This window comes from uncultured Azohydromonas sp. (genome assembly GCF_937926365.1).
In the GTDB taxonomy this organism is placed as follows: domain Bacteria; phylum Pseudomonadota; class Gammaproteobacteria; order Burkholderiales; family Burkholderiaceae_C; genus Azohydromonas.
The window spans coordinates 1-56479 of the sequence record NZ_CALAOH010000008.1; the positions used below are offsets into that span (position 1 = coordinate 1).

The window sequence follows — 56479 nt, forward strand, 5'->3', positions numbered from 1 at the left end:
GCGGCGGGCGCTACGCGCTGTGCACCATGTGCATCGGCGTGGGGCAGGGCATTGCCGTGGTGCTCGAAAGGGTCTGATCCCGCGCGCGCTGCAAGCCAGCGCCAGGGCCGTGCACGGCTGCAGCAGCGCGTGCAGCCGTTGACATGGCCCTGCATCAGCCCTCACGCCGCGCCGCAGGCGCGGTGACGAAGCGCCTGGCCGGGCCGGCGTCGCTGCCGCCTCGCCGCAAGCCCTGACTCTTCAAGCGGCATCTGCCACCGCCGCAGATGAGCCCGCACCTGGACACGCGCCCGTGCCGCGCGTGCTCCAGCAACCGCACGCCACGGGTGCGGTGTCCCTTCAAGCATTCCACTCCAAGGAGACCCCTGATGAAGAAAATCGCCATCGCGATGGCCGTGCTGCCCGCGGCCGCCGCCGTGCAAGCCCAGTCCAGCGTCACGCTCTACGGCCTGGTCGACGCCGGTGTCGAGGTCGTCAACCACGCCAGTGCCATGGGCGGCTCGGTCACGCGGCTGACCTCCGGCGGCCAGAACTCCTCGCGCTGGGGCCTGCGCGGCAGCGAGGACCTCGGTGGCGGGCTCAAGGCGATCTTCCAGCTGGAAAGCGGCATCTCCATCGATACCGGCGCCAACGACAACCCGCTCTTCCGCCGCCAGGCCAACGTGGGCCTGGAAGGCGGCTTCGGCCGGCTGGTCGCCGGGCGCTCCTACACCACGGCCTACGACTTCATCCTGCCCTTCGACCCGATGGGCTATGCGCCGGCCTATTCCTGGGCCACGGCGGCCAGCGGCACCAGCGCGGCAGGGCGCAGCGCCTACGGCATGACGACCGCGTTCGACAACCTCCTGAAGTACCAGGGCACCTTCGGCGGCTTCAAGCTGGGAGCTTCCTACGGCTTCGGCGAGGTGGCGGGCGACAGCAGCGCGGGCCGGCGCTATGCCCTGGGCGTGGGCTACGCCGCGGGGCCGTTGAGCGCCGCCTTGACCGGCGAGCGCGTCAACGCCCCGACGAGCGCGGCGCCGCAGAGCAAGACGACGACCTATCACCTGGGCCTGGGCTGGAAGATCAACAACGCCTTCGCCCTCAAGGGCGGCGCGCGCCACTTCACGCAGGAGCCCGCCGGCGGCGGCACGGAGCTGCGCGCCAACACCTACTGGGCCGGCGTGAACTGGCAGGCCACGCCGGCGCTGGGGGTGACCGCGGCGCTGTACTTCCAGGACCAGCGCAACGTCGCCCCCGAGGCCGACCCGAAGATGCTGGTGCTGCGCGCCAAGTACGCGCTGTCCAAGCGCACGGACCTGTACGCCGTCACGGCCCACGCCCGCGCCAGGAACGGCCAGCCGGTGGGCCTGACGCGCGACGTGAGTCCTCAAGGCGTCACGGGCTTCAGCGACACGCAGACCGGCGTCATGATGGGCGTGCAGCACCGCTTCTGACGACTGCAAGGCCTGGCATGCCCGGACGGAATGCGGCCCGCGGCCAGGGTCGGGCCGCAGTCCAGGCTTTTCGCGGTCGCGATGGCGGATCAGCCGTTGCGATCGCATTTTTTCGTGAGAATCGTTATGGACCTGCCCAGCCACCAGCTCAGCATGACGGTGCTGATGACCCCCGACACCGCCAACTTCTCCGGCAACGTGCACGGGGGCACCATCCTGAAACTGCTGGACCAGGTGGCCTACGCCTGCGCCAGCCGCTACGCCGGGCGCTACGTGGTCACGCTGTCGGTGGACCAGGTGATGTTCCGCCAGCCCATCCACGTCGGCGAGCTCGTCACCTTCCTGGCCAGCGTCAACCACACCGGCACCTCGTCGATGGAGGTGGGCATCAAGGTCATCGCCGAGGACATCCGCAGCCAGGTGGTGCGCCACGTCAACAGCTGCTTCTTCACGATGGTGGCGGTGGACGACGATCGCCGGCCCGTGGCCGTGCCGCCGCTGCGGCCTGCCACACCCGACGAAAAGCGCCGCTTCGAGCAGGCCAGGGTACGGCGCCAGTTGCGGCAGGAACTGGAGCGGCGCTATCAGGACGTGCGCTCGTCCTGACGAAAGGCGCCAGGTCACCGGCCCATTGCATGGTTCATGCATCGGAGGCCACCCGCAATGCCGGCGCCCACGCGCCAAGGGTAATTATGTAAATCTTGTTGCGCTCGCACCGTGTCCCTTGGAGTGAGCCAGGGCCAGCCGGCGGCATCGTGCGCGCGGCCGGCCCGCCGGGGGCATCAATGGGCGTGCGCGCCTTCCTTCGCGTGCTCCCAGCCGTTGTAGATCAGGTTCAGCACCACCGCCGTGACGGCCGCCAGCAGGATGCCGCTGTGCAGCAGCGGCTCCAGCACGTGCGGCATCTTGCTGAAGAACTTGGGCGAGATCTCGGGGATCAGGCCCATGCCGATGCTGATGGCCACGATGTACAGGTTGTGCCGCTTGCCACCGCGGAAGTCCACCGAGTGCAGGATCCGGATGCCCGTGGCCGCCACCATGCCGAACATCACGATGCCGGCGCCGCCGAGCACGAACTGCGGCACCGAGGCCACGACCAGCGCCAGCTTGGGCAGCATGCCCAGCGCCAGCATGATGAAGCCCCCGGCCACGCAGACGTAGCGGCTGCGCACGCCCGTCACGCTCACCAGGCCCACGTTCTGCGAGAACGAGGTGTGCGGGAAGGTGTTGAGAATGCCGCCGATGAGCGTGCCCAGGCCGTCCACGCGCAGGCCGCGGGCGAGGTCTTCCATGCCGACCTTCTTCTGCGTCACGTCGCCCAGCGCGAGGAACATGCCCATCGACTCGATCATCACCACGATCATCACCACGCACATGGTGGCGATCGCAACCAGGTCGAACGTGGGTGCCCCGAACGCGAACGGGACCACCGCGGAAACCCACGGCGCCTCGGCGATGCCGGCGAAGCTCACCTGGCCCAGGGCCAGCGCGATCACGAAGCCGATCACCAGGCCCAGCAGCACCGAGATGTTGGCGAAGAAGCCGCGCACGAAGCGCGTGATCAGCACGATGGACAGCAGCACGACCAGCGCCACGCCGAGGTACAGCGGATCGCCGAAGTTCGGGTTGGCCACGCCGCCGCCGGCCCAGTTGGCGGCCACGCGCACCAGCGACAGGCCGATCGTCGAGATGATCACGCCCGTGACCACCGGCGGAAACAACGGCAGCAGGCGGCTGATGAAGGGGGCGGCAAGCGTGGCGAAGATGCCTGCCGCGATGACCGAGCCGAAGATGCCGGTCAGCCCCAGTGCCGGATTGGCCGCCATGGCCAGCATCGGGCCCACGGCGGCGAAGGTCACGCCCATCATCACCGGCAGCCGGATGCCGAAGCGCCAGAAGCCGATGGCCTGGATCAGCGTCACGATGCCCGAGCACAGCAGGTCGGCGTTGATCAGCAGCGCGATCTGGTCCTTGGGCAGCTTCAGGGCGCCGCCGATGATCAGCGGCACGGCGACCGCGCCTGCGTACATGACGAGCACGTGCTGCAGTCCCAGCACGGCGAGCTTGCCGGCGGGCAGGACCTCGTCGACCGGGTGAACGGGCTGCTTGCCGTCAGCGACGGCGGTTTCAGCCAAGGCGTCGGACGCCTCCAGCGTATTGACAGTGGACATGGGTTTCTCCTGCTCACGGGCGGCCGGCCGAGGTCCGGGCACGGCCGCTTCTGCTACCTGGGGGGTGGTGGGTCAGCGGCTCACTGCGCGTGCGCGCCGGCCTCGAACCAACGGGCGATCAGGGTGCGCTCCGCGTCGGTGATCTGCGTGGTGTTGTTCAGCGGCATGGACTTCTGCACCACGGCCTGCTGGTACACCGCCTGGGCGTTGACGCGGATGAGCTCCGGCGTGTGCAGCGCCACGTTCTTGCTCTGCACCTGGGCGTTGTGGCAGAGGGCGCAGCGCTGCTCGACCACGGCCTGCACCTGCTTGAACTCCACCGGCTGCTGCGGCGCGGCGGCCATGCCGGCATCGCTGCGCGGCGGCGGGGCCAGCCAGAAGGCCATGCCGGCCAGGGCCAGCGTGCCCACCACCGCATGCTCCCAGGGCGTGCGCTTGCCCAGCACGTGGGCCTTGTGGCGCGAGACGAAGCTGTGGCGGATGAGCGCGCCGGCGAGCATCAGCAGCACCAGCACCAGCCAGTTGTTCTTGCCCTGGTACAGCCAGCCGTAGTGGTTGGAGAGCATGGCGATGAGCACCGGCAGCGTGAAGTACGTGTTGTGCACGCTGCGCTGCTTGCCGCGCTGGCCGTGGATCGGGTCCACCGGCTGGCCGGCGCGCAGCTGCGCCACCACCTTGCGCTGGCCCGGGATGATCCAGAAGAACACGTTGGCGCTCATCGTCGTGGCGAGCATGGCGCCCACCAGCAGGAAGGCCGCGCGCCCGGCAAAGAGCTGGCAGGCCAGCCATGAGGCGAAGACCACGAAGGCGACGACGCAGGCGCCGACGACGACATCCCCGTTCTTCCGCTGGCCCAGCGTGCGGCAGATGGCGTCGTAGATCAGCCAGAAGGCGGCGAGGAATCCCAGCGCCGCGCCGATGGCCGCGCCCGGCGACCAGTCGAACACCGACTTGTCCACCAGGAAGGTGCCGGCGTTGAAGAGGTAGAGCACCGTGAACAGCCCGAAGCCCGTGAGCCAGGTCGAGTAGCTCTCCCAGTACGACCAGTGCAGGTTCTCGGGCAGCGGCAGCCACTTGGGCGCCACCATGTACTTGTTGGAGTGGTAGAAGCCGCCGCCGTGCACGGCCCACATCTCGCCGTCCACGCCCTTTTTCTTCAGGTCCCCGTGCGTGGGCGCACTGAGGCTGTTGTCGAGCATGACGAAGTAGAAGGAGGCACCGATCCAGGCAATGGCGGTGATGACGTGGGCCCAGCGCAGCAGCAGGTTGGCCCAGTCAATGAGGTAGGAAACGTCCATTGGTGATACCGCAGGAAGTGCCGGCAGCGTGGCGCTACCGGCTTCTTCCCCTCACCACAGCGGGCTCTGTGAGGAGCGAAGGTCGCAACCTGGGCAAGGCATGAAGTGCTTGCGCGGGCTCCGCGGCGACAATGCCGAAAGTGTATACACCTCAGTATTCATCGCCCTTCGCGTAAACCCCAAGTGACGGGTTCGCAGCGGAATAGCGCCTATTCCACGGGGCATATTCAGGGGCCACCAGTTTTACCAGTGGAAACTGAATGCTGACCGGTTTCACTTCTTGAGCGAAGCTGAAACATTTCAAGTCGTCATCACGACGTGGACTCAAGCGTGCGAACGCGCCAGCGCCCGATGCCACAGCACGGCCCAGGTACAGAGCATGAACGGCGCCGTCAGGGCGGGTATGCCGGCGCGCTGCGCCGCCAGCGACAACAGCGTGGCGCCGGAGGCCGCCACGGCCGTCTGCATCAGCGTGGCGTGCCGGCCCAGGGCCAGCACGCACAGCACGGCGTTGAAGCCCGCCAGGCCCGCCGCCAGTGCGGCGTCCGGCATCTCCATCAGCAACCCGATGAGAAGCGCCAAGCCCGAAGCCGCCAGGGCCTGCAGCGCCAGCCGCGGCGACTCCAGGGCGATCGCGCACAGCACGCACATCGCGGCCGGAACGCTTTGCAGGAACACGACCTGGGCCAGCGCGTGCAGCAAGCCGTCGATCACCACCAGTTCTCCAGGCCCGGGCGCGGGACCCGCGCCGGCCTGGAGCTTCATCGGCGCGAGCACGGCCCAGGCACACCAGAGGGCCAGCACGAAGGGCGCGGTATAGACAGGCAGGGACCAGCGGCGCAACGCCTGCAACGCCAGGCCAATGGCGACGACCGCGCCGAAGACCAGGCTCAGCACCAGCACCGAGGGTTGGAAGAACACGCTGGCCGCCATCGCTGCCAGCGCGGCGTTGTAGCCATGCAGGCCCTGGTGCACGTCCTCCTGCGCCTGGCCGAGCAGCAGCGCAAGGCCGGAGCCCAGGGCGCTGCCCAGCACCGCGGCCGCGGCCAGCGTCGCGGAGGCCTGGAGCAGCCCGCACAGCACCAGCGCGCCAGCGGTGGACGTGCGCAGCAGGAAGATCTGCGCCAGGCCCCGCAGCACGACCTGCAGGGCATTGACGATGGGCATCGAAGGCCTCCACTCGAATCGGTCACTCTTGAAAAATGCCTGCGCTGCAGGGCATTTCGCCCCATTCGCCACGGCTTACCGCGCCTTGGGTACCCGGGCCGACCGCGCGGCGATACCCCTGATCGCGAGTTTTCAATCTTATCTGGCATACGTTTGTGTATACACTTTCAGGCAACTTCTCAGCCGCTTCGGCGTTTCGCATCAACGTCCTTCATCCGGGAAACACATGCTGACTCTCTCCGACCTCAACGCCTCCAGCCAGGCGCAGTTCACCGCCATGCTGGATGGCGTCTACGAGCACTCGCCCTGGATTGCCGAGGCCGCCTGGAACCGGCGCCCCTTCACCACGCTGGCGCAGCTCAAGCGCGCGCTGGTGGAGGAATTGCGCGCGGCCGGGCGCGAGGCGCAGCTTGGCCTCATCCGTGCCCACCCGGAGCTCGCCGGCAAGGCCATGGTCGCCAAGACCCTCACGGCCGAGTCCACACACGAGCAGGGCAAGGCGGGGCTGACGGCCTGCACGCCGGAGGAGTTCGAGAAGCTGCAGCGCCTGAACGCCGACTACAACGCCCGCTTCGGCTGGCCCTTCATCCTGGCCGTGCGCGGCCCGCGCGGCGCGGGGCTGGACAAGCGGCAGATCATCGAGACCTTCGAGCGTCGGCTGGCGAACCACCCGGACTTCGAATTCGCCGAGGCGTTGCGCAACATCCACCGCATCGCGGAGATCCGGCTCAACGACAAGTTCGGTTTCGAGCCGGTCCAGGGCAACCTGGTATGGGACTGGGCCGAGACGCTGGCGCAAGACAGCGACCAGGACGACGCCCTGACGGTGACTTACCTGACCGAGGCGCACCAGGCCTGCGCTCGCCGCCTGGCGACGTGGATGGAACAGGATTGCGGCTTCGACGAGGTGCGCATCGACGCCGTGGGCAACGTGGTGGGCGTCTACCACGGCAGCGACCCGGGCGCGAAGCGGCTGCTCACCGGCAGCCACTACGACACGGTGCGCAACGGCGGCAAGTACGACGGGCGGCTGGGCATCCTGGTGCCCATGGCCTGCGTGCGGCAACTGAAGCTCGCGGGCAAGCGGCTGCCCTTCGGCATCGAGGTCGTGGGCTTCGCGGAAGAGGAAGGCCAGCGCTACAAGGCCACCTTCCTGGGCTCGGGCGCGCTCATCGGGCAGTTCGACAGGGGCTGGCTGGACCAGGTCGATGCCCAGGGCATCTCCATGCGCCAGGCCATGCGGGACGCCGGGCTGTCCATCGAGGACATCGCGTCGCTGCGGCGCAACCCCGCCGACTACCTCGGCTTCGTCGAGGTCCACATCGAGCAGGGCCCGGTGCTGGACGCGCTGGACCTGCCGCTGGGCGTGGTCACTTCCATCAACGGCAGCGTGCGCCTCATGGGCGAGGTCATCGGCCAGGCTAGCCATGCCGGCACCACGCCCATGGGCCAGCGGCGCGACGCGGCCGCGGCGGTGGCGGAGCTGGTGCTGTACCTGGAGCAGCGCGCGGCGCAGGTGCCGGACCTGGTGGGCACGGTGGGCATGCTGGAGGTGCCCAACGGCTCCATCAACGTGGTGCCGGGGCGCTGCCGCTTCAGCCTGGACATCCGCGCCACCACCAACGAGGTGCGCGACGCCTGCCTGGCGGACGTGCGCGCCGAGGCGCAGCGCATCTGCGAGCGCCGCGGCGTGAGCCTGAAGCTGGAAGAGACCATGCGCGCGGCGGCCGCGCCCAGCGCGCCCGAATGGCAGCGGCGCTGGGAGCAGGCCGTGCAGGCGCTGGGCCTGCCGGTGTTCCGCATGCCCAGCGGCGCGGGGCACGACGCGATGAAGCTGCACGAGGCCATGCCGCAGGCGATGCTGTTCCTGCGCGGCGGCAATGCCGGCATCAGCCACAACCCGCTGGAAACCATCACCAGCGACGACGCCGAGCTGTGCGTGCAGGCGTTCAACCAGTTGCTGTCGCAACTGCAGTGAGCCCGGCCGCAAGCCACAACACCGTCATGCCCGCGAAGACGGGCATCCACGCCACACGCGGTGCGGCCCGGCATTCGTGGATTCCCGCCTGCGCGGGAATGACGAATCCGAGCGCCACCGTGACTGCCCTCTAGAGATGACCATGACCACCCCCTACAACCAACTCGACGCCTGGATCGACGCCCACTTCGACGAGGAAGTGCGCTTCCTGCAGGAGATGGTGCGCGTGCCCACCGACACGCCGCCGGGCAACAACGCGCCGCATGCCGAGCGCACCGCGCAGCTGCTCACGGCCTTCGGCTTCGAGGCCGAGAAGCACGCCGTGCCCGCCGATGAAGTGAAGGCCGGCGGCCTGCAGAGCATCACCAACCTCATCGTGCGCCGCCGCTACGGCCAGGGCCGGACCGTGGCGCTCAACGCCCATGGCGACGTGGTGCCGCCCGGCGATGGCTGGACGCACGACCCCTACGGCGGCGAGATCGAGGACGGCAAGCTCTTCGGCCGTGCCGCCGCCGTCAGCAAGAGCGACTTCGCCACCTTCACCTTCGCCGTGCGCGCGCTGGAGGCGCTGGGCGCCCAGCTCAAGGGCGGCGTGGAGCTGCACTTCACCTACGACGAGGAGTTCGGCGGCGAGCTGGGCCCGGGCTGGCTGCTGAAGAACGGCCTGACCAGGCCCGATCTGGCGCTGGCCGCGGGCTTCAGCTACCAGGTGGTTACGGCACACAACGGTTGCCTGCAGATGGAAGTGACGGTGCACGGCAAGATGGCGCACGCCGCCATTCCCGACACCGGCGTCGATGCGCTGCAGGGCGCCGTGCGCATCCTCAACGACCTCTACACGCAGAACCTGCTCTACAAGCAGGTGAGCTCCAAGGTGCCGGGCATCAAGCATCCGTACCTCAACGTGGGCCGCATCGAGGGCGGCACCAACACCAACGTCGTGCCGGGCAAGGTGTCGTTCAAGCTGGACCGCCGCATGATCCCCGAGGAAGATCCGGTGCAGGTCGAGAACGACATCCGTCGCGTGGTCAACGAAGCGGCCGCCGCCTGCCCGGGCATCAGTGTCGAGGTCAAGCGCCTGCTGCTGGCTCGCTCGATGCAGCCCCTGCCCGGCAACGAGCCGCTGGTGCGTGCGCTGCAGCAGCACGGCCGCGCCGTGTTCGGCGAGGAGATTCCCACCTCCGGCACCCCGCTCTACACCGACGTGCGCCTGTACTGCGAGCGCGGCATCCCGGCCGTGATCTACGGCGCCGGCCCGCGCACCGTGCTGGAGAGCCACGCCAAGCGCAACGACGAGCGCGTGGAGCTGGAGGATCTGCGCCGCGCCACCAAGGTGGTGGCGCGGGCGCTGTTCGACCTGCTGCACTGAAGGACCAGCAGCCGAGGTCGGCCTGCCTTCGGCCTTGGCTGTCCAGAGGCGTCCATCATGTCCACCCAGCATCCCTTCGCCGCCCCGGAGCTGGGCAAGGTGCCCTGCTCCGGTTGCCGCCTGCGGGCACTGTGCCTGCCGGCCAACCTGTCGAACTGGGAGCTCGCGCAACTCGACGCCCTGGTGAATGCACAGCGCCCGGTGGCCCGTGGGCAGAGCCTCTTCCGGGCCGGCGACCGCTTCGATTCGCTCTACGCGGTACGCACCGGCTTCTTCAAGACCTGCGCCACGGCCGAGGACGGGCGCGAGCAGGTCACGGGCTTCCAGATGCCGGGCGATCTCCTGGGCCTCGCCGCCCTCGATGCCGGGCGGCATGCGGTGGACGCCGTGGCCCTGGAGGACGCCCAGGTCTGCGTGATTCCCTTCGATTCCCTGGAAGCCCCCTCGCCCGGCGCGCACGTGTTGCAGCGCCAGCTGCTGAAAGCCATGAGCCGCCTGATCGTGCGCGACCACGGCGTGATGCTCCTGCTGGGCAGCATGCGCGCCGGGCAGCGCCTCGCGGCCTTCCTGCTCAACCTGGCGCAGCGGCTGCAGGCGCTGGGCTACTCGGGCTCCGCCCTCGTGCTGCGCATGACGCGCGAGGAGATCGGGAGCTACCTGGGCATGAAGGAAGAGACGGTCAGCCGCACCTTCACCGGCTTGCAGGAGCAAGGGCTGCTGGAGGTCAGGCAGCGGGAGCTGCGCATCCTGGACGTTGCCGGGCTGCAAAGGCGGGCCAGCGGCGACGTGGGCTGAAGATCCGCTTCGCCATCCCCGCGCAGGCGCACTACTGTCCTGTCCGGGGAAAGTCGAAGCGTTTCTGCGGGACGAAGCACGGGAGGCTGCCCTTCTACTTCGTCATTCCCGCGAAGGCGGGAATCCAGGCGGCCCCACATCAGCGCGAAGCCTGGGCGCTGCGAACCAGGACCCAAGCCCCGGCGCTCAACCCAATCGGCTTGCGGCGGCTTGGGTGCCGCCTGGGCTCCCGGTGACGAAGTTTGCTGTTGCTGTCGGGCGCTGAAATCAGCTCAACAGCGCCTTCACCAGGTCCAGCTGCCGGTCCGGCGCGCTGCCGTCGAGCCGCAGGTTGGCTTCCACGCGCAACAGGTGCTCGTTCATGCAGGCCACGGCCACGTTGGCATCGCCGCTGCGGCAGGCCTTGAGCAGGTCCTGGTGCTCGTCCGAGGAACAGTGGGGATCGTTGGTGGACTGGTAGAGCATCGCGATGAGCGAGCTGCGGGCCACCATCTCGCGCACCAGCTCGGCCAGCGTGGCGTTGCCCGCGCACTCGGCCAGCACCACGTGGAAGTCGCCCAGCAGCTTCTCGCGCGCGCTGCCGCTGGTGGGCGGCTCCAGGGTGCTGCGCTCGATCTTGATGTGCTGCTCCAGCAGCGCGAAGTCGCGCGGCTTGGCCTGGGCCACGAACAGCCGCACCACCTCGGCTTCCAGCACGCGCCGCACCGCGAACACTTCGCGCGCTTCCTGCACGCTGGGCTTGCTCACGAAGGCGCCCTTGTCCGGGACGATCTGGATCAGCTTGTCGCGCGAGAGCGTGAGCAGCGCGGCGCGGATCTTGGTGCGGCTCACGCCGTAGACCCGCCCCAGCGCTTCTTCGCGCAAGCGGGTGCCGGGCGGCAACCGCTTGTCAACGATCGCCGCGGCGAGGTCGCGGGCGATCTCATCGGCGCTGGCGCCGCGGCTTTCGGGCAGGTCTTCTTCGGTGGCGGAGGCGGCCACCTCGTCGGGAACGGGGCGCTTGCTACGAGGCATGGCCCGATTCTAGGCAAGCGCCCTTCCCGCTTCGCTTCAGGCCGCGCGCAACTCGGCCGGCTGCAGGCTGAACTCCTTGAGCAGCCCCAGCATGGGCTTGGCCGGCGGCCGGGCCAGCTCGCCGCGCTTGCCGGTGCGCAGGCCCAACACCGCCAGCGATTCCACCAGCTGCGTGGCGGCGGCCACGCCATCGACCACCGGCACGCCCAGGCTGTCGGAGATGTCGCGGCACAGGTCCGTCATGCCGGCGCAGCCCAGCACGATCACGTCCGAGCCGTCCTCGTCCAGCGCCCGCCGGCACTCGTCGAGGATGCGCCTGCGCGCATCGGAGCCGGGATGCTCCAGCTCCAGCACCGGCAGCTCACAGGCGCGCACGTTGGCGCAGAAGCGCTTCATGCCGTAGCGCTCGGCCAGGTGCCAGGCGATGCCGCTGGTGCGCGCCAGCGTCGTCACCACGCTGAAGGAGCTGCCCACGAGGCTGGCCATGTGCATCGCCGCCTCGGCGATGCCGACCACCGGCGCGCGGGCCAGCTCGCGGGCGGCCTGCAGGCCCGGGTCGCCGAAGCAGGCGATGACGTAACCATCCATGCCGGCGCGCTCGCCCGCCGCGATCTCCTGCAGCAGGCCCGGCACGGCCAGCGCCTCGTCGTAATGGCTCTCGATGGATACCGGCCCCATGGCGGGGCTCACCGCCACGATCTCGGTGCCAGGCCGGGCCACCGCGCGCGCGCACTGGCCGATCTTGGCCGTCATGCTGGCGGTGGTGTTGGGGTTGATGATCTTGATCTTCATGGCTTCACGAGGGGTCAGCGCTGCTTGGTGTTGAGGAGGGCGTAGAACACGAAGCCCAGCGCGGTGCTGATGAACCAGGCGTAGTTGGCCGCGCCGCGCCAGGAGGGAATGAGCACGCACAGCATCGGGATCAGCGCCGCGGGCACCAGGGCGGCAATGGCCTTGCGGTTGTAGCCGCCGCTGAACCAGTAGCGGCCCGACGGGCTGAGCGTGTAGAGGTCATCGACCTTCACGTCCTGCTTCTTCACCAGGTAGTAGTCGGCGATCAGGATCCCGAACAGCGGGCCGATGAAGGCACCCAGGACGTCCAGCGTGTAGTGGATGACCTCGGGGTTGTTGTAGAGGTTCCAGGGCGTGATGAACACCGAGCCCACCGCGGCGATCATCCCGCCGGTGCGCCAGCTGATCTTCTGCGGGTTGACGTTGGAGAAGTCGAAGGCCGGCGAGACGAAGTTGGCGACGATGTTGATGCCGATGGTGGCGACCATGAAGGTCAGCGCGCCCAGCACGACGGCGGTGGTGCTGTCGATCTTGCTGACGGTGTGCACCGGGTCGGTGATCAGCTCGCCGAACACCGGCAGCGTGGCGGCGGTGGTGACCACGGTCAGCAGCGAGAAGAACAGGAAGTTGACCGGCAGGCCCCAGAAGTTGCCCTTCTTCACCGCGTCGAAGCTCTTGCCGTAGCGGGAGAAGTCGCCGAAGTTGAGCATCGGGCCGCTGAAGTAGTTCACCACCAGCGCGATGGCCGAGAGCATCACCGGCAGCGCATCCCAGCCTTCGAACTTCACGCCGCCGAGGTTCATGTTGATGTTGTCCCAACCGGCCTTCCACACCAGCCAGCCGCACAGGACGCCCATCACGACGTAGACGGCGGGGCCGGCCCAGTCGATGAACTTGCGGATCGACTCCATGCCGTGCCAGAACACGAAAGCCTGCAGGACCCACATCACCATGAAGGCCACCCAGCCCAGCGCGGACAGGCCGACAAAGCCGTGCTGCTGCACGTCGGCATAAGGCGCGAGGTTGGGATAGAAGTGCAGCGCCAGCACCATGAAGGCGGCCGAGGCCAGGTAGGTCTGGATGCCGTACCAGGCCACCGCGATGAGGCCTCGGATGATGGCCGGGATGTTGGCGCCCAGCACGCCGAAGGAGGCACGGCAGATCACCGGGTAGGGCGTGCCGGTGACCTGGCTGGGCTTGGCCACCAAGTTGCAGAAGAACTGCACGATGCAGATGCCCACCAGCAGCGCCACCAGCACCTGCCAGCTGGACAGGCCCAGCGCGAACAGGCTGCCGGCGGTGATGTAGCCGCCCACGCTGTGCACGTCCGACATCCAGAACGCAAAGATGTTGTATTGCCCCCAGGTCTGCTTCTTCAGCGGGGCCAGGTCCTCGTTGGTCAACCGGGGGTCGTAGCCCGGCTTGATCAGGGCGTTGGACTCCTCGTGGCCATGCGCCGGTGCGGCACCGGTGCCCACGGCCAGCTCAGTAACGACAGTGCTCATGCTTTCTCCATTGGTGGGTCGTGCACGTCTCGCGACGTTCCAGGGTCCACGGGCTCGGGCCGTGTCCGGCCTTCCCGTTTTTTCGTGTCCTTGTTTTGTATACAAAGATAGTGCACGTTCTGCGTTACGTCACGTCCCTGTGCGGAGGTGTTTTCCCTGATGGCAGCGGTTGGGCAGGTCGGCGGCAGGCGTGGCAGCGCCCGTCAGGGGCCGATTCGCCCCCCGCGCTCAGGGGGCGCCGGGCCGGAAGCCTCGGCGATGCGGCGCGCGCGCCCAAAAGCAAAACGGCGCGGCAATGGACCGCGGCTCGGGGCCGCAGGCCATTGCCGCGCCGTGGAGGCGTGGCGGTTCGCGCGGTGCGCGGCTACAGGATCAGCAGCGCACGGAAGTCGTTGACGTTGGTGAAGGTGGGGCCTGGGCTCACCAAGTCGCCCAGGCCGGCGAAGAAGCTGTAGGCGTCGTTGCGGTCGAGGAAGGCGCGGGCATCCAGGCCCGCCGCGCGGGCGCGCGCCAGCGTGTCGGGCGTGACGATGGCGCCGGCGTTGTCCTCCACGCCGTCGATGCCGTCGGTATCCGCCGCCAGCACCCACAGCCGCTCCTGCGCCTGCAGCGCGAGGGCGCAGCCCAGCAGGAACTCGGTGGCCCGCCCTCCCCGTCCGCCCTTGGACTTGACGGTCACGGTGGTCTCGCCGCCGGACAGGATCACGCAGGGCCTGGAGAAGGGCTCGCCGCGCCGCGCCACCGCGCGCGCCAGGGCCGCGTGCACCTTGCCCACCTCGCGGCTCTCGCCCTCGATCTCGTCGGACAGGATGTGCGCTTCCACGCCCTGCGCGCGCGCCAGTTGCGCGGCGGCCTCCAGGCTCTGCTGCGGCGTGGCGATGAGGTGCAGCGCGTGGCCGTCGAAGCAGGGATCGCCCGGCGCCGGCGTCTCGAAGGCGCCGCTCTCCAGCCCGGCGCGCGCGGCCGGCGGCAGCTCGATGCCGTAGCGCTCCAGGATCGCCAGCGCGTCGGCGCAGCGGGTGGCGTCTGGCACCGTGGGACCGCTGGCGATGACGGCCGGGTCGTCGCCGGGCACGTCGGAGATCGCCAGCGTCAGCACCCGCGCCGGCGCGCACATCGCGGCCAGCCGCCCGCCCTTCACGGCGGAAAGATGCTTTCGCACACAGTTCATCTCGTCGATCGAGGCGCCGCTGCGCAGCAGCGCGCGGTTGATCGCCTGCTTGTCCTGCAGCGACAGGCCCTCGGCCGGCAGGCTCAGCAGCGCGGAGCCGCCGCCGGAGATCAGGCACAGCACCAGGTCGTCGGCCGTCAGCCCGCGCGTGAGCTCGACGATGCGCCGCGTCGCCTGCAGCCCGGCATCGTCCGGCACCGGATGCGCCGCCTCCACCACCTCGATGCGGCCGGGCCGCGCCGCATAGGCGGGCGGCACATGGCCGTAGCGGGTGATCACCAGGCCGGAGAGCGGCGCGTCGGCCGGCCACAGCGCATCCACCGCCGCCGCCATCGCGCCGCCCGCCTTGCCCGCGCCCAGTACCAGCGTGCGGCCCCGGGGCGGCCCGGGCAGGTGCGCGGCAATGTTCTCCGCGGGCAGCGCGCGGGCCACGGCGGCGTCGAAGAGGGAACGGAGGAAGGCGCGGGGGTCTTGCATGGGGGTCTCTCAAAGTTTCTTTGGGGTAACCGCGAGCTCGTGCGCACCGCACCCCGCTTCGTCATTCCCGCGAAGGCGGGAATCCAGGCGGCCCCACGTCAGCACGAAGCCTGGGTGCTGCGAACGACGACACAAGCCCCGGCGTTCGACCCGATCTGCTGGCGGCGGCTCGGGGGCCGCCTGGACTCCCGCCTTCGCGGGAGTGACGAATCAGGGTGTGAAGCGGCTCGGCTCACGAGATGCCAATGCCTGGAAATTTCCCCGGACAGCACTGCGCCTGCGCGGGGATGACGAAGCAGTAGGCGAGCCGCCTCGGCTGACGACCTGCAATCAGCGTCTCAGGCCGTCAACGTGGCGCGCTCACTCCGCCTTCGCCACCTCGTGGTTCGCCATCAGCTCCAGCGCCCGCACCAGCGCCGAGTGGTCGAGGTTGCCCATGCCGTTGGCGGCGCAGGCCTGCATCAGCTGGGCGGCGTTGGCGGTCTGCGGCAACGACACGCCCAGGGTGCGCGCGCCCTGCAGCGCCAGGTTCAGGTCCTTCTGGTGCAGACCGATGCGGAAGCCGGGCTCGAAGGTGCGCTTGATCATGCGCTCGCCGTGCACCTCCAGGATGCGGCTGGAGGCGAAGCCGCCCATCAGCGCCTGGCGCACCTTGGCCGGATCGGCGCCGGCCTTGCTGGCGAAGATCAGCGCCTCGCCCACCGCGGCGATGTTCAGCGCCACGATGATCTGGTTGGCCACCTTGGTGGTCTGGCCGTCGCCGTTGTCGCCCACCAGCGTGATGTTCTTGCCCATCAGCTCGAACAGCGGCTTGACCCGGTCGAAGGCCTGCTGCGGGCCGCCGACCATGATGGTCAGGCTGGCCGCCTTGGCGCCCACCTCGCCGCCGGAGACCGGCGCGTCCAGGTAGTCCACGCCGATGTGGTTGATGCGCTTGGCGAACTCCTTGGTGCGGATGGGGCAGATGCTGCTCATGTCCACCACCACCTTGCCCGTGCTCAGGCCGGAGAGCACGCCGCGCTCGTCGAACAGCACGGCTTCCACGTCCGGCGTGTCGGGCACCATGATGAAGATGATGTCCGCGCGCTCCGCGACGCCGCGCGCGCTGGTGCACACGGTGGCCGAGCTGTCGGCGATGTCCTGCGGCACCTTGCCGACCGTGTGCACGAACAACTGGTGGCCGGCCTTGATCAGGTGGCCGCACATGGGCGCACCCATGATGCCCAGGCCGATGAAGCCGAGTTTCAGCGGGGAAGTGGTCATGTCGTTTCTCCTTGGTGGTTGTGGTTGAGGCTCAGCGGGCGAAGCGCTGCATCCAGCCCAGGCCGGCTTCGGTGGTGGTCAGCGGCTTGTACTCGCAGCCGATGTGGCCGGCGTAGCCCAGCCGGTCGATGTGCGCGAACAGGAATCCCCAGTTCAGCTCGCCGGTGCCGGGTTCGTTGCGGCCCGGGTTGTCGGCCAGCTGCAGGTGGCCGATGCGCGGCAGCAGCGCCTGGATCGTGGCGGCGACCTCGCCCTCCTCGCGCTGCGCGTGGTAGATGTCGTACTGCACGAAGGCGTTGGGCGCACCCACCTCGTCCAGGATCTCCACCGCCTGCGCGCTGCGCGTGAGGTAGAAGCCGGGAATGTCGAAGTGGTTGATCGGTTCGATCAGCAGCCGCAGCCCGGCCTTGTCCAGCGCCTGCGCGGCAAAGCGCAGGTTCTCGACGAAGGTACGGCGCAGCGTGGCGGCGTCCACGCCGGCGGGCGCCTTGCCTGCCAGGCAGTTGAGCTGCTTCACGCCCAGGGCCTGCGCGTACTCGATGGCACGGCCCACGCCGTCGCGGAACTCCTGCACCCGGTCCGGATGGCAGGCGATGCCGCGCTCGCCCGCGGCCCAGTCGCCCGCGGGCAGGTTGTGCAGCACCAGCTTCAGGCCGTTGGCGTCCAGGCGGGAGCGGATCTCCTGCGGCTTGAAGTCGTAGGGAAAGAGGAACTCCACGGCCGTGAAACCGGCGCGCGCGGCGCGCTCGAAGCGGTCCAGGAACGGGACCTCGGTGAACAGCATCGTGAGGTTGGCGGCGAATTGGGGCATGGCTTTTCCCGTGTCGTGGTCAGGAAACGGTGTTCGAAAGAGATCTCGTCATGCCCGCCTTCGCGGGAATGACGAAGTGGTGGGCCACCTTGGTCGCAAGTGGCAACCAAGTGGCGCCATGGGTCAGCTACACGCGGCTCAGTCCAGCAGCCCCGCCAGCTCCAGCCCCTGGGTGCCCTCGGGGTGGCGGCAGTCGATGGACTCGAACTCGTTGACGGCGTTGATCTCGACGCCCATGGCGATGTTGGTCACCCGCTCCAGGATGCACTCCACCACCACCGGCACGCGATGCTCCTGCGCCATGGCGTGCGCCTGCTTCAGCGTCTCGCCGATCTTCTCGGGGTCCGTCACGCGCAGCGCCTTGCAGCCCAGGCCCTCGACCACCGTCACGTGGTCCACGCCGTAGCCGCGCAGCTCGCCGGCCTCCTCGGGCATGTTCTGGTTCTCGAACGAGAGCTGCACGCAGTAGTCCATGTCGAAGCCGCGCTGCGACTGGCGGATCAGGCCCAGGTACGAGTTGTTGACCAGCACCTGCACGTAGGGCAGCCGGAACTGCGCGCCCACCGCCAGCTCCTCGATCAGGAACTGGAAGTCGTAGTCGCCCGACAGGCCCACGACGGTGCGCGTCGGGTCCGCGGCCACCACGCCCAGCGCGGCGGGGATGGTCCAGCCCAGCGGGCCGGCCTGGCCGCAGTTGATCCACTGGCGCGGCCCGTACACGTGCAGGAACTGCGCGCCCGCGATCTGCGACAGGCCGATGGTGGAGACGTAGATCGTGTCGCGCGGGAAGGCGGCGTTCATCTCCTCGTACACGCGCATCGGCTTGATCGGCGTCTGCTCGTAGTGGCTCTTGCGGTGCATCAGGCGCTTGCGCTCGGCGCAGCGGTAAGCCCAGTCATCGTAGGACTTGAGCGTGCCCGCGGCCTTGCGCTCCTTGGCGGCCTGCACGAACAGCTCCAGCGCGGCCTTGGCGTCCGAGACGATGCCGTAGTCGGGCATGAACACGCGGCCGATCTGCGTGGGCTCGATGTCCACGTGCACGAAGGTGCGGCCCTTGGTGTAGACGTCAACGGAGCCCGTGTGCCGGTTGGCCCAGCGGTTGCCGATGCCCAGCACGAAGTCGCTGGCAAGCATGGTGGCGTTGCCGTAGCGGTGGCTGGTCTGCAGGCCCACCATGCCGGCCATCAGCGGATGGTCGTCGGGGATCGAGCCCCAGCCCATGAGCGTCGGGATCACCGGCACGCCCAGCGTTTCGGCCAGCTCGACCAGCAGGTTGGAGGCATCGGCGTTGATGATGCCGCCGCCGGCGACGATGAGCGGCTTCTCGCTGGCCAGCAGCATGTCCAGCGCCTTGTCGATCTGCTTGCGCGACGCGGCGGGCTTGTACACGGGCAGCGGCTCGTAGGTGTCGATGTCGAACTCGATCTCGGCCATCTGCACGTCGAAGGGCAGGTCGATCAGCACCGGACCGGGCCGGCCCGAGCGCATGAGGTGGAAGGCCTGCTGGAACGCGCGCGGGACCTGCGCGGGCTCGCGCACCGTGACGGCCCACTTCGTCACCGGCTTGGCGATGGACTCGATGTCCACGGCCTGGAAGTCTTCCTTGTACAGCCGGGCGCGCGGCGCCTGGCCGGTGATGCACAGGATGGGGATGGAATCGGCGCCGGCCGAGTACAGCCCGGTGATCATGTCCGTGCCCGCAGGGCCGGAGGTGCCGATGCACACGCCGATGTTGCCGGCGCGGGCCCGGGTGTAGCCCTCGGCCATGTGCGAGGCGGCCTCGACGTGGCGCGCCAGCACGTGGCTGATGCCGCCGCGCTCGCGCAGCGCCGCGTACAGCGGGTTGATCGCCGCGCCCGGCACGCCGAAGGCCTGGCTCACGCCTTCTTTTTCCATCACCAGCACCGCGGCCATCGCCGCCTTCATCTTGGCCATGTCTTGCTCCTCTTGGTGGTCGTCAAAGCAACTGGGTGCGATGCTGAGCCCGATGCGCCCGGCGCGGAATCCAAGCCAGGGGATATGAGCTATTCCACCGGTGAATGAGCCGAGGAGCCGCGCCGCCTCGCCCGCCTCGGGAGGGCAAGTCAATGCAGTTGTGCGAATCGCGCATGGATGAATAGCCATTCGCGCGCGGAAAATTGCGCCCATGGATCGCATACAGAGCATTCAGCTGCTGATCCGCGTCGTGGAGACCGGCAGCTTCAGCAAGGCCAGCGCCGACATGGGGCTGACGCAACCCACCGCCACCAAGCACATCGCGGCGCTGGAGGCACGGCTGGGCGCGCGGCTGCTGCACCGCAGCACGCGCGGCGTCACGCCGACCGAAGTGGGGCTGCTCTACTACGACAAGTGCAAGCGCATCGCGCGCGAACTGGAGGAGGCGGACAACCTCGCGCTGCTGCTGCAAAGCCGCGTGGGCGGCCATTTGCGCATCAGCACCTCGGTGGCTTTCGGGCGCCGCGTGATGACGCCGCTGGTGCTGCGCTTCATGCGCGAGCACCCGGACATGTCGGTGGACCTGAGCTTCGACGACCGTTACGTCAACCTGGTCGAACAGGGCGTGGACGTGGCGCTGCGCATGGGCAGGCTCTCCGACTCGTCGCTGGGCGCGCGCTTCCTGGGCCTGAACCCCTGGCTGCTGGTGGCCTCGCCCGAATACCTGGAGGTGCATGGCGCGCCGCAGGAGGCGTCGCAGGTGGCGGCGCACCCTTGCCTGCTCTACAGCAGCGTGCAGGGCGATGAACGCTGGACCTTCACGCTGCCCGACGGGCGCGTGCAGACCATCCCGGTGAAGGGCCCCTTGCGGTCCAACAACCTGTCGGCCGTGCTGGCGGCCTGCCGCGAGGGCATGGGCCTGGCGGTGCTGCCGCACTACGTGGCCCGCGCGTCGCTGGCCGACGGCGCACTCGTGCCGATACTGCCGGAGCTGCAGCTGCCTTCCCAGGAGCTGCATGCGGTCTATCCCTCGCCGAAGCTGCTGCCGGGCAAGGTGCAGGTGTTCGTGAGCTGGTTGCAGTCGCAGCTTTCGGATCGGTGGTGGGAGCGGAGGTTTTAGCGGCTTGCCAATGGCTCGTGCGTGACACGGCCGGCCGAAGAAGATTCGTCGTCATGCCGACGAAATCCCGCTGTTGTCCGGGGAAATTTCCAGGCCGTGGCATCTCATGAGCCACGCCGCTTCGCACTCCGCTGCGTCACTCCCGCGCAGGCGGGAGTCCAGGCGGTCCCCAAGCCCGCCGCAAGCAGATCGGGCAGCACGACTGGGGTCGGGCCTTGATTCGCGGCGTCCAGGCTTCGCGCTGACGTGGGGCCGCCTGGATTCCCGCCTTCGCGGGAATGACGAAGCAGAGGGGCTGCCGCTCTTGCTTCGTCCGACAGGAATGCCGTGAATTTCCCGACCAGCAGAAAGCTGAATCAACCCACTTCCGCAATCCGCAGCAGGTTCGTGCTCCCCGGCGTGCCGAAGGGCACGCCCGCCGTGATGACGATGGTCTGGCCCGCGCTGGCAAAACCTTCTCGGCGCGCGATGTCACAGGCCTTGTCGCTCAGGCTCAGCACGTCGAAAGCCTGCTCGCACTGGACGGCGTGCACGCCCCAGGCCAGCGGCAGCCGCCGCGCGGTGGACTGCAGCGGCGTGATGCCGATGATCGGCGAGTGCGGACGCTCGCGCGCCATGCGCAGCGCCGACGAGCCCGTGCTGGTGTAGGCCACGATGGCCGCCACATCCAGCAGCGTCGCCACGCGGCGCGTGGCACAGCCGATGGCGTCCCCGGTCTCGGCCCGCGCCGGCGTGTGCGAGGCGTCCAGCGCCTCGCGGTGGTAGGGATCGGCTTCCGTGTTGCGGATGATGCGGTCCATCATCCGCACCGCCTCCACCGGGTAGCGCCCCGAGGCGGACTCGGCCGACAGCATCACGGCGTCGGCGCCGTCGTACACCGCCGTGGCGACGTCCGAGGCCTCGGCGCGCGTGGGCACGGGCGCGGCCACCATGGAGTCCAGCATCTGCGTCGCCACGATGACCGGAATGCCGGCTCGGCGGCAGGAGCGCACGATGCGCTTCTGGATCGCCGGCACCGCTTCCGCCGGCAGCTCCACGCCCAGGTCGCCGCGCGCCACCATGATGGCGTCGCAGCGCGCCACGATCTCGTCCAGGCAGGTGATGGCGGCGGGCTTCTCCAGCTTGGCCATGATGCCGGCACGATCGCCCACGATGGCGCGCGCCATGTCGATGTCCTCGGGCCTTTGCACGAAGGACAAGGCCACCCAGTCAACGCCGAGGCTCAAGCCGTAATCCAGGTCGGCCAGGTCCTTGGGCGTGAGGGCCGACAGCGGCAGCACCACGTCGGGCACGTTGACGCCCTTGCGGTCCGACACCGTGCCGCCCACGACGACCTCGGTATCGGCGTGGCTTTCGCTGCAGTCGAGCACGCGCAGGCGCACGCGCCCGTCGTCGATCAGCAGTTCCGCGCCAGGCTTGAGGGCGGCGAAGATCTCGGGGTGCGGCAGCGCCACGCGGGTGCGGTCGCCGGGCAGATCGCGCTGCAGGTCCAGGCAGAAGCGGTCGCCCACGGCCAGTTGAACCGGACCGTCAGGGAAGGTGCCCACGCGCAGCTTCGGACCCTGCAGGTCCAGCAGCACGCCGATGGGGCGGCCCACGTCGCGCTCGATGGCGCGGATGGCGTCGAGCCGGGCGCGGTGGTCGGCATGCGTGCCGTGGCTGAAGTTGAGCCGGAACACATCCACGCCGGCCTCGAACAGTGAGCGCAGGACTTCAGGGCTGCTGCTGGCGGGGCCGACGGTGGCAACGATCTTGGCTTGGCGGTGGCGTCGCATTCAAAGAGCTCCTCGATACACGCCGCCATGTTCCCGTCCCTGGCCGTCGCAAGGAAGACTCCGCGGCGGATATGAGCTATTCCGCCAGCGAATGCTCAGGCAGCCTTGCCCGCCATGGCGCGCGCCGCCGCCGAAAGGAGCCCGCGAAACCATCGGTGCGCCGCATCGTGCTGCGAGCGCTCATGCCACAGCTGGTAGAAGCGCATGGCCGGAAAGTCGAAGGGCGCCGGCACGATGGCCAGGGGCAGCAGCGCGGCGTAGTGCTCGGCGAAGTGCCGCGCGGTGGTGAACACCAGGTCCGTGCCCACCAGCAGGTGCGGCGCCAGCTCGAAGTACGGCACCACCACGCGCGCGTCGCGCTCCACGCGCAGGTGGGCCAGATGCGTCTCCACCAGCCCGCGCTGCGCCGCCGAGTACGGCAGCGGCACCACGTGCCGGGCCGCAAGGTACTGCTCGCGCGTGAGGCCGCTGGCCGCATGCGGATGCTGCCGGCCCAGCAGGCACACCACCTCGTCCTGCAGCAGCAGCGACAGGTGCAGCGAGGCCGGCGGCTGTGGCCAGTTGCCGATCACCACGTCCACGTCGCCCTGCGCCAGCGCGCGCTCACTGTCGAAGTCGCCGGTGAGCGGCAACACCACCAGGTGCGCGCGCGGCGCCTCGCGCGTGAAGCGCGCCACCGCCGCGGCCAGGAAGCCCGCGGCCATGAAGTTCGGCGAGGCTACGCGGAAGGTCTGCGTGGTGGCCGCGGGCTCGAAGTGCTCGGGCCCGGTCAGCATGGCGTCGATCTCGCCCAGCGCCCGGCGCGCGCGCTCCTGCAGCGCCAGCGCGCGCGCCGTGGGCGCCATGCCGCCCTTCTCGCGCACGAGCAACGGGTCGCCGAAGAGCTCGCGCAGCCGCTTGAGCGCGATGCTCACCGCAGGCTGCGACATGCCCAGCCGGATCGCTGCGCGCGAGACGTTGCGCTCGCTCACCAGCGTCACGAGCACGCGCAGCAGGTGGCTGTCCACGAGATCGCGTGTCATGGGCGAGGCAAGCCTTTATTCGAATCCGCAAATAACGCCTATAGCGGCGCCGGTGCGCCGAAAGCCTACTGCATTCCTAGACTGCGGCCGCAGCTTCCCATGGCCTGAAGCCAGACCCCAGAAGGCGTCCTGCGAGGCGCCTCACCCGCTGACCGCCACAGCACAGGAGACTCGATGAACACCACCACCGCGGGCGTGCCGATCGCGCCCACCGCACCCACCGCGCCGGCCGCAAGCGCCTCCGAGCTGGACGGCGCGTACCGCAAGATCATCTGGCGCCTGATCCCGTTCCTGATGGTGCTGTGGATCCTGGCCTGGATCGACCGCGTCAACATCGGCTTCGTCAAGCTCACCATGCTCGACGACCTGAAGTGGAGCGAGGCCGTGTACGGCCTGGGCGCGGGCATCTTCTTCCTGGGCTACTTCTTCTTCGAGGTGCCGAGCAACCTGCTGCTGCAGAAGATCGGCGCGAAGAAGACGCTCATGCGCATCACCATCGGCTGGGGCCTCACGAGCATCGCCATGATGTTCGTGACCACGCCGGGGATGTTCTATTTCCTGCGCTTCCTGCTGGGCGTGTTCGAGGCCGGCTTCTACCCCGGCGTCATCCTTTATCTGACCTACTGGTTCCCCAACGACCGCCGCGCCAAGGCCTTCGGCATGTTCATGTCGGCCTCGGCCCTGGCGGGCGTGATCGGCGGCCCGCTGGCCGGCACCATCATGTCCGACCTGGACGGCGTCAACGGCTGGCAGGGCTGGCAGTGGGTGTTCCTGCTGGAGGGCATCCCCTCGGTGCTGGCCGGGCTCGTGACCTGGTTCTACCTCACCGACAAGCCGGCCGATGCCAAGTGGCTCACCGAGCGTGAGCGCCGCATGGTGCAGGAAGACCTGGAGCGCGACCACCACGCCATGGGCCACCGCGAGCACAGCCTGCTGGCCTCGCTGCGCAGCGGCCGCATCTGGCTGCTGATCCTGGTGTACTTCTGCATCATCGCCGCCAACTCCTCGCTGACCTTCTTCGGCCCGACGCTGGTCAAGGAGGTGGGCTTCACCAGCCCGGCGGCCGTGGGCTGGATCATGGCGGTCTGCTACCTCTTCGGCGCCGTCGGCATGATCTTCAACGGCTTCCATTCCGACCGCCACCAGGAGTCGCGCTGGCACTGCGCGCTGGCCGCCGGCCTGGGTGCGGCCTCGCTGCTGGCCGTCGCCCTGCTGCACTCCAGCGCGATGCTGACGCTGGTGGCCCTGGGCCTGGCCATCGTGGGCACCATGAGCGCGATTCCCGTGTTCTGGCAGATGCCCAACCGCTTCCTGACGGGTGCGGCGGCGGCCGGCGGCGTGGCGCTGATCAACTCCATCGCCAACCTCGCGGGCTTCGGCGCGCCCTACATGCTGGGCCTGATCAAGACCTCCACCGGCTCGCTGACCTCCGGCCTGCTCGTGGTCGCTGCCGTCGAGGTCTGCGCCACGCTGCTGATCCTGCGCTGCATCCCGCGCTTCGCCAAGCCCGCCGGCGCCTCTTCCCGCACGCTTTCCCACTGACCCGACCCGCACCCACACCATGACCACGACCCTGACCCTGGACCACGTCAACCGCCTGGACCGTGCCGGCTTCGTCGCCGCGCTGGGCCGCAGTTTCGAGCACTCGCCGTGGGTGGCCGAAGCCGCCTGGGCCGCGCGCCCCTTCCCCAGCGTGGACGCGCTGCACGAGGCGCTGATGGCCGTGGTGCGCCGCGCCTCGCGCGCCGTGCAGATCGAGTTCCTGCGCGCCCACCCCGAGCTGGCCGGCAAGGAGGCGCAGGCCGGCACCATGACGAGCGAATCGGTGGCCGAGCAGGCCAGCGCCGGGCTCAATGCGCTCACCGGCGCGGAGCTGCGCGAGCTGCAGGCGCTCAATGCCGAGTACCGCCAGCGCCACGGCTTCCCCTTCATCATCGCGGCGCGCCGCCACGGCAAGGCGCAGATCCTGCAGACGCTGCGCCGCCGCACCGCCAATGCCGACACCGAGGCGGAACTGCAGGAGGCGCTGGCGCAGATCGCCGCCATCACGCGGCTGCGCGTTGAGGAAGTGATCACGCCGGACGCGATGGAGGTGCAACCGTGAACATCGATCTCTTCTCCGCCGAGGCCGCGCCCGCGCGGCGTCAGTTCCTGCTGCGCTCGGGCCTGGGCCTGGCCGGTACCGCACTGGCGGCCTCAGCCGCTGCCGAGGGACAGGCGCCCGCAACGCCCCCTGCCCCTGCGGGCCTGGCGACCGCGCCGCGCTCTCAGGCCGGCGTCTCGCCACGGCTGACCGTGCATGCCATCGACACCTACCACGGTGCCACGGCCGCGGGGCTGCGCATGGAGCTTTCGCGCTGGGACGAGGCACGCGGCGCCTGGCAACGCCTGCGCAGCGTCGAAGGCGTCAGCGGCGGGCGCACCGCCGAGCCGCTGCTGCTGGGCGAGGACTACCGCGCCGGCCGCTATGAGCTGCTGCTGCACCTGGGCGAGTACTTCCAGCGCCTGGAGGCGCCGCTGCCGCAGCCCTCCTTCCTGTCCGTGGTACCGGTGCGCATGAGCATCCGCGACGCCACGCAGCGCGTGCACCTGGCGATGCTGTTCTCGCCCTGGGGCTACTCGTTCTATCGCGGCAGCTGAAGCCGCGCCCACATGAACCCAACAGGAGACGGACATGGCTGGCATCTCGACCCATGTGCTTGACAACCATTTCGGCCGCCCGGGCGCGGGCATGCGCATCGATTTTTCAGCGTGGCGCGACGGCAAGTGGGAGCGGATCAAGAGCTTCGTCACCAACGCGGACGGCCGCACCGATGCGCCGGTGCTGCCGGCCGAGGCCGCCGCGGTGGGCCAGTACGAGCTGGCTTTCCACGTCGGCGCCTATTACGAAGGCAAGCCGCTGCCCGAGGCGCCGTTCGTGGACGCGGTGATACCGGTGCGCTTTGCCATCTTCGACCCCAAGCAGCACTACCACGTGCCGCTGCTGTGCACGCCTTGGGGTTGCTCCACCTACCGCGGCAGCTGAGGAGCCACGCCCATGGCGACGTTCGACGACGAAACCGGGATGCGGCGCGCGATCGCCGCCTCGCGCGAAGCCCTGGCGCGTGGCGACCGGCCCTACGGCGCGGTGCTGGTGTCCGCTCAGGGCAGGCTGCTGCACGAGGCCGGCAACCGGGAGATCAGCGGCAACGACTGCACCGCCCATGCGGAAACGGTGCTGGTGCGCGAGGCGCAGGCGAAACTGGGACTGGACGCGCTGCGCGGCAGCACCGTCTACGCCAGCGGCGAGCCCTGCGCCATGTGCGCCGGTGCCATGTTCTGGGCGGGAGTGCGGCGCGTCGTCTGGGCGGCTTCGCAACCGTTGATGGCGCAACTGATGGGCGGCGAGCTGCTGCCCGCGCGCTGCGAGCAGGTGCTGGCGGGCTCCACGCCACCGGTGCGGGTGGAGGGGCCGTTGCTGGAAGACGAGGCCGCCGCAGTGCTGCGCCTGGCGGTTGGCACGCAGGGCGACGCGGCACGCTGACGGGCGCCCCGAAGGCGGTGCGCGCCGGCACCGTATGCTTCGGGGCATGGTCGTCAACTTCAAAGCACCTACGGTCCGCAAGGCACGGGCCGCCTGTACGAACCGATCCCAGGCTCAACGATGGGCGCTGCGGGGCACGCTGCTCGCGCTGGCGCTGGTGGCGGGCTGTGCCAGCCGCCCCGCGCCGCTGATGCGTATCGAGACGCTGGAGGACGTGGGCTGGCGCATCGCCGAGCGCCCGTGCGAGACGCCGGACCGTGTCGAGCGCAAGCCGCAACCCAATGTCCACGACCCCAAGGTCACCGACGAAGTGATCGAGACGCACTGCACGGGATGGGTCGCCACGGTCTACGTCGCCAACGCCACGCAGCCGCCGAAGCTGCTGCCGGTGGGCGTGCAGCTGACGTCGAAGCACCCGCTGCTGCCCGAAGGGCTGCAGGTGGGCACGCCGGCGACGAAGGTGCTGGCGCAACTGGGTACGCCCACGGCGCGCGACCCGGCGGCGCTGGCCTACCGGATGGGCGTGGATCGCCCGGACGGCGACATGCTGCGCTTCATCGTGAGCCGCGACAAGGTCACGGCGATCGAGTGGGCCTGGTACATCGACTGAATTGGATGACGCGAGCGGGTGACGGCGGCCTCGGGCGAACCGGGACCGGCGCTGGAGCGGGCTGAAGCGGAGCGCTGATCTCTCAGCGCAGCGGCAGCAGCAGGCCCGGATCGATGGCCGAGGCCATTGCCAGGTAGCCGGCCCGGTTCGGATGCAACCCGTCGCCGGGCCCGCCCACCGTGCCGTCGGGCACGAACTCGGCCTTCATGCCGCCGGTGGCCGCATCGAGCGTGGCGGCCTCGAAGTCGAGCACGGCATCGAACAGGCCCGCCGTGCGGATGAAGCCGTTCAGCGCCCGGCGCTTGCGGTCCTGCTCCTCATGCCCATGCGCCGCGGCCGTGCTGCCCAGCGCCGGCACGAGGGTCGCGCCGATCACGCGCACGCCCGGAATGCCCGCGCGCAGGCGTTGCACGCCCTCGGCGAAACCGGCCGCCACGGCTTCCATGCTCGCATTGCCGTTGCCGCTGAAGTCGTTGATGCCCTCCAGCCAGATCACCGTGGCGACGCCGGACAGGCTCAGCACGTCGCGCTCGATGCGCGCCACGGCCTTCGGCCCGCCCCGGAAGGGGCTGTGCGGCGAATAGTCGGCCGGGCCCGCCACCTGGTTGCTGCCGATACCGGCGTTGACGATGCCCACGCGCTGCCCGAAGGCGGCGTGCAGGCGGCGAGACAGGATGTCGGGCCAGCGGTCGTCGCCGTTGAGCGTGGAACCACTGCCGTCGGTGATGGAGTCACCCAGCGCGACGATCAACCGGGTGTCCCGCGGCATCAGCATGTCCACCGCGTCCAGGAAATACCAGGACGTGCTGGTGAACGGGAAAGCCAGCTCGTCCTCGCGCCCGCCCTGGGAGCCGGCGTTGGGCGGCGTGAGGTACGAGGTCTGCAATGCCTTCGCATGCCACGTCATGGGGCCGCTCTCGCCCACGACGTGGAGGCTCACCGCCAGCTTGCGCCCGGCCAGTGCCGCGGCGTCCGGCTCGCACGCGAAGGGAAGCGCCACGGGATCGCTCCACACCGAGCCGCCTGGCGGGACGGTGACGCTCTCCCGGCCCCCGAAAGTGACGCGCTGGTTGCTGCCCGCCACCAGCGCCGCGCCGCCGAGCTGCAGCCCCACGTGCACGCCGTCGAAGGCCACGGGCTGCAAGCCGAAGGCGTTGCACAGGCGCAGCCGCGCCTGGGGGCCCCACAGGTCCGGCCGCAGGATGAGCCTGAAGCTCTGGTCCCGCGCGCCGGTGTCCGGCGCGGGAAAGGCGAAGGACAGATCCGGCTGCGCCAGCGGGCTGCCGGCGGGGTACGGTCCCTGGGCGGAGGCGGTCCAGCTGGTGACCCACTTGCACGCGGCCGACGCCTCGTCCCGTTGCTTCATCTTTCCTTCCTTCGCAGTGCTGGCGGATGAGCCCGCATCCGATGCCCATCCCGGGCCCGGATTATCCCAGGCGCTTCGCCCGCTCTGGAGCGCTGGCGCCAGACGGAATGGCGCGAGGGCACGGTGGCCGGGCTCGAGTGCCGGGTCTTCCGCATCGGCTTCTCGGGCGAGCCCAGTTACGAGCTCAACGTCGAGTCCGGCTACGGGCAGGCGCCATGGGAGGCGGTGAGGGCCGCGGGAGCGCGGCCCGCCGCTCACCGCGTCGCCTGCAACGGCAGGCGCGACCCGCTGGCCACGCTGCCGGGCCCCACCGCGCCGCTCGTGGCGGAGGGCGCTGAAGAGGGCTCCGGCGCCGGGCCCCAGCCGCCGGCCAGTGCCTTGTACACCGCCACCAGCGCCACCGCGGCCCCGGCCTGGGACTGCGCGAGCTGGTCGCGCGCCGCGAGCTGTTCGCGCTCGGCATCCAGCACGGCCAGGAAGTCGATGACGCCCACCTCGAAGCGTCCGCGCGCGATCGCCGCCGCCGCCTCGGCCGCGCGTGCGGCATCGAACAGGTGCTGCGCCTGCTGCTGGGTGTGCGTGTAACTGGCCAGCGCGCCCTCGGTCTCTTCCAGCGCCGCCAGCACCGTCGCCTCGTAGACGCGCAGCGCGGCTTCGCTGCGGGCGTCGGCGGCGGCGATCTGGGCGCGCACCCGGCCGAAATCGAGCAGGTTCCACAGCAGCTGCGCACCCAGGTTGTAGACGTAGGTGCTGCCATCGCCCAGGTCCCCCACCCGCGAGGCGTTGTGCCCCAGCGTGCCGCCGAGGGTGATGCGCGGGAACAGGTCCGCGCGCGCCACGCCCACGCGGGCCGCGGCGGCGGCCACGTCGAGCTCCGCGGCGCGGATGTCGGGCCGGCGGCGCAGCAGGCTCTCCGGCGCGCCGATGCCGCCCAGCGCCACGCTGCGCAGGCCCGGCAGCGGGCGCTGTGCCTCCAGCTCGGCGTCCAGCGCCGTCGGCGGCAGGCCGCACAGCACCGCGAGCCGGTAGCGCGTGCGCTGCAGCGCCGCCTCCAGCACCGGCACGCCGGCGGCCGTGCTCTGCACCAGGGCGCGGGCGCGCTCGGTGTCCAGGCCCGTGCCGCGGCCCACGTCCTGGCGTGCCTGCACCAGGCGCAGCACCGCCTCCTGCGTCTGCAGCGCGGCCCGGGACACGCGCAGCCGCTCCTGCAGCCCGCGCAGCTCGAAGTAGCCGCGCGCCACCTCCGCGCTCAGGCTGAGCTGCAGCGCCTGCGTGTCGGCCTCGCCGGCGCGCACCTGCGCCTGCGCGGCGCGGCGCTCGGCCGAGAGGCGGCCGAACAGGTCGGCCTCCCAGCGCACGTCCAGGCCCACGCTGTAGAAGGTCTGGCCCGGCGCCAGCGCGTTGTCCGGGCCGATGAAGTCGCGCACCCGGCCCACGCCGGCCGTGCCGTTGACCTGCGGCAGCAGGCTGGCATCGGCCAGGCGCGCCAGCGCGCGCGCCTCGCGCAGCCGGGCCACGGCGATGCGCAGGTCGAAATTCGCCTCCAGGGCCCGAGTGACCAGCGCATCGAGCTGCGGGTCCTGGAAGCCGCGCCAGAAGGCCGCCGCGGGCTCGCCGCCGGGCTGCCCGTCCTCGGGCACGTTGGCGAAGGCCGTGGGCAGCGGCGGCAGCGCCGGCTCTGGCGGCGGCCCGGAGGCGCAGGCGGCCAGGAGCAGGGCGATGCCAGCGACGGAGAGGCGCAGCGGCCACACGGACCGCGTCATGCCCGCGAAGGCGGGCATCCACGCCGGCCGGGATGCCGCCCGGTATGCGTGGACACCCGCCTCCGCGGGTGTGACGGGGCGCCTCAAACGGTCATGGACGGACGCATTCACCGCTGCCCTCCCTGCTCCGGCGGCACGTCGTCCACGCCCGGGTGGAAGGGATGCGCGCAGCGGTCGATCTCGGCGCGCAGCTCGGCCGCGTGCGCGCGCCGCTTCTCGGTGCTCTTGCGCAGCAGCGCGTAGAACACCGGCGTGAAGAAGATGCCGAACAGCGTCACGCCCACCATGCCGGAGAACACCGCGATGCCCATGGCGCGGCGCATCTCGCTGCCCGCGCCGCTGCCCAGGATCAGCGGGATCACGCCGGCACAGAAGGCGATGGAGGTCATCAGGATCGGCCGCAGCCGCCGGTGGCAGGCCTCGATCACCGCCTCCATCATGGTGCGGCCCTGCTCCTCCAGGTCCTTGGCGAACTCCACGATCAGGATCGCGTTCTTGCACGCCAGCCCCACCAGCACCACCAGCGCCACCTGCGTGAAGATGTTCAGGTCGCCGATCTGCAGGAAGGGCGGGAAGGTGGAGAGCCACACGCCCGTGAGCGCGGCCAGGATGCACATGGGCACGATCAGCACGATGGCCAGCGGCAGGCTCCAGCTCTCGTACTGCGCCGCCAGCACCAGGATCACCAGCACCACCGACAGCAGCAGCACCGCCGCCAGCGTGGGCAGCCGCCACGTCGTGCCCGGCAGCGCCACGTCGCGCGTGAGCCGGTCCTGGTAGGACAGCTCGGTCCACTGGTAGCCCATGCCGCGCGGCAGTTGCGCCAGCAGCTTCTCGATCTCGGCCTCGGCCTGGCCGCTGGAGAAGCCCGGGTTGGGCGAGCCGTTGATGTCGGCGGAGGGGAAACCGTTGTAGCGCGTCACGCGCGTCGGCCCGAAGGTGGGTTCCACCCGCATGAGCGCGCCCAGCGGCACGATCTCGCCACCGGCGTTGCGCGTCTTGAGCTCGGTGATGCCGTCGGCCTGGGCGCGGAAGGGCGCGTCGGCCTGCACGATCACCTGGTAGGTCTTGCCGAAGCGGTTGAAGTCGTTGACGTAGAGCGAGCCCAGGCTGATCTGCAGCGTGTCGTAGATGTCGCCCAGTGCCACGCCCATCTGCTTGGCCTTGGTGCGGTCCACGTTGGCGAAGAGCTGCGGCACGTTGATGTCGTAGGTCGAAAAGGGCGTGCCGATGGCCGAGCGCGGGTTGCCATACACCTGTCCCAGCGTGCCCCACACCGCGCCGAACAGCGCCTGCTCGCCCAGCCCCGAGCGGTCCTGCACCTGCAGCTTGAAGCCGCCGGCGTTGCCCAGGCCTTCCACCGCCGGCGGCGGCACCACGAACAGCCGCGCGCCCTGGATCTGCTGCAGCGCGCCGTTGACGCGGCCCAGGATCGCGTCCTTCGAGAGATCGGCGCTGGTGCGCTTCTCGAAGTCCGCCAGGCCGAAGAACACGATGCCCTCGTTGGGCGCGTTGGAGAAGCCAGCGATGGACAGCCCCGGGAAGGCCACCGCGTCCACGATGCCCGGCACGCCCAGCGCGATCTCGCTCATGCGCCGGATCACCTGGTCGGTGCGGTCCAGCGAGGAGGCCGCGGGCAGCTGCGCGATGCCGATCAGGTACTGCTTGTCCGGCGCCGGCACGAAGCCGCTGGGAATGCGCGCGAACAGCAGCGCCGTGAGCGCCAGCAGCCCCGCGTACACCACCAGCGCCAGCGACTTGCGGCGCAGGATGCCGCGCACGCCGCGGCCGTAGGCCTCGCTGCGGCGGTGGAAGAAGCCGTTGAACCAGTGGAAGAAGCGGCCGAAGACCCGGTCCATGCCGCGCGTGAGCGCGTCCTTGGGCGCGTCGTGCGGGCGCAGCAGCAGCGCCGAGAGCGCGGGCGAGAGCGTGAGCGAGTTGAAGGCCGAGATGACGGTGGAGATCGCGATCGTGGCGGCGAACTGCTTGTAGAACTGGCCCGACAGGCCGGGCACGAAGGTCAGCGGGATGAACACCGCGCACAGGACCAGCGCGATGGCGACGATGGGGCCGCTGACCTCGCGCATGGCCTTGACCGTGGCCTCGTGCGGCGTGAGCCCGTCCTCCAGGTTGCGCTCCACGTTCTCGACCACCACGATCGCGTCGTCCACCACGATGCCGATGGCCAGCACCAGCCCGAACAGCGTGAGCGTGTTGATGGAGTAACCAATGGCCAGCAGCACCGCGAAGGTGCCCACGATGGACACCGGCACCGCCAGCAGCGGGATGACGGAGGCGCGCCAGGTCTGCAGGAACAGCACCACCACCAGCACCACCAGCAGCACCGCCTCCAGCAGCGTCTCCACCACCTTGGTGATGGACGTGGCGACGAAGCGCGTGGGGTCGTAGACGATGGCGTAGTCCACGCCCGGCGGGAAGTCCGCCTTGAGCCGCGCCATGGTGGCGCGCACGTTGTCCGAGATCGCCAGCGCGTTGGAGCCCGGGGCCTGGAAGATGCCGATGGCCGCCGCCTCCTTGTTGTTGAGCAGGCTGCGCAGCGAGTAGGTGTTGGCGCTGATCTCCACGCGCCCCACGTCGCGGATGCGCAGCACGGCGCCGGTGCCGGGATCGGCGCGCACGATGATGTCGGCGAACTCCTGCTCGTTGCCCAGCCGCCCCTGCGTGTTGACCGCGAGCTGGAAGTCCGTGCCGCGCGGCGAGGGCGGCGCGCCCACCACGCCGGCGGCCACCTGCGTGTTCTGCTCGCGCACCGCGTCCACCACGTCGTTGGCGGTGAGCCCGTGGCCGGCCAGGCGCTGCGGATCGATCCAGATGCGCATGGCGTAGTCGCCGCTGCCGAACAGGATCACCGTGCCCATGCCCGGGATGCGCAGCAGCTCGTCGCGCACCTGCTGGTGCGCGTAGTTGCGCAGGTACAGCGAGTCGCGGCTGTCGTCGGGGCTGACCATGTGCACGACCATGGTCAGGTTGGAGGCCTGCTTCTCGGTGGTCACGCCGATCTGGCGCACGATCTCGGGCAGGCGCGGCAGCGCGCGGTTGACGCGGTTCTGCACCGCGGTCTCGGCGGCCTCCGGGGAGGTGCCGATGCGGAAGGTCACCGTCAGCACCATGGTGCCGTCGGCCGTGGCCTGGCTCTCGTAATAGAGCATGCCCTCCAGCCCGCTGATCTGCTCCTCCAGCGGCGTCGCCACCGTCTCGGAGATGACGCGCGGGTTGGCGCCCGGGAACTGCGCGCGCACCACCACCTGCGGCGGCGCCACTTCCGGGTACTCCGAGATCGGGAGCTGGAAGATCGCCAGCAGCCCCACCAGGAAGATGAACAGCGACAGCACCGTCGCCAGGCGCGGGCGGTCGATGAAGTAGCGGGAGATGTCCATGCGCTCGCGGGCCTTTCAGCGCGCCGGCGCGGACGCGGGCGCCGCCGCCGGGATGGGCATGCCCTTGTCATCGACCTGCAGCACCCGCGGCGTCACCGGCGCGCCGGGCTGGGCGCGCTGCAGCCCGTCCACGATGACCAGCTCGCCGGGCTGCACGCCCTGCACCACGCGCATGCCGTCGATGAGCGCGCCGGGCTGCACCTCGCGCGGCTGCACGATGTTGTCCTGGCCCACCAGCATCACGACCTTGCGCGTCTGGTCGGTGCCGATGGCGCGGTCGGCCACCAGCGTGGCCCGGTACTTCCCGCTGCCCACCACCTTGACGCGCGCGAACAGGCCCGGCGTGAAGCGGCCGTCGCGGTTGTCGAACACGGCGCGGCCGCGGATGGAGGCCGTGGCGGGATTGAGGCGGTTGTCCACGAAATCGACCCGGCCCTGGTGCGGAAAGCCGGTCTCGTCGGCCAGGCCCATCCAGGCCGCCGCCGGCTGGCTGCGCGGCGAGGCCAGCGTGCCGGCGCGCACCATGCGCAGGTATTTCAGGTAGGTCGCCTCGCTGGCGTCGAAGTAGGCATGGACGCGGTCCTGCGACACCAGCGTGGTGAGCACCGGCGTGCCGACGTTGACGAGGTTGCCCGGCGTGACCATCGCCCGCGAGATGCGCCCCGCCACCGGCGCGCGGATGCGCGTGAACTCCAGGTTGAGCTTGGCCTGCACCAGCGCCGCCTCGGCGGACTGGATGCTGGAGCGCGCGTTGCGCAGGCTCGCGCGCAGCTGGTCCAGCTCCTGCTCGCTCACGCCCTGGATGGCGGTGAGCTTCTCGGCCCGCGCGAGCTCGCTGGCGCTGAGCTCGGCCTGGTTGCGCGCGGCGGCGAGCTGCGCCTGCGCGCGCGCGACCTCGGCGGCGAAGGGCCGCGGGTCGATGGTGAACAGCAGATCGCCCTTGGCCACGCGCTGGCCCTCGGTGAAATGCACCTTGTCCAGCGAGCCGGCGACGCGGGCGCGCACCTCCACCGTGTCCGGCGCCTCCAGGCGCGCCGTGAACTCCTCGAACTCCTGCACCTCGCGCTGGAAGGCCGGCGCCACCGACACCTCGGGCGGCGGCGGTGGCGCCTGCTGCGACACGGCCTCCCGGTTGCACCCGCCGAGCAGGCCGGCGAGCGCGAGCCCCGCGGCCATGCTCCACCCGCTGACCGTGCGTGCTTGAGGTCTCATTCCAGATTCACACCGGTTGTGAGAAGACCCGTTCGTACTGAGGTATCGAAGTACGAATCCGACAGGCTGTGATGGCTGCACCCCGCCAGGGGCCGTTCATCCTTCGACGCGCCAAAGGCGCGCCCTGTGCTGAGGTATCGAAGCATCAGGACGAACGGAATACGTCATTGACAAGCGCGAGCGGCGAGCATCTCGGAGCCGGGCCACAGCATCCGGCACCCAGCCGCGAGGCGCTTCTGCCACGCGGGCCAGGGGCGGCTCCCTCTTTGGGGATAGGCCGCGGCTTCAGCGCTTCAACAACCCGCGCCGCACCCCGATGGCAATGGCCTCGGTGCGGCTGCGCGCGTCCAGCTTGGCCAGGATGGCCTTCACGTGCGTCTTGACCGTGCCCTCGGCCACGTGGAGCTCGCGCGCGATGAGCTTGTTGCTCAGGCCCCGCTCCACGAGCGTGAGCACCTCGAGCTCGCGCTGCGAGAGCCCGTCGCGCGTCAGGCGCGAGGCCAGCCGCCCGGCCAGCTCGGGCTTGATGTAGTGGCCCCCCCGGTGCACCACGCGGATGCAGCGCAGCAGCTCCTCGCGGCGCACGTCCTTGAGCAGGTAGGCCATCGCGCCGGCATGCAGGCCGCGGTAGAGGTCCTCGTCGCCGTCGTAGGTGGTGAGGATGATCAGCTTGGCCCGCGGCTCGTGGCGGCGGATCTCGGCGATGGCCTCCACGCCCGACAGCCCTGGCATGGACAGGTCGATCAGCCCCACGTCGGGCTGCGTGCGCCGCCACAGCGCCACGGCCTGCACGCCGTCGCTGGCCTGCGCCACGACCTGCATGTCGTCCTGCATGTCCAGGATCGTGCTCAGCCCGTCCAGCACGACGTGGTGGTCGTCGGCCACCAGCAGCCGGATCCGCGCGGGAGCGGTTTCAGAAAGCTCCACCTGTTCGGTCGAGCCGGTGTCGGACAAGGACGGCAAGGTCATGGCTGCGCCGAGGGACGGGGGCATGCGCCGGCGGACGGGATCATGGCAGCGGCCTCCGCGGCCCGCCTCTCCCTTGCGAGATAGCCCAATGCCCCGGTGCCTGTCAGTCCGCCGCGCCGATGCGCAGCGACACCGTCGTGCCCTGCCCCGGCCTTGACTCGATCTCCAGCGTCGCGCCGATGCTCAGGGCCCGCTCGCGCATGCCCACGAGGCCGAAGCCCAGCGGGTTGCCGCGCTGCTCGGGGATACCGTCGCCGTCGTCGCGCACCCGCAGCAGCAGCGCATCGGCCGCGAAGCGCAGCAGCACCTGCGCCCGATGCGCGCGGGCGTGCCGGACGGCGTTGACCAGCGCCTCCTGCGCGACGCGCAGCACCTGCTCCTCGGCATGGGCATCGAGCCGGCGCCGCGCGCCCACGACTTCCAGCTCCACGGCCTGGAAGGTGCTGCTGCGCATCTGCGCGCACAGCTCGGCCAGCGCCTCGGCCAGGCCGCGCCGCTCCAGCGTCGGGTTGCGCAGCGCGCGCACGGCGCGCCGGGCCTCACTCAGGCTGTCGCGCGCGACCTCCATCGCGGTGGCGATCGCCGTGCGGGCGCGGTCCACGCGGCGCGCCGACACCGCGGCATCGGCCACCTCCAGCTGCATCAGCACGCCCGTGAAGCCCTGGGCCAGCGTGTCGTGCATCTCGCGCGCCAGCCGCGTGCGCTCTTCCATCGTGGCGACCCGGCGCGCCTCCTCGGCCAGCTCGCCGGCGCGCAGCGCCAGCGACAGCTGCGCCGCGATGGCCTCGGCCAGCGCGATCTCGGACGGCGTGTAGCGCTGCTCGCGCCGGCGGTAGATGCCCAGGGCCCCCAGCGCATGGCCGGAAGCCATCAGCGGCAGGTTCAGCGCCAGCGGACCGCCCTCGGTGGTGAAGAAGCGGTCGAAGGGGCACATCGTGCCGGCCTCGGCGTGATCGACCACCAGCGACTCGCCGCCGCCCTGCGGCGCGCAGGCCTGCAGCCCGGACGGCGGCAGCTCGAAGCCCACGGCCAGCTCGCGCAGCAGCGCGGGGACCTCCGGCCCGGACGCGGCCAGCATGTCCTCGCCCTGCAGCACCCGCCCCTGCAGCCAGGCCGCCCGCAGCCGGCAGCGCTGGGCACGCACCTGCAGCAAGGCCACCGCGCCCGGAGAGAGCGCGCGGGCGATGAGGCCGATGACCGACGGCACGAAGGCTTCCAGGTCGCCGCTGCGGTCCAGCGAGTCGATGGCCTCCTGCAGCACCGCGATGACATGGGCCTGCTCGCGGGCCTGCGCCTGCGCGGCCTCGGCCTGCTGCCGGGCCAGCGCCAGCGCCCGATCCGCCTCGGCCTTGCGGCTGACGAACAGCGCCAGCCGGCCCAGCTCCTCCAGCCGCTTGTCGGCCAGCACCCAGCCCAGCTCGCAAGCCATCGCCTCCAGGAACGCGGCATCGGCGGCGTCGAAGGGAACCTCCTGCGGGCGCAGCACCGACACCCGGCCCCAGCCACGCTCGGGCAGCCGCACCGGCGCCCACAGCTCCAGCGGACAGCCCCAGCCGCGCGCCAGGTGGCTCCAGTCCGAGAGAGCCGGCAAGCGATGGTGATCCGCCACCGTGGCGCGCTGCAGCGCGGCGGTGCCGTCGATCACGCCGGCCCAGGCCAGGTCCACGCCGCGCTGCAGCTGCTCCAGCGATGCCGTGCTCACCAGCGGCACGGCCAGGTCGCCCTCCGGGGCGCGGCTTCCCGCCTGGATCGACCAGTCCGCCAGGCACAGCCTCCCGGACACCGCAACGAAGCGCCAGAAGGCCACGAAGGCGCCGTGCAGGGTTCGCGCCGCCGCTTCCAGGGCCAGGTGGATGGCGTCCTCGGCCGTGGATGCGGCTTCCATGCCTTGCCGCGCTGTCACCAGGGCCGCGGCCCGTCCCGGCCAGTGCGTGAGCGAGGCGGCATCACCGGCCGGCGGCGCCCAGGGCAGCGGCAGCAGCACGCCGTCCCGGGACTGCGGGCGAGGGACGAAACGTTGACGACCATCGTGCTTCATCGCCACTTTCCCCTTGCTGCACCGGGGCCCGTGCCGACCGTGGCCGGCCACGCGGCGCCCGCGAAACCCGCCATTGTGAACGCGCGTTCAGTGACGCGCCCGCGGACTCACGCACGGCCAGCGGGGGCATCGGCCCCACGCGGAAAAGGCGATGAAGGCGAAGGAGGCGCTGACCATGGTCATCATCGCCTCCATGGTCGGCGCCGGTGGCCTGGGCAACGACGTGCTCTCCAGCATCCAGCGCCTGGACATCGGCCTGGGCTTCGAGAGCGGGCTGTCCGTGGTGTCGCTGGCCATCATCCTGGACCGCCTCACCGAGAGCTTCGGCACGCGGCACCTGGATAGTTGAGAAGGCACGAGCCCGTGAAACGGGCTCTGCCGTGGCCCAGCTCCCGGCTCGCCTACGGCGTGATGGCTACCTTGAGCACGCCGTCGCGCTGGTGGCCAAAAAGCTCATAGGCGGCCTCGATGTCGTCGAGCTTGAAGCGATGGGTGACCATCGCCCCCAGGTCCACGCGCCCGGCCTCGATCACCGCCATGAGCCGGCGCATGCGCTCCTTGCCGCCCGGGCACAGCGAGGTGACGATGCGGTGGTCGCCCAGCCCGGCGGCGAAGGCGTCCAGCGGGATCTTCAGGTCGGTGGAATACACGCCCAGGCTGGACAGCGTGCCGCCCGGGCGCAGGCAGCGCAGCGACGCCTCGAAGGTGGCCTGGGTGCCCAGCGCCTCGATCGAGGCGTCCACGCCGCGTCCGCCGGTCAGGCGCAGGATTTCCTGCACCGGGTCCTGCCGGCTGGCGTCGATCACCACGTCCGCACCCATGCGGCGCGCCATCTCCAGCCGCTCGGGCAGCCGGTCCACGCCGATGACGAGGCTGGCGCCGCTGAGCTTGGCGCCGGCCGTCGCGCACAGCCCGATGGGACCCTGCGCGAACACCGCCACGGCGTCGCCGATGCGGATGTGCGCGCTTTCCGCGCCGGCGAAGCCCGTGGACATGATGTCCGGGCACATCAGCACCGCCTCGTCGCTCAGGCCGTCGGGCACGGGCGCGAGGTTGAACATGGCATCGGGCACCAGCACGTACTCGGCCTGGCAGCCGTCGATGGTGTTGCCGAAGCGCCAGCCGCCCATGGGCTTCCAGCCGTGGGCGCTGCCGGCGCCGTCCTGGGCGCAGAAGCCGCACTGGCAGGCGTTGCTCCAGCCGCTGGGCGTGATGGCGCCAGCAATCACGCGCTGCCCCTCGCGGTAGCCCTTGACTCCGGAGCCCAGCTTCTCGATCACGCCCACGGGTTCATGGCCGATGGTCAATCCGCGCGCCACGGGGTACTCGCCCTTGAGGATGTGCACGTCGGTGCCGCAGATCGTGGTGGTGGTCACGCGCAGCAATGCATCCATCGGCCCGACGTCGGGAATCGGCTTGTCGTCGAGCACGATGCGGCCCGGTTCGACGAAGACGGCGGCTTTCATCATGGGCATGGCGGTCTCCTGTTCAGGCGGACTGACTGAAGTAGCGTAGGAGCGGCAATGGACGTGTGGCTTGATGCATGTCAATGCCGCGGTCGGTTGAGCCGTCAACACAGGGCCGCGCGACGGCCGTGATCCTCATCCTTCCACGCGCGGCTCGCGCACCAGCAGCGTGTCGCAGGGCAGCCACTCCAGCAAGCGCGCCGCGGTGCTGCCCAGCAGCAGGCTCATGACCGCGCCGCGCCCCCGGCTGCCCATCACCACCAGCTCGATGTCGTGCCGCCGCACGTACCGAGCCAGGGTCGTTTCGATCGCACCTTCCTCGATGACGCACCTGACTTTCACGGAGCCGGGCAGCGCGCTGGAAGCCACGAATGCCGCACACTCGCGCTGCGCGGCCTCGGTGTTGCCAGCGCCGGTCGGCACGGCACCGGCCAGCCCCACCGGCGTGGTCATGCAGGCGTGGTAGACCACCAGCTCAACCCCTGGAAACAGCTGCGCGGCGGTTTGCAGGGCATGGCGGGAAGAGGGCGAGAAATCACTTGCAACGAGCACCCGCTGGTAAGGCCCATGGGAGCGCTTGCGCACCACCAGCAGCGGTTGCGACAGCGACCTCGCCAGGCGCTCGACGGTCGAGCCCAGCAGGAACTGCCGCAGAGCGCCACCTTGCGAAACGGCGGTGACGACCAGCCCGGCATGGTCCCGCGTGGCGGTCTCGGCTACCGTGTCGGCGACGTCGCGGCCCGTGCCCAAGCGCATGGCCACCGGGACATTCACCTGTCCCAGATCGCGTGAGAGCTGCTGCGCCGCCACCTGCAGCAGCTCCGCCTGGTTGGCCCCGCCAATCCAGGCCAGGGTCTGATCGGGCGAAACCGACGGGTCCAGCACATGCAGCGCCACCAGCTCGGCTCCCCACTGCAGTGCCAGTTGCGCGGCCCGGTCCAACGCCCGGTCGCAGCGTGCGCTGAGGTCGGTGGCCAGCAACAAGCGCTGGGGGAAGGGGCCGGCTGGGCGGGCTTCAACCATTTGGAGCTCCTTGGGGCTGCGTGCTGGTCACGCGCGCATGGCTCATGCGCCGCGCCAGCGGGGTGCGGCGGATCACGAGCTTTTCGAGTTCGGCCACACCGAACACGAGCAAGCCGGCCGCAACGACCTTGATCCACTCCTGCGGCCTCAGTTCCGTCGAATCGAAGATGGCTTGCAGGGCCGGTGCATAGGTGTAGGCGAGCTGCAGCAGGATGCACGCGGCGATGGCCCAAAGGACGTAGCGGTTGCCCAGCAGGCCCTCGCGGTTGGCGACCGAGGCCAGGATGAAGCGGCTATTGAGCAGGTAGAACATCTCCGCCACGACCACCGCGTTGACGACCATCGTGCGCGCGGTGTCGATGGGCGTACCCTGGCCCAGCTCCCAGAGGAACAGGCCCAGCGCCCCGGTCATCATCAGGACCGACACCATCAGCACCCGCCAGATGAAGAAGCCCGACAACAGGGCCTCGCCGGGCGGCCGTGGCCGGCGCTGCATGACGTCGCGCTCCGCGGGCTCGAAGGCCAGCGCCAGCCCCAGCGTGCTGGAGGTCACCATGTTGATCCACAGCACCTGCGCGGGCGTCAGCGGCAGCGCCAGCTCGAACAGGATGGCGGCGATCACCACCAGCGCTTCGCCGCCGTTGGTCGGCAGCATGAAAAGGATGAACTTCTTGAGGTTGTCGTAGACCGCGCGGCCCTCCCGCACGGCGCGGGCAATGGTGGCGAAGTTGTCGTCGGCCAGCACCATGTCGGCCGCCTCCTTGGCGGCCTCCGTGCCCTTGAGGCCCATGGCCACGCCGACGTCGGCGCGCTTGAGGGCCGGCGCGTCGTTGACGCCGTCACCGGTCATCGACACCACCTGTCCAGCGGCCTGGAGCGCCTGCACCAGCCGCAGCTTGTGCTCGGGACTGGCGCGCGCGAAGACGTCCACTTCCATGACCACGCGGCGCAGCGCCGCATCGTCCATCAACGACAGCTCCGCACCGGTGATGGCGGGCTTGCCCACGCCGATGGCCAGCTGCGCCCCGATGGCGCGCGCCGTCTCGGCATGGTCGCCCGTGATCATCTTGACCCGGATGCCCGCCTGGTGGCATTCGCGCACCGCCTGCATCGCCTCCTCGCGCGGCGGGTCGATGATGCCCATGAGGGCCAGCATCACGTAACCCGACTGCGCGTCGGCAAAGGCCAGGCGCTCGCCGCCGGGCGCAGCCCGCTTGCAGGCCACGCCCAGCAGTCGCAGGCCCTTGGCTGCCGTGTCGGTGGCCATGCGGCGCCAATAGTCCACGTCCAGCGGTTGCTCGCCATCGTGGCCCATCTGCGCGTGGCACATATCCAGGACTTGCTCGGGCGCTCCCTTGACGAAGAGCCATGGCTCGCCGTCACTGTCGCGGTGAAACGTGACCATGAAGCGGTGCTGCGATTCGAACGGGATCGAGTCCAGCCGCGGCCAGGCCTCCTCGCCCAGGTGCTGGGTGAACCCGGTCTTGCCGCCCAGCACGAGCAGCGCGCCCTCGGTGGGGTCGCCCTCGACGCGCCACAGCCCGGCCTCCTGGCGCAGCCGCGCGTCATTGCACAGCACGCCGGCGCGGATGGCCAGGGCCAGCGCCGGATAGTGGTCAGGATCGACGGCATGGCCGTGGGCGCTGATCTCGCCCGCTGGTTCATAGCCCACGCCGCTGACCTCGAAGGCATGGCCCGCGCACACCACGCGCTGCACGGTCATTTCGTTGCGGGTGAGCGTACCTGTCTTGTCGGAACAGATCACCGTCACCGAGCCCAGGGCCTCCACCGCCGGCAGGCGCCGGATGATGGCGTTGTGCCGCGCCATGCGCTGCACGCCCAGCGCGAGCGTGACCGTCATGATCGCCGGGAGCCCCTCGGGGATGGCCGAGGCGGCCAGCGCCACCACCATCATGAACATCTCGGACGCGGCGTGTCCGCGCCACAGGGTGCCCAGCGCGAAGGTTGCCGCCGACAGGGCCAGGATGGCCTGCGCGAGCACGCGTCCGAAGCGGTCCACCTGCCGCAGCAGCGGCGTGGTCAGGCTCTGGATGCCGGAGAGCATCTGGTTGATCTTGCCCAGCTCGGTGGCCGCGCCCGTCGTCACGACGATGCCCGTGGCCTGTCCGTAGACCACCAGCGTGCCCGAGTACGCCATGCCGTAGCGGTCACCCAGCGCAGCGTCCTCAGCCACGGCGGCATCGCTCTTTTCCACGGGCAGGGACTCGCCGGTCAGGGCCGCTTCCTCGACGCGCAGTTCCTTGACGGCGACGAGCCGCAAGTCGGCCGGCACCCGGTCCCCGGACGCGAGCACGACCACGTCGCCGGGCACCAGTTCCGTGGCATCGATCTCGCGGCGCACGCCCTCGCGGACCACGGTGGCGTGTGGCGAGAGCATGGCCCGGATGGCGTCCAGCGCGGACTCGGCCTTGCCTTCCTGGATGAAGCCGATGAGGGCATTGATGACCACGGCCATCATCAGCACGCCCGTATCGACCCAGTGCCCCAGCAGCGCGGTGATGGCCGCGGCAGCCATCATCACGTACAGCAGGATGTTGTGGAACTGCAGCAGCAGCCTCAGCAGCGGTCCGCGGCGTTTCGGTGGCGCCAGCCGGTTGGGCCCATACCGGTCCAGCCGCCGGCGGGCCTCGACCTCGGACAGTCCCGCAGGGCCGGTCTGAAGTGCCTGCTCCGTCGCGGATCGGGACAGCGTGTGCCAGTGGCCGGACTTCGAAGCGTCGTTGCGGTCAACCGTTGAGCGATCATCCGTCATGCGTCAGAGCTTGTCCTTGCCTGGGGTGGAAGACAGGGCTCCATCGAGCCGGCCATTCGTCCACTCTGGCAGAGGAACCTGGCACTCAGGCGAATGTGGACAAGAAAGCTCGGACAGCTTGCACGGTTGTCCCGTACCATGGCCTTTGAGGCATTGCAGGCCCAATCTGCACATTCATGCCGGCGGGTGTGACGAAGTCATTTCATCAACGCACTCGGAGCGTGCCGTGGGACTCTCAGCCGTCCTGCGGTATCTGCTGCGGCAACGCGCCCACCATGCGCGTTGGCCACTGCGACGCAGCGCCGCGCTTTTCCTGGCCCGTGTAGACCGTGAGGTGCGGGAACGGAATCTCGATGCCCCGCTCATCGAAGGCGTGCTTGAGCCGGCGCAGATACTCCCGCCGGACGCTCCACTGCTCCAGGGCTACGCACTTGAAGCGGCAGCGCACGATCACGGCCGATTCGGCCAGGCTGTCCACGCCGGCGATTTCCAGGTCGTCCAGCAGTTTCGGGGCAAAGGCCGCGTCGGCGCGCAACTGCGCGCCGACCTCGCGCATCACGGCCACGACGTCGTCGATGTTCTCGCGGTAGGCCACGCGCACGTCGATGACGGCCTGCGCGAAGCCGCGGCTCATGTTGACGACGGTCGTGATCTCGCCGTTGGGCACGAAGTGCACGTTGCCGTCGTAGTCGCGCAGCCGCACGTAGCGCAGCGTCACGTCCTCGACCAGGCCGGCGTGCGCACCGAGCTTGACCACGTCGCCCTGCCGGATCTGGTCCTCCAGCAGCAGGAAGAAGCCGGTGAAGTAGTCCTTGACCAGGCTTTGCGCGCCGAAGCCCACGGCCAGGCCCACCACGCCGGCTGCGCCCAGGATGGGGGCCACGGAGATGCCGATCTCGCCCAGCACCAGCATGCCCGCGATCAGCGAGATCACCACCGTCGCGAGGTAGCGGCAGACGCGACTCAGCGTCTCGGCGCGCCGCACCGCCTCCCGGTCCAGCATGCGGCCGGCCAGGCGCGAGCGAAAGCCGTGAATGACGCCTTGCAGCACGCGGATGAGCACCAGGCTGACGACGACGATCAACAGCACGCGCAGGCCCACCATCGCCGCGCCGCCCAGCGAACCCCACAGCAACGCGGCCTTGGCCAGCAATTCGTCGGTCATGCATTCGTCTCCATCAGGGTGTCAAGGAAGCTCTGGCGCCACCAGTGCACGTCGTGGCACCGGATCTCGGCCAGCAGCCGTTCGTGGCGCACCTGCCGCTCCTGCAGCGGCATCTGCAGCGCGCGCCGTATCGCCTCGGCCGTGGCCTCGGTGTCGTAGGGGTTGACCAGCAGCGCGTCGGTCAGCTGCTCGGCCGCGCCGGCAAAGCGCGAGAGCACCAGCACGCCCGGGTCGGCCGGGTCCTGCGCCGCGATGAACTCCTTGGCCACCAGGTTCATGCCGTCGCGCAGCGGCGTCACCAGCGCCGCGCGGCTGGCACGGTACAGGCCCGGGATGCGGTTGCGCGCCACGGTGCGGTGCAGGTAGCGGATGGGCATCCAGTCGAGTTCGCCGAAGTCGCCGTTGATGGCCCCGGCCAACCCTTCGAGCTCGCGGCGTATGTCGCCATAAGCATCGACCTCCTCACGCGAGGGCGCGGCGACTTGCACCAGCGTCGCGCTGGAGCGCGTTTCGGGATGGCGCTCCAGCAGCGTGCGCATGGCGCGCAGGCGCTGCGGCAGCCCCTTGGAATAGTCGAGCCGGTCCACGCCCACGAGCAGCCTGCGCTGTGCGTACTGCTCGCGCAGCGTGGCCAGCGTCTTCTGCGCCGGCGCGGCCTGCGTCATCGCCTCGAACTCGGCCACGTCGATGCCGATGGGAAACGCCCCGGCGCGCAACACGCGGTTGAAGGCGCCGAACAGGTTGTCCGAGAGCACTTCGGCGCGCGCCTCGACGGCGAGGTAGCGGTGCAAGTGGTTGAGGTCGGCCTGGCTTTGCAGCCCGACCAGGTCATAGGCGAAGAGCGCGCGCACGAGCCAGTCGTGCGCGGGCAACGCCGCCAGGATCAGCGGCGGCGGCAACGGGATGTGCAGAAAGAAGCCGATGCGCTGCTGGCAGCCCAGCGCACGCAGCTCGGCGGCCAGCGGGATGAGGTGGTAGTCATGCACCCACACCACGTCGTCGGGACGCAGCAGGGAGCGCAGCTGCTGCGCGAACAGGCGGTTCACGCGCCTGTAGCCGTCCAGATGGCCGGCGTCGAACTGCGCCAGGTCCAGCCGGTAGTGGAACACCGGCCACAGCACCCCGTTGGCGTAGCCGCGGTAGTACTGGTCATGGTCGGTACGGCCCAGCACCACGGAGGCCAGCGTCACCGGTCCCGCCCGGTGCGTGCGCACCTGGCCGGCCGCCGCGCTGCCGTCCTCGACGACCTCGGCATCCGCGCCGAACCACAGCCCGCCCGAAGCCGCCAACGCGTCGCCCAGCGCCACCGCCAGCCCGCCGGCGGCCGCGCGGCGCGGGTCGGCCACGCGGTTGGAGACAACCACCAGGCGGCTCATGGCGCGAGCCCCCTGCCGCCACCGGTCTCCAGCCGGTCCACGGCAGCCTCGATCCAGTCCCGCACCTGCCGCGGACCGGCCAGGCGGTACTCGGCCAGCGTCTCGCCCTCGCCCACCTTCACCGTCACGCCGCCGGCAGCCTGCACCGCTTCGAACGCGCTCTCGTCGGTCACATCGTCACCGAAGAACCAGGCGCGCCGGTGCTGGAAGGGCCGCTGCTCCAGAAAGCGCCGCACCGCGGCGGCCTTGCTCGCGCCACGCGGCTTGAGCTCGACGACGAGCTTGCCGCGCTGCAGCGCCATGCCCTCGACGCGCTGCAGCGCATCGTGCATCGCCTGCAGGCACTGCGCCTCAAGCTCCGGCGCCTGCCGGTAGTGCAGCGCAAGCGCGCCGGGCTTGTGCTCCAGGCGCAACCCCGGGAAACGAGCGCACAGCTGCTGCAGCGGCGCAACGGCCACCTTCAGCGCGGGCACCGGGATACGGCGCACATGGCTGTCCAGAGCGCGCCACTCGGCACCGTGCACGCCCGCGGCGCACAGCCTGGGCAGCCCCAGCAAGGCATCGATGTCGGCCAGTGCGCGGCCGCTCACGATGGCCACCGCCCCGCTGAGCTGCTGCGCCAGCCGCTGCAGCAGCGGCGGCAGCGCCGGATCCACCACCACCGTCGCCGGTGTAGGTGCTATATCAACCAGAGTGCCATCGAAATCGAAGAAAAGCGCACAACCACAATCCGGCCATCCCGGACCGGACTCTGCGCCGGGCAATGTTCGCTGCGGGTACATATCCATCACCGCATATTACATTGGTACAAATTTATTTCGAGGGAAGTGACGGATTCATGCCTGGGCTGCCTCGTCGTCGGACCGGCTTGCATCCTGGTGTCGCTGGCGCACACCTTCAACCTTGCGTCGTTTCTGACGCAATGCTTCTGGCTGGGCCTGACGCTGGTGGGCTGGTGGCGCAGCCGGCGGTTGCGGCGATCGGCCTGAAGCCGCCTGCGCACGACGGCCGACTCGGCCGAAAAGAACACCAGCACACCGACACCGAGCGCGACGAGGTAAGGCCGGCCACTTGGCGAGACTGGCAAAGCCTGGACGCTGCGCGCAGTGGCAGGCGTCAGTTGTCCATCAAGCCCATCTGCGCAGGGTTGGCGCTGTGGGTCTTCTTGGCCGCGGCCTTCTTCTTCGCGGACAGGAGGTGATTGCCCAGGGCCCAACGCAGTCGGTCGTTGCTTTGCACCTCCGCAGGAGTCAGAGGGCCCTTCTCACGCTGCAGTTGAGCCTGCAACACCCGGAACACCCGCGTGCGGGCGAAGGCAGCGCGCACTTCGGCTTGCCGCGCCTCGTCCAACGACAGGTACTGCGTGAAGCCCTTTTCGCCGTCGCGCTGGTAGCCGAGCTGCAGCGGATCAGGCGCGGCGTCCTCGGAGGCGCCAAGCGCGCGCGCAATGCCCGGCGTTGGCCCAGGAGCTGCCGCCACGGGCAGCGCAGCCAATTCGTCGCGCTCGGCCTCGGGCACGGTCCAGCCTTCCTGGAGCGCCTTCATGAACAGGCGTCCCGGCAGCTTGACCTTCTTGCCGCCCCGCTTCATGCGGTGGCGGACGAAGTCGATGGCGGCCTGGATGCGTTCTGGGGTGTATTCCTCGGCATTCATGGTGATGGCCTGCAGGTCCACCGTGCCGATGCCGAACTCACCCCGAAGCACCTGGTAGATGGTCCGGCGGGTTTCGGTCTGTCGCAGGGACTGGACCATCTTGCCTTCCTGTTCCTTGAACTGGAAGCGCAGGTGGGTCACCTTCTTGGACCCGGGAGAAGACTTGGTTTCGACCTCCACGTGGAGGTCGGAGAGCTCGTTGATCTGGCCCACCGCAACGAGCAGCGCGCGGCGGCGAAATTCCGGCCAGGCTTCCATGAACTTGGCGTCATCCGCGCCGGTCCACTTGCGCGCTTCCTCGACCGTGAGCCATTCGGTAGGCGAGCCGCGGAATGCCACGGACTTGAGCTTCTCGTACAGGCTGTGCGCGAAGACCGAGGTGAACGCCGAGGTCGTGCGCAATGACAAGAAGGTAAAGCCCTGCGGGTTCTTGTGCAGCTTGCGGATGGCCGGGTCGAATTTGAAATAGACCTTGCCACCGGCCACGCCCACGATGCCGACCAGCGGGATGGAAACGAATTCGTGGCTGGTACTGCCGTTGGGCCGTTCGCGCCTGACGACCACACTGGCCTTCTGCGCTTCGCGCAGCGCGTCGTTGAGGTGCTTGTGGTTGCGACTCTGGTAGTTCAACAGGAACTTGAACAGGTCCACATCGCACTCGAACTCGACCACATCGACCGGCGCATCACACGCCAGGTAGTTCATGACGTTGAGACCGCGTCGAGTCAGCACCCCGATGCCGGCGACGTCCACGAAGATGTTGTTCTTGGGAAACGCCAGGTCCTGATCCGCATCGGCAATGGTCGCTAGGCGACCCTTTCGGCCAATGGTTTCCTCAAATAGTTGCAGGGCGTACTGCTCGCCGGCGGCGTCCTTGATGGGTTTGGGAACAGGCATCGAAACCGGCATGTGGGCTGTTCAAAAGGTGCGCAAGGCTATCGTCCATCATGACTATTCGTCAATTGCCATGGTCATTTTGTTGCGTGCTTGCAGACAGGTTTCCCCATGCGTCGCACAGAAACAGTCAGCATGCCCTCTTGAAAGGCCCTGCGAGCACAAAAACAGTCAGGATGCCTGTGGAAAACCGCCAATTGCCATTCACCGTCAACAACTTGCGCGGCTCCGCACAAGAACGGTCAGCTTTCACAAGCTTGGTCATGATGCCGCACAGAAATGGTCATGTAGCCGCACAGAAATGGTCAGTTTGGCTTTCACAAGAATGGTCATGATTGGCACAAGAATGGTCATGATGGTGCTTTTTGGGCACAAAAACAGTCAGTTTTGCAGTTCTAAGTCGTTGATTCGCAAGGAATTTTTGAGCGTCGAATGCTGGCTGGCTTTTAAAGTATTTAACAGGCTAGCTAGCAAAGCATGAGATTGGCCTGAGACACCGGTTGTCAGAAACGATCCTCCAAAGCGGTCTTCGGTCTTCGGTCTTCGGTCTTCGGCTATTGGCAGTTGTGTGTCCCGCTGTTTTTATGCGCTCGAGCGCCGACAGGACTGCGCGCTGCCGTGCGGGTAGACGGGGCCGGTGCTTCGCCAAAGCCGGTAAGGCCTCTGCAACTGCCACGCTGACCGTGGCCGGGCGATGCTGACCGTTTTTGTGCATCCGCTCTTCACCACACGGGGTAACGGCGTGATGTCCTCTCGTGCGAAAGGCGGCCCATGGACTTGTGATACAGGCTCGGCATGGAACTTCCCCCACCGCATTGCCTGGAAACATGACCATTTTTGTGCGGGCGTCTGCGCTGAACCGTTGCCGGGGAGCATGGTTGCCAGTCCAGGCAAGAGCACATGCGTTTCAATCGGCGCTGCGGGTGAGGGAAGGCAGGTTCAACGGAGCCATCACGATCATTCTTGTGCCGTTCTCGTGCCGGTTAGGTGTTCCGCCAGCGAGCTGATAGGCCGCCAGGTGAGTGGTGGGAACGTCAACCGGTGAGCTGCCCTTCGGTTGGGCAGCTGCATCCTGATCATTTTTGTGCGGTACCCCGGCTGGGCACGAATGCCGGCACGGTACGCGTAGGCTTGATCTGGTTGGCATGCATGTCAGCCCCAGAAAAAGACAGGCACCACAAGACCGATCCTGACCATTTTTGTGCGGCGCTGGCCGGTCGCTCGCGGCAATGATGACTATTCTTGTGCGGAGGCCCAGGTCTGCACTGGACGCGCCGATCTCGCCGACGTCAGCCTCTGCCCCGTGCGCAACGCGCACGAACGCGTCCTACAAGGGGGCGGCTGCACAAAAACAGTCAGGTTGCCGTCCGTGATTAGGTGGAATGAGCCGGCTGCGGCACAAAAACAGTCTTGACCCTGGCGGTGCGCTGCCTGTCGTCGGCATCCCGCACAAAAATGGTCAGTTTGGTGGCGCGTCCGCCGCCTTGACTTCCAGGCCAACCTCGCGCAGCAGCTGCTGCAGCCGGGTGTGCAGTGCCACCGCGGTGCTCTGGCCCTGGGCGCCGGGCTTGAGCTTGAGCTGCAGCACGCCGGTGTCGAAAAGTTTGACCTCGCCCTTGAGAGCTCCTTCCACCAAGGTCACGGCCAGGGACTTCTGGCGCGCCTTGGCCGTGGGTACCGGCTCCGCAGCTTGCTGGTTCTCGTCGCCGAGCATCGCTTCCAGCCTGCGCACGGGCATCTTTTCCCGAACGATCTGCTCGACGAGTTTCAGCGTGTCCGTGAGGTTGTTCGAGCGCCTGTGGTGGCGTGCGACCAGGTACGCCGTGGAGCGCTTGAAGTTGGCCTTGAACATTTCCTGCAGCAGCGGGCGTGGCAGCCGGCCGATGGTGGTGAACTCGCTCACGCGCGTAGCACTGCCCAGGCCGAAGCGATGGGCCAACGACTCGCCCGGCGGCAGCGCCCTCTTCTCGGTTTCGCACCGGTCCAGGAACTCGGTCAGGCGAACCGCCATGTCGAACACCGTGATGGCGCAACGCTTGTCGTTCACCTCGCGCGCCAGTACGGCCTCCTCCTCCTCGGTCCGGCCGGGTTGGACGATCTCGACGCGCATCGTCGGCTTGCCCAGCTCGCGCAGAAGCTTGCGACGCGTGTGTCCTTCCCGCAGCGTGAGCTTGGAGGCTCCCGGCTGGGGCAGCAGGGCCTGGCCCAGTTGCTGCTGTCCGTGCTGCGCCAGTGAGGCCTTGATTTCGGACAGACGGATTTCATCGAAGAAGACGCGGGGCTGGACCGGGCTCTCCAGGAGATCGTCAAGATTCACCTCCAGGCACATGCCGACCTTCAGCGGCATGCCCGGCACGTAACGCTGCAGTGACACGTTCGAAGCCGTCCCTTCGGCCGGCAGCACCAGTCCGGCCGCAGGATGGCCCTGCACCAGTGCAGCCGCCTGGGAGCTGCCGTCCGCGATGGCGGCCTGGACGGTTGTTGCCTCCACGGCCTTGGCTTGCGCGAAACGATTGGACCGTGCTGCAGCGGCACCACCCGCTACGCCCCGCTGAATGTTCGCCAGCAGCTTGCTTTGCATCGGGCTGGTCTTTGATACGGGCTGGGATGCCCCGCCCGCTTCCTGGTCGGGATTCCTCTGTTCTTGCGTCATCAGTTTTCCCCGGTGGTCGCTTCGACCTGCTTTCCGGCAGCGCGTGCAGGCGCCTTGCGCGGAGCCGTCTTCCTGGCCTTCTTGGTCGCGACAGGCTTGGACGCCGCCGGCTCGGGAGCGCCCATGGGTTCCATGCCCATCAGCTTGAGAATTTCGTCGCGCAGGTTTCTGAAGGATGTTTTCGCAACTTCATCCTTGTACTGGGTGACCGGCAACCCGGCTGGCGAGTTGTTCCTGAACGAGGATCGCCACGGCGTGCGCGTGCGCAAGGCTTCCAGCTGTGCTGCGCCGGGGACGACGGACCTGATCGCCTTGTTGATCGCGTAGTCGCCATCCTTGGTGAAGAGGATGCGGGCATCGAGGGTGCGGCCCAGCTCCTTTTCCAGCTCGTGAAGCTCGTGAGTGAAATCGAGCGTGGACTTCATGTCGTCGTAGGCGGAGTCCACGGGCACCACGATCAAGTCGGCGGCGACCACGGCGGCACGGGTGGCCGGAGCGCCCTTGCTGGGCGGGCCGTCAATGACGATGAAGTCGTACTGCGGGTCCAGGGCCTCCAGCAGCTCGCCCAGCGACACCTTGGCTTCGGACAACGACACAGCCTCGGCGGGAAAGCTGTCTCCACGGCTGAGGTAGTCCACCGCGTTGTTCTGCGGGTCGGCATCGACCACCACGACCCTGGCGCCAAACTCGCCCAGCATCGCCGCCAGATGGACGGTGGTGACGGTCTTGCCTACGCCGCCCTTTTGGTTGGCAACCGCAACGATCTTGGCCATGAGATTGTCTGCCCGTTAAGGAAGGAAATCGGAAACGGGCGCTAATCTAAGTAGTCAGATTTTTTTTGTCAAAAAAGTTGTTGCGTATTTTCACTCCGAGGTGACATTGATTTGACGGTATCCCCAGGCATTTCCCTTTGCTGACGAACAGGGGGCAAAGAGCATGCAGCTGGCCGGCGTCCCAGCTCTGGCACGACTGGCTCATGACGCTGCCAGGTCTGAACCGTACTGCGATTCCCACGTGAGAACCGGCTCTCCTATTCGGCGTTGCCTGGGCGTCGCCACCATCGCACGCGCCGCTTCAACATTCCCTCCGTTAAATGCGCTGGTCTTTGACAGCAGGACCCCACGCGCGCACCACCGGCACTGGGCAGGACGGGAGTACCGGCCCATGGGCCCGTTGCGCGCAGTCTGTCGGTGACCTTGGCGTCCCGGGGCCGACGCTTCGCGCCAAAGGCATCCTCTGTGGGCGTTGAATCTGGAAGCTGGCTTGGTTGCTGGACAGTGTTTGCAAGATGGCGTGGCCGCGTGAGGCGCCGCGACGTGCGCGGAGCGCAGCACTGTTGGCCTGCCCTGCGACGGGGCGGCTGTCTCTGGCGGGGCAACCCGAGTCCGGGCAAGGTGGAGGCCTTCACACCAGAGTGATGAACCTGCCGGCCTCACGATGACCAACGGCATGCTGACGTTGTTTGGATCGACCGAAAGCGACACGTAACCGAACCAGCCGGCGAAGAAGGGTTCACTGCATGGATCAGCGTTGCAGGGACTCTGGCGTGGCCCAGGGTGCCGATCGGAGGCTTCTCCAGATTGTGAATCGGCGGCTCGCGTGGCTCACTGCCCAGGAAGGCCAGGCTGCGGTGCGGCAGCTCAGCAAGGTCTTTGGATTCCCACGTGGGAATCCAAGCGGACTGCAGGAAGCCATTCATACTGCATGTGCCCGTAGTCGTCACTGCGAGGGGTTGGGACTGCAGCAACGTCCGGGGCAAGCATTTCTCCAGACGACTTGATGGACGCGCATGGCTGTTGCCAAGCAACAGCCCGCCCGGACTGCTCGCCGCTCCAGCATTGGCCTGGGACTGAAGGCACGGCATTCCTGTCGGGCCCGGACGAGAAAAGGCGGCGTGGCAAGCGGTGATTCCCACGTGGGAATTCCCGTTGGGCATGCCCCCCGCTGTGGTGGCTTGGATTTCCCTTCGAATGTTCCTTCGCCCTTTCCAAGCCGTGGCTGGTTTAGGACGACGGATCACCAGGCTTGCTGCAAGCACTCATGCTTGCAGCGGCGCCAGTACGTCAGGGGACCGATCCTCCGCTCTCGATAACCACTACGCGAAGTCGAGAAGCGTCAACGCACGGTGGAGATGTACCGATCCAAAGATGAGCCGATCGAAAACCCAGATTGCTGCGGCCCAGCAGGCCGCCACAACGAAGGAGTCGGCGCGGCCGGATTTCCATAAATTCAGCGAGTGGCGCGACCAGAGAATCGGAATGCCCAGGGGATTGGGCCAGTCGATGAGCAGGTGTATCAGTCCGCCAACGGCAAATCCGAGCAGTGGGGCGCACCACCATTGGGTTTGGATCCCGGCATTCGCTCCATAAAGCAGACCTGTCCAGGCTGGGACCCAGTGCGTGATCGTGCGGTGGGTGCACCAGCGCTTTCCCTTGCGCCAGGGAACAAGCTCCAGCCAGTCCGGCGCAGTACCACCCAGGTAACCAGCGAACACCGCCGCCAAGGCCCATGCGTGATACGGCCCCGCCGCTCCCCGATGCAGAACCCACGCCGCGGCGGCGATTCCCGCTGCCCACCCAGTCAATTCATGTGCCTGCCGCGACGCCAAAATTGCCAAGTCCAATTTAAAAGATTATTGATTTTAGATTGACGCCAGCATGTGCTCACTTGTGATCGAGAACCGGTCGAGCAGGTATTCGCGCGTGCCTTGGGAAGGAGCGGGCTGGATTCAAGACGCTCAGACAAGATGGCCGCGCGGTGCGCGGGCCGCCATGCAATTCAATCGCCATCGAGGCTTGTGCAAGCGGCGCAGTGGCGGAGCGTGCGCCCCGCTTTCAAGTGAGCTGCTTCCAGAGTTTTTTCATTTCTTTCGCCACACGGTGCGACTCGGCGTGCACGTATTGCGAGGTGGTCGAAAGGCTGGCATGGCCCAGCAGCGCTCCCACGACATCCAGCGGCACGCCGGCGGCCACCGCGGTGCTGGCACTGGTGTGGCGCAGCCAGTGGGCGGAAGCAAGGCGTAACCGCTGTGCACCGACACGGTCCTTGCCTTCAAGCCGCTGCGCGACACGCTCGAACAAGCGCTGCAGGTCGTCGTGGATGGTCTGCGGCCGCACGCCATCGCCCTTGAACGCTGGCGTGCCATCGGGCAGCGCGGTCACGGTCTCGATGGCTCCATTGGCGTCCACCACATCCATGCGGCCGGCGCTGGGTAGCTTCAAGAAAAGGTCGTCCACCTTCCCGATGAGATAGGTGCCGGGCGGTACGTCCTCCAGTTCGGCCGGCAGCCCGCGCGCGCTCAGATACGATTTCAGCGCCTCCACCAAATCCTCAGGCAGCGGCACTTCGCGGTGCTTGGCGCGTTTGCCGACCACGTGCAGCACCCAGCCGCCATCGCCCTGCTGCGACGGTGGAATCCACTCCAGGTGATCGCGCCGTGCAGCAGCGAGTTCCGAGATGCGCAGACCGGTCGAAATCAGAAAGCGCAGCACGAGCGCCGTGCGGCGATTCCGCCCCCCTGGCTCCAGTACCTGCAGTTCTTCCAGCACGGCCTTGAGCGCCGGTGTAGGCAGCGTGCGCGCCAGCACGCGGTTGCGCTTGGCCCGGTCGTGCTCCAGTCCGCTGGTGTCGGCCGCCACGGTGGACGCTGCGACCTTGCGCGCGGCACCCTGGATGCGCACGCCGGCAAACGGGTTGGTGGTGGTGTAGCCGGTGGAAATCAGCCACTCGAAAAGGCCGTGCAGGATGACCAGGGCCTGCTTCTGCGACGAGGCCTTGAGCGGCCCGGCAAAGGGCCGCCACAGCGGCGCGAAGCGCGGAACACCCTTGGATCCGATCCACTGCGCCGCTGGTTGGGGATTGGCAAGGAAGTCCCGATAGGCCAGCGCGTCGTCGAGCGTCAGCGAGGTCATCGCTTTCTTGTGCTGCAGCACGCACCACAGCAGTAGCCGCTCCGCCTCCCGCCGGTAGGCCGCCTGCGTATGCTCCGATGACTTGGTGGAGAGCCAGGTGTGAATCGCGTCGTAGTCGTTGCGTGCGGCGATGGCGCAGCGTTCCACCGGGGCGCGGAAGGTGCCGTGCTCCCCGCTGAGGTCGAAGGGCACATGCAGCCGCTCCAGCGGCACCACGGCCAACTTCTTGCGCGCCAACGTGGTGGCCGCGGTAAGCCCGGTGCCGGATGGCAGCGCATCCGGAGCTGGCAGGGCAGGGACGGCCGATGCGGCAGTAATGGGACCCAGGTGAGCTTCGATGAAACGGCGGATACGCTGTCCCTTGCTCTCGCCAACGCCCGGGATGCCGGACCACCAGCGCCTCGGCACGGAGCGGATGCGGTCCACCACTTGCGCCACCGTGAAGAGGTCTGCCCGGTGCAGCCGGTCCGTGATGGCGGGTGCAAACCAGGCAGCCAGCGGTGAACCCAGTGTCAGGTCTTCACCGACGACGCCCTCCAATGCAGTGATGAGCTCCAGTTGCCGCTCCACCAGCCGCGCACGGCGCCGGGCTGCCCGCCGCGCCGCCTCCAGGCCCTGCGCCTGTCCGTACTCGGCTTGGTAGAGATCCAGCAACTCCTGCTGCGAGTGGAAATCGGCGTCGAAGCGCTTGGCAAATTCCTCCAGCGAGGGGACACCTTGGGGTTCGCGGATCAGTGCAGCCTGGCGTGCAAGCGTGGAAGCTCCTTTCAGTCCGGCACGCCGTGCCGCTGCCGCCAGTTCGTCAAGCGTGCGTTGCAGCCGCTGACGTGCGATGCGCAAGTCCAGGCTGGCTTCACCATCGATGCCAGCGAGGTATCGCTCGGCCAAGACGCGCAGTTCCAATCCTTGTACCCAGCCTCGTGCCAATGCCAGGTGAGCACGCGTCAAGCGGTCGCGTAACAGGGAAGAGTTGGAAGCGGACATAGGAGGCAGGGGCAACACCGGGGCACGAAAAATCCCGTGGCGCGCTTCAGTTTAGCGATCGGCCAAGGCATGCCAGACGATTGAGCAAAATTTTTATTGAAGAAGATTAGTGAACGTAATCAACACTAGGCACCGCTAATCACGTCAGTGCTGGTTTCCTGTGACCGCTCCCACAACTAAATCTGGCCCCATCCTTCAACTAAATCTGACCCTACTGCTCCTGCACCAGGGCAACCGCTCAACGGACGCCTTCGCAAGCCAGGGCAACGGTACCTCGGCAGTGCTTGCCGGAGCCGTAGGGGCCGCAGCGGGCGTCCTGATCAGGACTGCGAGGCGGCGAAGGCCTGGGCCATTTCCCGCGCGCGCTTGGTGTCGTCGCCATGCAGGTAGGTCGAGGTGGTGGCGATCGAGGCGTGGCGCAAGTTGTCGCGCACGGTGGTGAGCTCGGCGCCGCGCTCAAGGGCGTGCGTGGCATGCGTGTGGCGAGTCCAGTGGGGGCTGGCGCGGCGCAGCTTCTCGGCCAGCTGCGGGTTGTCGCCCTCGATGACGCCGGCGGCCGTGGCGAAGAAGCGCCGCATCAGCGCCCACAGGCGCGCCGTCGTG

44 protein-coding genes and 2 pseudogenes are annotated in these 56479 nt (G+C 68.9%); 16 read left to right on the plus strand and 30 right to left on the minus strand.

Annotation, left to right across the window (positions count from 1 at the left end; translation table 11 throughout):
* The first annotated feature begins 368 nt into the window (after window positions 1-368).
* Both Q0741_RS00410 and Q0741_RS00415 read left to right on the plus strand, forming a co-directional pair.
* Window positions 369-1436, plus strand: coding sequence for a porin (locus tag Q0741_RS00410; RefSeq protein WP_298231226.1), 1068 nt, complete (start codon window positions 369-371; stop codon window positions 1434-1436).
* Window positions 1437-1562: 126 nt separating this feature from the next.
* Window positions 1563-2042, plus strand: coding sequence for an acyl-CoA thioesterase (locus Q0741_RS00415; RefSeq protein ID WP_298231268.1), 480 nt, complete (start codon window positions 1563-1565; stop codon window positions 2040-2042).
* 176 nt (window positions 2043-2218) lie between these two features.
* Here Q0741_RS00415 and Q0741_RS00420 read toward each other — a convergent pair whose 3' ends face one another.
* From Q0741_RS00420 to Q0741_RS00430, 3 genes are all read right to left on the minus strand, one after another.
* A complete protein-coding gene (locus tag Q0741_RS00420) occupies window positions 2219-3607 on the minus strand; it encodes a nucleobase:cation symporter-2 family protein (protein WP_298231227.1) in 1389 nt (462 codons plus the stop codon).
* Window positions 3608-3687: 80 nt separating this feature from the next.
* Window positions 3688-4905 (minus strand): urate hydroxylase PuuD, encoded by a 1218-nt coding sequence (locus tag Q0741_RS00425; RefSeq protein ID WP_298231228.1) that lies wholly within the window; start codon window positions 4903-4905, stop codon window positions 3688-3690.
* A 324-nt stretch (window positions 4906-5229) separates the two neighbouring features.
* A complete protein-coding gene (locus tag Q0741_RS00430) occupies window positions 5230-6072 on the minus strand; it encodes an urea transporter (RefSeq protein ID WP_298231229.1) in 843 nt (280 codons plus the stop codon).
* Window positions 6073-6298: 226 nt separating this feature from the next.
* Here Q0741_RS00430 and Q0741_RS00435 point away from each other — a divergent pair, with 226 nt between their 5' ends.
* From Q0741_RS00435 to Q0741_RS00445, 3 genes are all read left to right on the plus strand, one after another.
* Window positions 6299-8050: an allantoate amidohydrolase gene (locus tag Q0741_RS00435; RefSeq protein ID WP_298231230.1), complete on the plus strand. Its 1752-nt coding sequence runs from the start codon at window positions 6299-6301 to the stop codon at window positions 8048-8050.
* A gap of 142 nt (window positions 8051-8192) precedes the next feature.
* Entirely contained in the window at window positions 8193-9419 is a 1227-nt protein-coding gene (locus tag Q0741_RS00440) for an ArgE/DapE family deacylase (RefSeq protein WP_298231231.1), read from the plus strand.
* A gap of 57 nt (window positions 9420-9476) precedes the next feature.
* The gene (locus tag Q0741_RS00445) at window positions 9477-10214 is read left to right on the plus strand and encodes a helix-turn-helix domain-containing protein (RefSeq protein WP_298231232.1); all 738 of its coding nucleotides are present in this window, start codon (window positions 9477-9479) and stop codon (window positions 10212-10214) included.
* A gap of 267 nt (window positions 10215-10481) precedes the next feature.
* Here the strand turns inward: Q0741_RS00445 and Q0741_RS00450 are convergent, their stop codons facing one another.
* From Q0741_RS00450 to gcl, 7 genes are all read right to left on the minus strand, one after another.
* Window positions 10482-11228: a GntR family transcriptional regulator gene (locus Q0741_RS00450; RefSeq protein WP_298231233.1), complete on the minus strand. Its 747-nt coding sequence runs from the start codon at window positions 11226-11228 to the stop codon at window positions 10482-10484.
* Window positions 11229-11264: 36 nt separating this feature from the next.
* The gene (locus tag Q0741_RS00455; protein WP_298231234.1) at window positions 11265-12020 is read right to left on the minus strand and encodes an aspartate/glutamate racemase family protein; all 756 of its coding nucleotides are present in this window, start codon (window positions 12018-12020) and stop codon (window positions 11265-11267) included.
* A gap of 14 nt (window positions 12021-12034) precedes the next feature.
* Window positions 12035-13525, minus strand: coding sequence for an NCS1 family nucleobase:cation symporter-1 (locus Q0741_RS00460; protein WP_298231235.1), 1491 nt, complete (start codon window positions 13523-13525; stop codon window positions 12035-12037).
* A 364-nt stretch (window positions 13526-13889) separates the two neighbouring features.
* Entirely contained in the window at window positions 13890-15173 is a 1284-nt protein-coding gene (locus Q0741_RS00465; protein WP_298231236.1) for a glycerate kinase, read from the minus strand.
* A gap of 360 nt (window positions 15174-15533) precedes the next feature.
* Window positions 15534-16436: a 2-hydroxy-3-oxopropionate reductase gene (gene glxR / locus Q0741_RS00470; RefSeq protein ID WP_298231237.1), complete on the minus strand. Its 903-nt coding sequence runs from the start codon at window positions 16434-16436 to the stop codon at window positions 15534-15536.
* A 31-nt stretch (window positions 16437-16467) separates the two neighbouring features.
* Entirely contained in the window at window positions 16468-17247 is a 780-nt protein-coding gene (hyi, locus tag Q0741_RS00475) for a hydroxypyruvate isomerase (RefSeq protein WP_298231238.1), read from the minus strand.
* Between the two features lie 138 nt (window positions 17248-17385).
* On the minus strand, window positions 17386-19182 hold the full coding sequence (gcl, locus tag Q0741_RS00480; protein WP_298231239.1) for a glyoxylate carboligase: 1797 nt from the start codon (window positions 19180-19182) through the stop codon (window positions 17386-17388).
* 211 nt (window positions 19183-19393) lie between these two features.
* On the opposite strand from gcl, the gene Q0741_RS00485 reads away from it, so the two are divergent.
* A complete protein-coding gene (locus tag Q0741_RS00485; RefSeq protein ID WP_298231240.1) occupies window positions 19394-20302 on the plus strand; it encodes a LysR family transcriptional regulator in 909 nt (302 codons plus the stop codon).
* Window positions 20303-20658: 356 nt separating this feature from the next.
* On the opposite strand, the gene pyk is transcribed toward Q0741_RS00485, so the two are convergent.
* Together pyk and Q0741_RS00495 are read right to left on the minus strand one after the other, a co-directional pair.
* Window positions 20659-22077, minus strand: a complete 1419-nt coding sequence (gene pyk / locus Q0741_RS00490) for a pyruvate kinase (RefSeq protein WP_298231241.1) — start codon at window positions 22075-22077, stop codon at window positions 20659-20661.
* Between the two features lie 95 nt (window positions 22078-22172).
* The gene (locus Q0741_RS00495) at window positions 22173-23099 is read right to left on the minus strand and encodes a LysR family transcriptional regulator (protein ID WP_298231242.1); all 927 of its coding nucleotides are present in this window, start codon (window positions 23097-23099) and stop codon (window positions 22173-22175) included.
* A gap of 174 nt (window positions 23100-23273) precedes the next feature.
* On the opposite strand from Q0741_RS00495, the gene Q0741_RS00500 reads away from it, so the two are divergent.
* Genes Q0741_RS00500 through Q0741_RS00525 form a run of 6 tightly spaced genes read left to right on the plus strand, consistent with a single transcriptional unit; the run spans window position 23274 to window position 27232 of the window.
* Window positions 23274-24641: an MFS transporter gene (locus Q0741_RS00500; protein ID WP_298231243.1), complete on the plus strand. Its 1368-nt coding sequence runs from the start codon at window positions 23274-23276 to the stop codon at window positions 24639-24641.
* 19 nt (window positions 24642-24660) lie between these two features.
* The gene (gene uraD, locus Q0741_RS00505) at window positions 24661-25203 is read left to right on the plus strand and encodes a 2-oxo-4-hydroxy-4-carboxy-5-ureidoimidazoline decarboxylase (protein WP_298231244.1); all 543 of its coding nucleotides are present in this window, start codon (window positions 24661-24663) and stop codon (window positions 25201-25203) included.
* Window positions 25200-25739 carry a hydroxyisourate hydrolase gene (locus tag Q0741_RS00510; protein WP_298231245.1) on the plus strand — a complete coding sequence of 180 codons (540 nt, stop codon included), beginning with the start codon at window positions 25200-25202 and terminating at the stop codon, window positions 25737-25739. Before uraD ends, Q0741_RS00510 begins: the two co-directional genes overlap by 4 nt.
* Before the next feature lie 34 nt (window positions 25740-25773).
* Window positions 25774-26124, plus strand: a complete 351-nt coding sequence (uraH, locus tag Q0741_RS00515) for a hydroxyisourate hydrolase (protein ID WP_298231246.1) — start codon at window positions 25774-25776, stop codon at window positions 26122-26124.
* Between the two features lie 12 nt (window positions 26125-26136).
* Window positions 26137-26622, plus strand: coding sequence for a nucleoside deaminase (locus Q0741_RS00520; RefSeq protein WP_298231247.1), 486 nt, complete (start codon window positions 26137-26139; stop codon window positions 26620-26622).
* Window positions 26623-26668: 46 nt separating this feature from the next.
* Entirely contained in the window at window positions 26669-27232 is a 564-nt protein-coding gene (locus Q0741_RS00525) for a hypothetical protein (protein WP_298231248.1), read from the plus strand.
* A gap of 82 nt (window positions 27233-27314) precedes the next feature.
* On the opposite strand, the gene Q0741_RS00530 is transcribed toward Q0741_RS00525, so the two are convergent.
* On the minus strand, window positions 27315-28598 hold the full coding sequence (locus Q0741_RS00530) for a GDSL-type esterase/lipase family protein (protein ID WP_298231249.1): 1284 nt from the start codon (window positions 28596-28598) through the stop codon (window positions 27315-27317).
* Window positions 28599-28682: 84 nt separating this feature from the next.
* On the opposite strand from Q0741_RS00530, the pseudogene Q0741_RS00535 reads away from it, so the two are divergent.
* Window positions 28683-28832, plus strand: a pseudogene (locus Q0741_RS00535) (hypothetical protein); the annotation flags it as partial.
* Window positions 28833-28852: 20 nt separating this feature from the next.
* Here Q0741_RS00535 and Q0741_RS00540 read toward each other — a convergent pair.
* From Q0741_RS00540 to Q0741_RS00560, 5 genes are all read right to left on the minus strand, one after another.
* Window positions 28853-30361: an efflux transporter outer membrane subunit gene (locus Q0741_RS00540; protein WP_298231250.1), complete on the minus strand. Its 1509-nt coding sequence runs from the start codon at window positions 30359-30361 to the stop codon at window positions 28853-28855.
* Between the two features lie 107 nt (window positions 30362-30468).
* On the minus strand, window positions 30469-33759 hold the full coding sequence (locus Q0741_RS00545; RefSeq protein WP_298231251.1) for an efflux RND transporter permease subunit: 3291 nt from the start codon (window positions 33757-33759) through the stop codon (window positions 30469-30471).
* A 15-nt stretch (window positions 33760-33774) separates the two neighbouring features.
* The gene (locus Q0741_RS00550) at window positions 33775-34971 is read right to left on the minus strand and encodes an efflux RND transporter periplasmic adaptor subunit (protein ID WP_298231252.1); all 1197 of its coding nucleotides are present in this window, start codon (window positions 34969-34971) and stop codon (window positions 33775-33777) included.
* Window positions 34972-35256: 285 nt separating this feature from the next.
* Entirely contained in the window at window positions 35257-35940 is a 684-nt protein-coding gene (locus tag Q0741_RS00555; protein ID WP_298231253.1) for a response regulator transcription factor, read from the minus strand.
* Between the two features lie 103 nt (window positions 35941-36043).
* A complete protein-coding gene (locus tag Q0741_RS00560; protein WP_298231254.1) occupies window positions 36044-37978 on the minus strand; it encodes a sensor histidine kinase in 1935 nt (644 codons plus the stop codon).
* Window positions 37979-38144: 166 nt separating this feature from the next.
* Between Q0741_RS00560 and Q0741_RS00565 the strand changes: the two are divergent.
* A pseudogene (locus Q0741_RS00565) lies at window positions 38145-38327 on the plus strand (choline ABC transporter permease subunit); the annotation flags it as partial.
* A 52-nt stretch (window positions 38328-38379) separates the two neighbouring features.
* Here Q0741_RS00565 and Q0741_RS00570 read toward each other — a convergent pair.
* From Q0741_RS00570 to otsB, 6 genes are all read right to left on the minus strand, one after another.
* A complete protein-coding gene (locus Q0741_RS00570; protein ID WP_298231255.1) occupies window positions 38380-39453 on the minus strand; it encodes an NAD(P)-dependent alcohol dehydrogenase in 1074 nt (357 codons plus the stop codon).
* 126 nt (window positions 39454-39579) lie between these two features.
* On the minus strand, window positions 39580-40467 hold the full coding sequence (locus Q0741_RS00575) for a universal stress protein (protein ID WP_298231256.1): 888 nt from the start codon (window positions 40465-40467) through the stop codon (window positions 39580-39582).
* Window positions 40460-43240, minus strand: a complete 2781-nt coding sequence (locus tag Q0741_RS00580; RefSeq protein ID WP_298231257.1) for a cation-transporting P-type ATPase — start codon at window positions 43238-43240, stop codon at window positions 40460-40462. The genes Q0741_RS00575 and Q0741_RS00580 overlap by 8 nt, the downstream gene beginning before the upstream one ends.
* A gap of 235 nt (window positions 43241-43475) precedes the next feature.
* Window positions 43476-44405: a mechanosensitive ion channel family protein gene (locus tag Q0741_RS00585; RefSeq protein WP_298231258.1), complete on the minus strand. Its 930-nt coding sequence runs from the start codon at window positions 44403-44405 to the stop codon at window positions 43476-43478.
* Complete coding sequence (locus Q0741_RS00590) at window positions 44402-45781, minus strand: trehalose-6-phosphate synthase (protein ID WP_298231259.1); 1380 nt, start codon at window positions 45779-45781, stop codon at window positions 44402-44404. The genes Q0741_RS00585 and Q0741_RS00590 overlap by 4 nt, the downstream gene beginning before the upstream one ends.
* On the minus strand, window positions 45778-46563 hold the full coding sequence (gene otsB, locus Q0741_RS00595; protein ID WP_298231269.1) for a trehalose-phosphatase: 786 nt from the start codon (window positions 46561-46563) through the stop codon (window positions 45778-45780). The genes Q0741_RS00590 and otsB overlap by 4 nt, the downstream gene beginning before the upstream one ends.
* 45 nt (window positions 46564-46608) lie before the next feature.
* Between otsB and Q0741_RS00600 the strand changes: the two genes are divergently transcribed.
* The gene (locus Q0741_RS00600; protein ID WP_298231260.1) at window positions 46609-46770 is read left to right on the plus strand and encodes a hypothetical protein; all 162 of its coding nucleotides are present in this window, start codon (window positions 46609-46611) and stop codon (window positions 46768-46770) included.
* 127 nt (window positions 46771-46897) lie between these two features.
* Here Q0741_RS00600 and Q0741_RS00605 read toward each other — a convergent pair whose 3' ends face one another.
* The gene (locus tag Q0741_RS00605; protein ID WP_298231261.1) at window positions 46898-48343 is read right to left on the minus strand and encodes a replication initiation protein; all 1446 of its coding nucleotides are present in this window, start codon (window positions 48341-48343) and stop codon (window positions 46898-46900) included.
* Between Q0741_RS00605 and Q0741_RS00610 the strand changes: the two genes are divergently transcribed.
* On the plus strand, window positions 48312-48809 hold the full coding sequence (locus Q0741_RS00610) for a hypothetical protein (RefSeq protein WP_298231262.1): 498 nt from the start codon (window positions 48312-48314) through the stop codon (window positions 48807-48809). The two genes, Q0741_RS00605 and Q0741_RS00610, sit on opposite strands and share 32 nt — an antisense overlap.
* 978 nt (window positions 48810-49787) lie before the next feature.
* Here Q0741_RS00610 and Q0741_RS00615 read toward each other — a convergent pair.
* From Q0741_RS00615 to Q0741_RS00635, 5 genes are all read right to left on the minus strand, one after another.
* Entirely contained in the window at window positions 49788-50819 is a 1032-nt protein-coding gene (locus Q0741_RS00615) for a hypothetical protein (protein WP_298231263.1), read from the minus strand.
* Window positions 50820-50980: 161 nt separating this feature from the next.
* A complete protein-coding gene (locus tag Q0741_RS00620) occupies window positions 50981-51754 on the minus strand; it encodes a ParA family protein (RefSeq protein WP_298231264.1) in 774 nt (257 codons plus the stop codon).
* A gap of 1322 nt (window positions 51755-53076) precedes the next feature.
* Window positions 53077-53604, minus strand: coding sequence for a metal-dependent hydrolase (locus tag Q0741_RS00625; RefSeq protein ID WP_367184046.1), 528 nt, complete (start codon window positions 53602-53604; stop codon window positions 53077-53079).
* Window positions 53605-53815: 211 nt separating this feature from the next.
* The gene (locus Q0741_RS00630) at window positions 53816-55795 is read right to left on the minus strand and encodes a tyrosine-type recombinase/integrase (protein WP_298231265.1); all 1980 of its coding nucleotides are present in this window, start codon (window positions 55793-55795) and stop codon (window positions 53816-53818) included.
* Between the two features lie 401 nt (window positions 55796-56196).
* Window positions 56197-56479 (minus strand): tyrosine-type recombinase/integrase (locus tag Q0741_RS00635; RefSeq protein WP_298231266.1); only part of this gene is annotated, 283 nt, incomplete at its 5' end.

Bases quoted from the DNA above. Each gene is read 5' to 3' on its own strand.
- Q0741_RS00410 (WP_298231226.1), top strand. From the start codon at position 369: ATGAAGAAAATCGCCATCGCGATGGCCGTGCTGCCCGCGGCCGCCGCC.
- Q0741_RS00415 (WP_298231268.1), top strand. From the start codon at position 1,563: ATGGACCTGCCCAGCCACCAGCTCAGCATGACGGTGCTGATGACCCCC.
- Q0741_RS00420 (WP_298231227.1), bottom strand. From the start codon at position 3,607: ATGTCCACTGTCAATACGCTGGAGGCGTCCGACGCCTTGGCTGAAACC.
- Q0741_RS00425 (WP_298231228.1), bottom strand. From the start codon at position 4,905: ATGGACGTTTCCTACCTCATTGACTGGGCCAACCTGCTGCTGCGCTGG.
- Q0741_RS00430 (WP_298231229.1), bottom strand. From the start codon at position 6,072: ATGCCCATCGTCAATGCCCTGCAGGTCGTGCTGCGGGGCCTGGCGCAG.
- Q0741_RS00435 (WP_298231230.1), top strand. From the start codon at position 6,299: ATGCTGACTCTCTCCGACCTCAACGCCTCCAGCCAGGCGCAGTTCACC.
- Q0741_RS00440 (WP_298231231.1), top strand. From the start codon at position 8,193: ATGACCACCCCCTACAACCAACTCGACGCCTGGATCGACGCCCACTTC.
- Q0741_RS00445 (WP_298231232.1), top strand. From the start codon at position 9,477: ATGTCCACCCAGCATCCCTTCGCCGCCCCGGAGCTGGGCAAGGTGCCC.
- Q0741_RS00450 (WP_298231233.1), bottom strand. From the start codon at position 11,228: ATGCCTCGTAGCAAGCGCCCCGTTCCCGACGAGGTGGCCGCCTCCGCC.
- Q0741_RS00455 (WP_298231234.1), bottom strand. From the start codon at position 12,020: ATGAAGATCAAGATCATCAACCCCAACACCACCGCCAGCATGACGGCC.
- Q0741_RS00460 (WP_298231235.1), bottom strand. From the start codon at position 13,525: ATGAGCACTGTCGTTACTGAGCTGGCCGTGGGCACCGGTGCCGCACCG.
- Q0741_RS00465 (WP_298231236.1), bottom strand. From the start codon at position 15,173: ATGCAAGACCCCCGCGCCTTCCTCCGTTCCCTCTTCGACGCCGCCGTG.
- glxR (WP_298231237.1), bottom strand. From the start codon at position 16,436: ATGACCACTTCCCCGCTGAAACTCGGCTTCATCGGCCTGGGCATCATG.
- hyi (WP_298231238.1), bottom strand. From the start codon at position 17,247: ATGCCCCAATTCGCCGCCAACCTCACGATGCTGTTCACCGAGGTCCCG.
- gcl (WP_298231239.1), bottom strand. From the start codon at position 19,182: ATGGCCAAGATGAAGGCGGCGATGGCCGCGGTGCTGGTGATGGAAAAA.
- Q0741_RS00485 (WP_298231240.1), top strand. From the start codon at position 19,394: ATGGATCGCATACAGAGCATTCAGCTGCTGATCCGCGTCGTGGAGACC.
- pyk (WP_298231241.1), bottom strand. From the start codon at position 22,077: ATGCGACGCCACCGCCAAGCCAAGATCGTTGCCACCGTCGGCCCCGCC.
- Q0741_RS00495 (WP_298231242.1), bottom strand. From the start codon at position 23,099: ATGACACGCGATCTCGTGGACAGCCACCTGCTGCGCGTGCTCGTGACG.
- Q0741_RS00500 (WP_298231243.1), top strand. From the start codon at position 23,274: ATGAACACCACCACCGCGGGCGTGCCGATCGCGCCCACCGCACCCACC.
- uraD (WP_298231244.1), top strand. From the start codon at position 24,661: ATGACCACGACCCTGACCCTGGACCACGTCAACCGCCTGGACCGTGCC.
- uraH (WP_298231246.1), top strand. From the start codon at position 25,774: ATGGCTGGCATCTCGACCCATGTGCTTGACAACCATTTCGGCCGCCCG.
- Q0741_RS00520 (WP_298231247.1), top strand. From the start codon at position 26,137: ATGGCGACGTTCGACGACGAAACCGGGATGCGGCGCGCGATCGCCGCC.
- Q0741_RS00525 (WP_298231248.1), top strand. From the start codon at position 26,669: ATGGTCGTCAACTTCAAAGCACCTACGGTCCGCAAGGCACGGGCCGCC.
- Q0741_RS00530 (WP_298231249.1), bottom strand. From the start codon at position 28,598: ATGAAGCAACGGGACGAGGCGTCGGCCGCGTGCAAGTGGGTCACCAGC.
- Q0741_RS00540 (WP_298231250.1), bottom strand. From the start codon at position 30,361: ATGACGCGGTCCGTGTGGCCGCTGCGCCTCTCCGTCGCTGGCATCGCC.
- Q0741_RS00545 (WP_298231251.1), bottom strand. From the start codon at position 33,759: ATGGACATCTCCCGCTACTTCATCGACCGCCCGCGCCTGGCGACGGTG.
- Q0741_RS00550 (WP_298231252.1), bottom strand. From the start codon at position 34,971: ATGAGACCTCAAGCACGCACGGTCAGCGGGTGGAGCATGGCCGCGGGG.
- Q0741_RS00555 (WP_298231253.1), bottom strand. From the start codon at position 35,940: ATGACCTTGCCGTCCTTGTCCGACACCGGCTCGACCGAACAGGTGGAG.
- Q0741_RS00560 (WP_298231254.1), bottom strand. From the start codon at position 37,978: ATGAAGCACGATGGTCGTCAACGTTTCGTCCCTCGCCCGCAGTCCCGG.
- Q0741_RS00570 (WP_298231255.1), bottom strand. From the start codon at position 39,453: ATGCCCATGATGAAAGCCGCCGTCTTCGTCGAACCGGGCCGCATCGTG.
- Q0741_RS00575 (WP_298231256.1), bottom strand. From the start codon at position 40,467: ATGGTTGAAGCCCGCCCAGCCGGCCCCTTCCCCCAGCGCTTGTTGCTG.
- Q0741_RS00580 (WP_298231257.1), bottom strand. From the start codon at position 43,240: ATGACGGATGATCGCTCAACGGTTGACCGCAACGACGCTTCGAAGTCC.
- Q0741_RS00585 (WP_298231258.1), bottom strand. From the start codon at position 44,405: ATGACCGACGAATTGCTGGCCAAGGCCGCGTTGCTGTGGGGTTCGCTG.
- Q0741_RS00590 (WP_298231259.1), bottom strand. From the start codon at position 45,781: ATGAGCCGCCTGGTGGTTGTCTCCAACCGCGTGGCCGACCCGCGCCGC.
- otsB (WP_298231269.1), bottom strand. From the start codon at position 46,563: ATGTACCCGCAGCGAACATTGCCCGGCGCAGAGTCCGGTCCGGGATGG.
- Q0741_RS00610 (WP_298231262.1), top strand. From the start codon at position 48,312: ATGGGTTTGGGAACAGGCATCGAAACCGGCATGTGGGCTGTTCAAAAG.
- Q0741_RS00605 (WP_298231261.1), bottom strand. From the start codon at position 48,343: ATGCCGGTTTCGATGCCTGTTCCCAAACCCATCAAGGACGCCGCCGGC.
- Q0741_RS00620 (WP_298231264.1), bottom strand. From the start codon at position 51,754: ATGGCCAAGATCGTTGCGGTTGCCAACCAAAAGGGCGGCGTAGGCAAG.